This window comes from Shimazuella sp. NTD250, assembly GCF_059510375.1.
This window is the reverse complement of sequence record NZ_JCAJZS010000001.1, coordinates 173,015-230,685: the sequence shown is the minus strand read 5'-3', so window position 1 is coordinate 230,685 and position 57,671 is coordinate 173,015. Positions and strand designations below refer to the sequence as shown.

Annotated in this window: 59 protein-coding genes and 1 other annotated feature (2 of these 60 running past the window's edge); of the genes, 30 read left to right on the top strand and 29 right to left on the bottom strand. The window is 40.5% G+C overall.

From position 1 onward, the window contains the following. Together AC5WOF_RS01220 and AC5WOF_RS01215 are read right to left on the bottom strand one after the other, a co-directional pair. Nucleotides 1-147 carry the start of a DUF47 domain-containing protein gene (locus AC5WOF_RS01220; RefSeq protein WP_496048133.1) on the bottom strand. The gene continues 474 nt to the left of window position 1, outside the view, so only the first 147 of its 621 coding nucleotides appear in the window; it begins with the start codon at nucleotides 145-147; the stop codon falls past the left edge of the window. A gap of 107 nt (nucleotides 148-254) precedes the next feature. Further along, nucleotides 255-839: a VanZ family protein gene (locus AC5WOF_RS01215; RefSeq protein ID WP_496048132.1), complete on the bottom strand. Its 585-nt coding sequence runs from the start codon at nucleotides 837-839 to the stop codon at nucleotides 255-257. A gap of 207 nt (nucleotides 840-1,046) precedes the next feature. On the opposite strand from AC5WOF_RS01215, the gene AC5WOF_RS01210 reads away from it, so the two are divergent. From AC5WOF_RS01210 to AC5WOF_RS01200, 3 genes are all read left to right on the top strand, one after another. Then, nucleotides 1,047-2,405, top strand: a complete 1,359-nt coding sequence (locus AC5WOF_RS01210) for an Nramp family divalent metal transporter (RefSeq protein WP_496048131.1) — start codon at nucleotides 1,047-1,049, stop codon at nucleotides 2,403-2,405. Between the two features lie 180 nt (nucleotides 2,406-2,585). Further along, a complete protein-coding gene (locus AC5WOF_RS01205; RefSeq protein WP_496048130.1) occupies nucleotides 2,586-3,185 on the top strand; it encodes a nitroreductase family protein in 600 nt (199 codons plus the stop codon). Between the two features lie 219 nt (nucleotides 3,186-3,404). Further along, nucleotides 3,405-4,097 (top strand): AarF/UbiB family protein, encoded by a 693-nt coding sequence (locus tag AC5WOF_RS01200; protein WP_496048129.1) that lies wholly within the window; start codon nucleotides 3,405-3,407, stop codon nucleotides 4,095-4,097. 117 nt (nucleotides 4,098-4,214) lie between these two features. On the opposite strand, the gene AC5WOF_RS01195 is transcribed toward AC5WOF_RS01200, so the two are convergent. Together AC5WOF_RS01195 and AC5WOF_RS01190 are read right to left on the bottom strand one after the other, a co-directional pair. Continuing rightward, nucleotides 4,215-5,018 carry a hypothetical protein gene (locus AC5WOF_RS01195; RefSeq protein ID WP_496048128.1) on the bottom strand — a complete coding sequence of 268 codons (804 nt, stop codon included), beginning with the start codon at nucleotides 5,016-5,018 and terminating at the stop codon, nucleotides 4,215-4,217. Nucleotides 5,019-5,152: 134 nt separating this feature from the next. After that, nucleotides 5,153-5,464 (bottom strand): hypothetical protein, encoded by a 312-nt coding sequence (locus AC5WOF_RS01190; protein WP_496048127.1) that lies wholly within the window; start codon nucleotides 5,462-5,464, stop codon nucleotides 5,153-5,155. A gap of 85 nt (nucleotides 5,465-5,549) precedes the next feature. On the opposite strand from AC5WOF_RS01190, the gene AC5WOF_RS01185 reads away from it, so the two are divergent. Genes AC5WOF_RS01185 through AC5WOF_RS01175 form a run of 3 tightly spaced genes read left to right on the top strand, consistent with a single transcriptional unit; the run spans nucleotide 5,550 to nucleotide 8,244 of the window. Continuing rightward, on the top strand, nucleotides 5,550-6,656 hold the full coding sequence (locus AC5WOF_RS01185; protein WP_496048126.1) for a M24 family metallopeptidase: 1,107 nt from the start codon (nucleotides 5,550-5,552) through the stop codon (nucleotides 6,654-6,656). Between the two features lie 22 nt (nucleotides 6,657-6,678). Further along, nucleotides 6,679-7,602, top strand: a complete 924-nt coding sequence (locus AC5WOF_RS01180) for a DMT family transporter (RefSeq protein WP_496048125.1) — start codon at nucleotides 6,679-6,681, stop codon at nucleotides 7,600-7,602. Nucleotides 7,603-7,638: 36 nt separating this feature from the next. Further along, the gene (locus AC5WOF_RS01175) at nucleotides 7,639-8,244 is read left to right on the top strand and encodes a DedA family protein (RefSeq protein ID WP_496048124.1); all 606 of its coding nucleotides are present in this window, start codon (nucleotides 7,639-7,641) and stop codon (nucleotides 8,242-8,244) included. Between the two features lie 18 nt (nucleotides 8,245-8,262). Here AC5WOF_RS01175 and AC5WOF_RS01170 read toward each other — a convergent pair whose 3' ends face one another. Beyond that, complete coding sequence (locus tag AC5WOF_RS01170; protein ID WP_496048123.1) at nucleotides 8,263-8,784, bottom strand: DUF4352 domain-containing protein; 522 nt, start codon at nucleotides 8,782-8,784, stop codon at nucleotides 8,263-8,265. 85 nt (nucleotides 8,785-8,869) lie between these two features. On the opposite strand from AC5WOF_RS01170, the gene AC5WOF_RS01165 reads away from it, so the two are divergent. From AC5WOF_RS01165 to rsfS, 6 genes are read left to right on the top strand one after another with little or no spacing between them, the layout of a single operon-like run. Continuing rightward, nucleotides 8,870-9,391: a YqeG family HAD IIIA-type phosphatase gene (locus AC5WOF_RS01165; protein WP_496048122.1), complete on the top strand. Its 522-nt coding sequence runs from the start codon at nucleotides 8,870-8,872 to the stop codon at nucleotides 9,389-9,391. Between the two features lie 2 nt (nucleotides 9,392-9,393). After that, the gene (gene yqeH, locus AC5WOF_RS01160; protein WP_496048121.1) at nucleotides 9,394-10,470 is read left to right on the top strand and encodes a ribosome biogenesis GTPase YqeH; all 1,077 of its coding nucleotides are present in this window, start codon (nucleotides 9,394-9,396) and stop codon (nucleotides 10,468-10,470) included. A 28-nt stretch (nucleotides 10,471-10,498) separates the two neighbouring features. Next, on the top strand, nucleotides 10,499-11,341 hold the full coding sequence (locus tag AC5WOF_RS01155) for a shikimate dehydrogenase (protein WP_496048120.1): 843 nt from the start codon (nucleotides 10,499-10,501) through the stop codon (nucleotides 11,339-11,341). 1 nt (nucleotide 11,342) lies between these two features. Beyond that, nucleotides 11,343-11,939, top strand: a complete 597-nt coding sequence (locus AC5WOF_RS01150; RefSeq protein ID WP_496048119.1) for a nicotinate-nucleotide adenylyltransferase — start codon at nucleotides 11,343-11,345, stop codon at nucleotides 11,937-11,939. Continuing rightward, nucleotides 11,917-12,486 (top strand): bis(5'-nucleosyl)-tetraphosphatase (symmetrical) YqeK, encoded by a 570-nt coding sequence (yqeK, locus tag AC5WOF_RS01145; protein WP_496048118.1) that lies wholly within the window; start codon nucleotides 11,917-11,919, stop codon nucleotides 12,484-12,486. The genes AC5WOF_RS01150 and yqeK overlap by 23 nt, the downstream gene beginning before the upstream one ends. Then, a complete protein-coding gene (rsfS, locus tag AC5WOF_RS01140; RefSeq protein WP_496048117.1) occupies nucleotides 12,470-12,844 on the top strand; it encodes a ribosome silencing factor in 375 nt (124 codons plus the stop codon). The genes yqeK and rsfS overlap by 17 nt, the downstream gene beginning before the upstream one ends. 199 nt (nucleotides 12,845-13,043) lie before the next feature. Here the strand turns inward: rsfS and AC5WOF_RS01135 are convergent, their stop codons facing one another. The 7 genes from AC5WOF_RS01135 to AC5WOF_RS01105 form a co-directional block, all read right to left on the bottom strand. Then, the gene (locus AC5WOF_RS01135; RefSeq protein ID WP_496048116.1) at nucleotides 13,044-14,750 is read right to left on the bottom strand and encodes an MFS transporter; all 1,707 of its coding nucleotides are present in this window, start codon (nucleotides 14,748-14,750) and stop codon (nucleotides 13,044-13,046) included. A 190-nt stretch (nucleotides 14,751-14,940) separates the two neighbouring features. Further along, nucleotides 14,941-16,737, bottom strand: a complete 1,797-nt coding sequence (locus tag AC5WOF_RS01130) for an MFS transporter (protein WP_496048115.1) — start codon at nucleotides 16,735-16,737, stop codon at nucleotides 14,941-14,943. Between the two features lie 299 nt (nucleotides 16,738-17,036). Next, nucleotides 17,037-17,183, bottom strand: a complete 147-nt coding sequence (locus AC5WOF_RS01125; protein WP_496048114.1) for a hypothetical protein — start codon at nucleotides 17,181-17,183, stop codon at nucleotides 17,037-17,039. Nucleotides 17,184-17,756: 573 nt separating this feature from the next. Continuing rightward, nucleotides 17,757-18,236 carry a hypothetical protein gene (locus AC5WOF_RS01120; RefSeq protein ID WP_496048113.1) on the bottom strand — a complete coding sequence of 160 codons (480 nt, stop codon included), beginning with the start codon at nucleotides 18,234-18,236 and terminating at the stop codon, nucleotides 17,757-17,759. Nucleotides 18,237-18,410: 174 nt separating this feature from the next. Next, nucleotides 18,411-20,171: an MFS transporter gene (locus tag AC5WOF_RS01115; RefSeq protein ID WP_496048112.1), complete on the bottom strand. Its 1,761-nt coding sequence runs from the start codon at nucleotides 20,169-20,171 to the stop codon at nucleotides 18,411-18,413. 277 nt (nucleotides 20,172-20,448) lie between these two features. Then, complete coding sequence (locus AC5WOF_RS01110; protein WP_496048111.1) at nucleotides 20,449-21,243, bottom strand: hypothetical protein; 795 nt, start codon at nucleotides 21,241-21,243, stop codon at nucleotides 20,449-20,451. Nucleotides 21,244-21,683: 440 nt separating this feature from the next. Then, entirely contained in the window at nucleotides 21,684-22,007 is a 324-nt protein-coding gene (locus AC5WOF_RS01105) for a hypothetical protein (RefSeq protein WP_496048110.1), read from the bottom strand. Nucleotides 22,008-22,333: 326 nt separating this feature from the next. Between AC5WOF_RS01105 and AC5WOF_RS01100 the strand changes: the two genes are divergently transcribed. Continuing rightward, on the top strand, nucleotides 22,334-22,840 hold the full coding sequence (locus AC5WOF_RS01100) for a GNAT family N-acetyltransferase (RefSeq protein ID WP_496048109.1): 507 nt from the start codon (nucleotides 22,334-22,336) through the stop codon (nucleotides 22,838-22,840). A gap of 184 nt (nucleotides 22,841-23,024) precedes the next feature. Here the strand turns inward: AC5WOF_RS01100 and AC5WOF_RS01095 are convergent, their stop codons facing one another. Continuing rightward, nucleotides 23,025-24,788, bottom strand: a complete 1,764-nt coding sequence (locus AC5WOF_RS01095; protein WP_496048108.1) for an MFS transporter — start codon at nucleotides 24,786-24,788, stop codon at nucleotides 23,025-23,027. Nucleotides 24,789-25,038: 250 nt separating this feature from the next. On the opposite strand from AC5WOF_RS01095, the gene AC5WOF_RS01090 reads away from it, so the two are divergent. Both AC5WOF_RS01090 and AC5WOF_RS01085 read left to right on the top strand, forming a co-directional pair. Continuing rightward, a complete protein-coding gene (locus AC5WOF_RS01090; protein WP_496048107.1) occupies nucleotides 25,039-25,617 on the top strand; it encodes a TetR/AcrR family transcriptional regulator in 579 nt (192 codons plus the stop codon). 86 nt (nucleotides 25,618-25,703) lie between these two features. Next, a complete protein-coding gene (locus AC5WOF_RS01085; RefSeq protein ID WP_496048106.1) occupies nucleotides 25,704-26,915 on the top strand; it encodes an MFS transporter in 1,212 nt (403 codons plus the stop codon). Nucleotides 26,916-27,029: 114 nt separating this feature from the next. Here the strand turns inward: AC5WOF_RS01085 and AC5WOF_RS01080 are convergent, their stop codons facing one another. The 4 genes from AC5WOF_RS01080 to AC5WOF_RS01065 all read right to left on the bottom strand — a co-directional run bounded on the left by AC5WOF_RS01080 (nucleotide 27,030) and on the right by AC5WOF_RS01065 (nucleotide 29,815). Next, nucleotides 27,030-27,218, bottom strand: coding sequence for a hypothetical protein (locus tag AC5WOF_RS01080; RefSeq protein ID WP_496048105.1), 189 nt, complete (start codon nucleotides 27,216-27,218; stop codon nucleotides 27,030-27,032). A 442-nt stretch (nucleotides 27,219-27,660) separates the two neighbouring features. After that, nucleotides 27,661-27,990 carry a HepT-like ribonuclease domain-containing protein gene (locus AC5WOF_RS01075; protein ID WP_496048104.1) on the bottom strand — a complete coding sequence of 110 codons (330 nt, stop codon included), beginning with the start codon at nucleotides 27,988-27,990 and terminating at the stop codon, nucleotides 27,661-27,663. Then, nucleotides 27,987-28,274, bottom strand: coding sequence for a nucleotidyltransferase family protein (locus AC5WOF_RS01070; RefSeq protein ID WP_496048103.1), 288 nt, complete (start codon nucleotides 28,272-28,274; stop codon nucleotides 27,987-27,989). The genes AC5WOF_RS01075 and AC5WOF_RS01070 overlap by 4 nt, the downstream gene beginning before the upstream one ends. 200 nt (nucleotides 28,275-28,474) lie before the next feature. Further along, entirely contained in the window at nucleotides 28,475-29,815 is a 1,341-nt protein-coding gene (locus AC5WOF_RS01065) for a helix-turn-helix domain-containing protein (RefSeq protein ID WP_496048102.1), read from the bottom strand. Between the two features lie 285 nt (nucleotides 29,816-30,100). Between AC5WOF_RS01065 and AC5WOF_RS01060 the strand changes: the two genes are divergently transcribed. The 4 genes from AC5WOF_RS01060 to AC5WOF_RS01045 all read left to right on the top strand — a co-directional run bounded on the left by AC5WOF_RS01060 (nucleotide 30,101) and on the right by AC5WOF_RS01045 (nucleotide 31,853). Then, entirely contained in the window at nucleotides 30,101-30,484 is a 384-nt protein-coding gene (locus AC5WOF_RS01060) for a hypothetical protein (RefSeq protein ID WP_496048101.1), read from the top strand. Between the two features lie 13 nt (nucleotides 30,485-30,497). Then, nucleotides 30,498-30,848 carry a hypothetical protein gene (locus tag AC5WOF_RS01055; protein ID WP_496048100.1) on the top strand — a complete coding sequence of 117 codons (351 nt, stop codon included), beginning with the start codon at nucleotides 30,498-30,500 and terminating at the stop codon, nucleotides 30,846-30,848. A gap of 66 nt (nucleotides 30,849-30,914) precedes the next feature. Then, on the top strand, nucleotides 30,915-31,067 hold the full coding sequence (locus AC5WOF_RS01050; RefSeq protein ID WP_496048099.1) for a hypothetical protein: 153 nt from the start codon (nucleotides 30,915-30,917) through the stop codon (nucleotides 31,065-31,067). Nucleotides 31,068-31,391: 324 nt separating this feature from the next. After that, a complete protein-coding gene (locus tag AC5WOF_RS01045; RefSeq protein ID WP_496048098.1) occupies nucleotides 31,392-31,853 on the top strand; it encodes a DUF2690 domain-containing protein in 462 nt (153 codons plus the stop codon). Nucleotides 31,854-32,205: 352 nt separating this feature from the next. Here AC5WOF_RS01045 and AC5WOF_RS01040 read toward each other — a convergent pair whose 3' ends face one another. From AC5WOF_RS01040 to AC5WOF_RS01025, 4 genes are all read right to left on the bottom strand, one after another. Next, on the bottom strand, nucleotides 32,206-33,309 hold the full coding sequence (locus AC5WOF_RS01040; protein ID WP_496048097.1) for an NUDIX hydrolase: 1,104 nt from the start codon (nucleotides 33,307-33,309) through the stop codon (nucleotides 32,206-32,208). 279 nt (nucleotides 33,310-33,588) lie between these two features. Then, a complete protein-coding gene (locus AC5WOF_RS01035) occupies nucleotides 33,589-34,347 on the bottom strand; it encodes an HAD family hydrolase (RefSeq protein ID WP_496048096.1) in 759 nt (252 codons plus the stop codon). Between the two features lie 279 nt (nucleotides 34,348-34,626). Then, nucleotides 34,627-35,469, bottom strand: coding sequence for a polyamine aminopropyltransferase (gene speE, locus AC5WOF_RS01030; RefSeq protein ID WP_496048095.1), 843 nt, complete (start codon nucleotides 35,467-35,469; stop codon nucleotides 34,627-34,629). Between the two features lie 36 nt (nucleotides 35,470-35,505). Continuing rightward, on the bottom strand, nucleotides 35,506-35,841 hold the full coding sequence (locus AC5WOF_RS01025; protein ID WP_496048094.1) for a hypothetical protein: 336 nt from the start codon (nucleotides 35,839-35,841) through the stop codon (nucleotides 35,506-35,508). A gap of 308 nt (nucleotides 35,842-36,149) precedes the next feature. Between AC5WOF_RS01025 and AC5WOF_RS01020 the strand changes: the two genes are divergently transcribed. The 10 genes from AC5WOF_RS01020 to AC5WOF_RS00975 all read left to right on the top strand — a co-directional run bounded on the left by AC5WOF_RS01020 (nucleotide 36,150) and on the right by AC5WOF_RS00975 (nucleotide 46,425). Further along, nucleotides 36,150-36,914 (top strand): IclR family transcriptional regulator, encoded by a 765-nt coding sequence (locus AC5WOF_RS01020; RefSeq protein ID WP_496048093.1) that lies wholly within the window; start codon nucleotides 36,150-36,152, stop codon nucleotides 36,912-36,914. Nucleotides 36,915-36,997: 83 nt separating this feature from the next. Continuing rightward, complete coding sequence (locus AC5WOF_RS01015; protein WP_496048092.1) at nucleotides 36,998-38,008, top strand: ABC transporter permease; 1,011 nt, start codon at nucleotides 36,998-37,000, stop codon at nucleotides 38,006-38,008. Between the two features lie 18 nt (nucleotides 38,009-38,026). Then, nucleotides 38,027-38,920, top strand: a complete 894-nt coding sequence (locus tag AC5WOF_RS01010; RefSeq protein WP_496048091.1) for an ABC transporter permease — start codon at nucleotides 38,027-38,029, stop codon at nucleotides 38,918-38,920. A gap of 39 nt (nucleotides 38,921-38,959) precedes the next feature. Continuing rightward, complete coding sequence (locus tag AC5WOF_RS01005) at nucleotides 38,960-40,528, top strand: ABC transporter substrate-binding protein (RefSeq protein ID WP_496048090.1); 1,569 nt, start codon at nucleotides 38,960-38,962, stop codon at nucleotides 40,526-40,528. Nucleotides 40,529-40,582: 54 nt separating this feature from the next. After that, nucleotides 40,583-41,839 (top strand): M20 family metallopeptidase, encoded by a 1,257-nt coding sequence (locus tag AC5WOF_RS01000; protein ID WP_496048808.1) that lies wholly within the window; start codon nucleotides 40,583-40,585, stop codon nucleotides 41,837-41,839. Nucleotides 41,840-41,853: 14 nt separating this feature from the next. After that, nucleotides 41,854-42,837: an ABC transporter ATP-binding protein gene (locus tag AC5WOF_RS00995; RefSeq protein ID WP_496048089.1), complete on the top strand. Its 984-nt coding sequence runs from the start codon at nucleotides 41,854-41,856 to the stop codon at nucleotides 42,835-42,837. After that, nucleotides 42,834-43,799, top strand: a complete 966-nt coding sequence (locus AC5WOF_RS00990; protein WP_496048088.1) for an ABC transporter ATP-binding protein — start codon at nucleotides 42,834-42,836, stop codon at nucleotides 43,797-43,799. Before AC5WOF_RS00995 ends, AC5WOF_RS00990 begins: the two co-directional genes overlap by 4 nt. Before the next feature lie 24 nt (nucleotides 43,800-43,823). Continuing rightward, nucleotides 43,824-44,771 (top strand): DUF1177 domain-containing protein, encoded by a 948-nt coding sequence (locus AC5WOF_RS00985; protein ID WP_496048087.1) that lies wholly within the window; start codon nucleotides 43,824-43,826, stop codon nucleotides 44,769-44,771. A gap of 12 nt (nucleotides 44,772-44,783) precedes the next feature. After that, nucleotides 44,784-45,458, top strand: a complete 675-nt coding sequence (locus tag AC5WOF_RS00980) for an AroM family protein (protein WP_496048086.1) — start codon at nucleotides 44,784-44,786, stop codon at nucleotides 45,456-45,458. 19 nt (nucleotides 45,459-45,477) lie between these two features. After that, on the top strand, nucleotides 45,478-46,425 hold the full coding sequence (locus AC5WOF_RS00975) for an aminopeptidase (protein WP_496048085.1): 948 nt from the start codon (nucleotides 45,478-45,480) through the stop codon (nucleotides 46,423-46,425). A 68-nt stretch (nucleotides 46,426-46,493) separates the two neighbouring features. On the opposite strand, the gene AC5WOF_RS00970 is transcribed toward AC5WOF_RS00975, so the two are convergent. From AC5WOF_RS00970 to AC5WOF_RS00955, 4 genes are all read right to left on the bottom strand, one after another. Further along, nucleotides 46,494-47,429, bottom strand: coding sequence for a 2-keto-3-deoxygluconate permease (locus AC5WOF_RS00970; RefSeq protein WP_496048084.1), 936 nt, complete (start codon nucleotides 47,427-47,429; stop codon nucleotides 46,494-46,496). Between the two features lie 133 nt (nucleotides 47,430-47,562). Then, nucleotides 47,563-49,017 carry a glycoside hydrolase family 1 protein gene (locus tag AC5WOF_RS00965; protein WP_496048807.1) on the bottom strand — a complete coding sequence of 485 codons (1,455 nt, stop codon included), beginning with the start codon at nucleotides 49,015-49,017 and terminating at the stop codon, nucleotides 47,563-47,565. Nucleotides 49,018-49,036: 19 nt separating this feature from the next. Then, nucleotides 49,037-50,893, bottom strand: a complete 1,857-nt coding sequence (locus tag AC5WOF_RS00960; RefSeq protein WP_496048083.1) for a beta-glucoside-specific PTS transporter subunit IIABC — start codon at nucleotides 50,891-50,893, stop codon at nucleotides 49,037-49,039. A gap of 107 nt (nucleotides 50,894-51,000) precedes the next feature. Then, nucleotides 51,001-51,831, bottom strand: coding sequence for a PRD domain-containing protein (locus tag AC5WOF_RS00955; RefSeq protein ID WP_496048082.1), 831 nt, complete (start codon nucleotides 51,829-51,831; stop codon nucleotides 51,001-51,003). A gap of 445 nt (nucleotides 51,832-52,276) precedes the next feature. After that, nucleotides 52,277-52,496, top strand: a binding site (T-box leader). Between the two features lie 55 nt (nucleotides 52,497-52,551). Here AC5WOF_RS00955 and leuS point away from each other — a divergent pair. Next, nucleotides 52,552-55,008: a leucine--tRNA ligase gene (gene leuS, locus AC5WOF_RS00950; protein ID WP_496048081.1), complete on the top strand. Its 2,457-nt coding sequence runs from the start codon at nucleotides 52,552-52,554 to the stop codon at nucleotides 55,006-55,008. Nucleotides 55,009-55,042: 34 nt separating this feature from the next. Here the strand turns inward: leuS and AC5WOF_RS00945 are convergent, their stop codons facing one another. The 4 genes from AC5WOF_RS00945 to AC5WOF_RS00930 form a co-directional block, all read right to left on the bottom strand. Then, entirely contained in the window at nucleotides 55,043-55,459 is a 417-nt protein-coding gene (locus AC5WOF_RS00945; protein WP_496048080.1) for a PIN domain-containing protein, read from the bottom strand. Continuing rightward, nucleotides 55,443-55,673, bottom strand: a complete 231-nt coding sequence (locus AC5WOF_RS00940; protein ID WP_496048079.1) for a type II toxin-antitoxin system Phd/YefM family antitoxin — start codon at nucleotides 55,671-55,673, stop codon at nucleotides 55,443-55,445. Before AC5WOF_RS00940 ends, AC5WOF_RS00945 begins: the two co-directional genes overlap by 17 nt. 108 nt (nucleotides 55,674-55,781) lie before the next feature. Then, entirely contained in the window at nucleotides 55,782-56,708 is a 927-nt protein-coding gene (locus AC5WOF_RS00935; RefSeq protein WP_496048078.1) for an SMP-30/gluconolactonase/LRE family protein, read from the bottom strand. Nucleotides 56,709-56,778: 70 nt separating this feature from the next. Continuing rightward, on the bottom strand, nucleotides 56,779-57,671 hold the 3' portion of the coding sequence (locus tag AC5WOF_RS00930; protein ID WP_496048077.1) for a glycerol-3-phosphate dehydrogenase/oxidase. Its footprint extends 730 nt past the window's final position; the window shows 893 of its 1,623 coding nt (coding positions 731-1,623); the start codon falls outside the window, past its right edge; the stop codon is at nucleotides 56,779-56,781.

The window sequence follows — 57,671 nt, the reverse complement described above, 5'->3', positions numbered from 1 at the left end:
TAAGTCTTTTATAATTTCTGCATATTTTTCTTTCTCTTGAAGCGTTTCCACATCTTCGCGAAATAATTTAACAGCTTCAACTATGTTTAAAGTTGCATCTGTTAATGTTTGATAAAAGAAACGATCTTTTGAACGATTAAATAGCAAGTTAATTCCTCCTGATATATGAATACATGGATTTATTTACCTTACCAATCTAATGTAATAGAAAGATAACTCCATAGGTTAAAAATAAATAAAAATTTAACCATACCTTAACAGTCAATAGTGCGCGCTTTTTGATTTTTCCCTATTCCTGACAGCCCTATTCCAATCCATCCTCCTACGAGGATACCAAAAGTATTCATCATCAGGTCATCGACATCAAAGACCCCAAGTCCCGTCATACCTTGGATGATTTCAATGATAGACATGAGTATCAAACCGTATAAGGAAGAACGGGGTACTGACTTCGTAAGATAGACAAAGAATATCCCCATAGGTATGAACAATAATGTATTTCCTCCCACATACCAAATCCTATTTTTTAAAGATAAATTTTGCAGAAGTTCTACCGTATGTACAAAAGGGATAAAATTCCACCCTGAAACAGAAAAGGTTTTGGAACGGAACAACAGTAGTGTACTCATCCAAGTTAAATAGATAGAACCAAGTAAGTAATAACCATTTGGAAAAGTTCGTTTCGTTATGACAAACAAGACTACAAGAAAGAAAGGAGTAGTACCGATGAGTGTGAGATGTGCACGTGTATCGGTAAGCGATTGAAAGATCATAAAACTGAGCAAAGTGCTGCATGATAAACTTCCCAAGAATGCCAAAGTATAAAAGCGAACCCTCAAATCATCCTTCCCTCCCAACTAGCCTATATCTTACTAAAAATAATGAACAAATTCCTTTGATTTAGAATAATTTTTTACTACAATTGATTTTTCCTCTACACAAAATGAATGGTTTGGATTATAATTTAGCCAAGGGCAACTTTTTTAGTTCTGTCAAATAAAATTGTTATAGACAAAGAAATGGTAGACAAGGGGAGGGAATAAAAAATGGAGTCAATAACAGTGAAAGAAAAAGTACCATCTTCATCTGGCTGGAGAAGAGAAAGAGTAAATCCATCTTTGCGCGAGGTTTATCGCACCATGCCAGTACCTAAAAAAGGTTCAGGATTTCGTAAATTTTTAGCATTTGTCGGTCCTGGTTATTTAGTTGCAGTCGGCTACATGGACCCTGGTAACTGGGCAACTGATCTTGCTGGCGGATCGACCTTTATGTACACTTTGCTTTCCGTCATCTTACTATCTAATTTAATGGCTATCTTATTGCAAGCTCTATCAGGTAAATTAGGAATTGTTACTGGCAGGGACTTAGCCCAAGCGTGTCGTGATCATTACAGTAAACCTGTTTCTTTTGTTTTATGGATACTTTGTGAGTTGGCTATCGCGGCATGTGATCTTGCAGAAGTCATAGGCTCTGCGATTGCACTTAATCTCTTATTTGGGATTCCCCTCTTATATGGGGTAATCATTACTGCGCTCGATATCTTACTTGTATTGCTCTTGCAAAATAAAGGATTTCGTCATATCGAGGCACTTGTGATATCTTTGATTGCTATCATCGGTTTGTGTTTTGCAGTTGAACTTGTATTAGCTTCACCAGATATGTCCAAAGTAGTTCAGGGTTTTGTTCCGAGTACAGAGATTGTTACAAATCCAGCAATGCTCTATATTGCGATTGGTATTTTAGGTGCTACCGTCATGCCGCACAATCTATATCTTCACTCTAGTATTGTACAGACGAGAGCTTATGAGGAAACACCAGAAGGAAAGCGAAGTGCCATCAAATTTGCAACATGGGATTCTTCGACTGCTTTGATGTTTGCACTCTTTATCAATGCAGCGATCTTGATCTTATCTGCTGCAACCTTCCATGGAACAGGAAAACCAGTAGATGACATCAGTCAAGCGTATGAGCTGCTGACTCCTCTCCTTGGAACATCGATTGCTAGTATTTTATTTGGGGTAGCATTATTAGCATCTGGCCAAAACTCAACTCTTACTGGAACATTAGCAGGTCAGATTGTAATGGAAGGTTTTCTCAATATTCGACTCAAACCTTGGCTGCGCCGATTGATTACCAGAATGATTGCCATTATTCCAGCGGTAATTGTCACTGCGCTATACGGCTCATCTGGCACGGTACAACTACTTGTTTTTAGCCAAGTAATCTTATCTCTGCAACTCTCATTTGCCGTTTTTCCTCTTGTGCAATTTACAAGTGATAAGAAAAAAATGGGCGAGTTTGCAAATCCATTGTGGTTAAAAATCTTAGCTTGGACCGTAGCAGTAGTCATTGCGGGATTAAATATATATTTGCTATACAACACAGCTATTACCTTTTTCAAGTAAAACCAGGAGAGTATTTCCTGGTTTTTTTATATTTGATGGCAGAAAATACTAGATTATTCAACAGGTGAACATTTTAAAATTAAGGATTGACAGTCGATGATCTTTTATACATAATAAGTTATGTAATTACTTTAAGTAAGTGATTGAATAATATTTAGTTCATAACATGGAGGTATCATCATGGCAAATACATTTTTAGAAGCAGTTGAAGCTAGACGTACTTATTATGGATTGAGTAAAAAGGAAGTAGTGAATCCTGAACGTGTAAAAGAAATCGTAAACGAAGCTGTAAAACATAGCCCTACTGCTTTTAACTCACAAAGTTCACGAGCTGTTGTACTGTTTGGAAAAGAATCCGATAAAGTTTGGGATATTACCAAAGAAGAACTACGAAAAATTGTACCAGCTGAAAACTTTGCAGCGACAGAAGAACGCATCAATGGATTTGCTGCTGGATATGGAACGGTATTGTTTTTTGAAGACCAAACTGTAGTAGAAAATTTGCAAGAACAATTTGCACTCTATGCAGATAACTTCCCAATCTGGTCCAACCAATCTTCTGGTATATTGCAATTTGTGGTATGGACAGCTTTGGAACAAGAAGGATTAGGAGCTTCTTTGCAGCACTACAACCCACTGATTGACGAAGAAGTGCATGCAACTTGGAACCTTCCAAAAGAATGGAAACTCATTGCCCAAATGCCATTTGGAAAACCAACTGCACAGCCGGGTGCAAAAGATTTTCACCCATTAGAAGATCGAGTGAAGATTTTTGGATAATAGTCTTATAGAAGAAGGGACAACCGTACAGATGTTGTCCCTTCTTTTTTTATATGCTTTCCTTTAAAATGAAGTTGGCAAAGGATTGTGATTATCTTCATCATTGGAAAAAGTAAGACGACATCCACGGAATTGTTAGGAAAAAAGTATTTTCAAGATGTTAGTTAACATGTAGAATATAATTCAAGCAAGTACTAAAACTCATTAGGAGGAGAAATAATGGAAGGGTCTCGTTCGATAGACCAAGCATCTGTTGATTATCTATCATCACTAGTAGTGAAAGGGAATGTGGAAAAACATCACAACCTACTAGGTGAGGGTTTGAGTGGACAAGTATTCTCCTTTGAAAATTTTGCAGTGAAAGTGTACAAAGAAGATTTCAGTGAAAATGAAGATTATAAGATGTTAGCCAGTCTTGATGCTCATCCTATGTTTCCAAAACTGCATTTTCAAAATGAAAAGTTTATGGTTGTAGATCAAGTAAAAGGTTATACCTTAGCGCAATTGCGTGATGCAGGTTATAAACTAAAAGATGCGCAGTTCCGCCAATTAGAGCAAACAATTGAAGAATGTTATGCTTCCGGAATCATTCCCCATGACATTCACTTGAACAATATAATGCTAGATGAAAATGGTAATATGAAAATCATTGACGTAGGTCGCTTTTTTTACAGCGATCACAAAGAAGATTACATGGAGAAAATTCATGAGGATTTAGAAAAGATTAAGTACCATTGTGGAATATTTAGTCTGTTCTCTTCTTCGAGAAGAAGACGTCGCCGTCATCACTATACCAGCAGCCGTCCACATCATCACTATACATCGTCGTCACATCGACATCACCATCGTCATCACAGACCACATCGTCACCACCATCATTCCCGTTCTTCTTTCTCCTTCTCCTTTTCTTAAGAGAGGAGGAGTTACCTCAGGGCATACGCTCTGGGGTATTTTTTTGTCTATAAAATGGGTCCGGCACTGCATCCGATGTTGCTTTGGATGCAGTGCCGGTGCCCGAGGAGCGATGGATCAGAGAGTCTGTCCCGCCAGTGCTCGCTTCAGAGCCGAGTAGTCACGGTTGATCCACGAGCCGGTCAGCGACTCGTTGTGAGCAGCGATCCAGACGACAGCAATCTGGTTCATGGATCGCATGTCACCACCCTGCTGTGCCTCGTCGATCATCATCTGAGCGTAGTACTGGTCGACAACGGCCACCTTGCCACAGATACCGCCCAGCTTCTGCTGCATGTTTCCCTTGAGAGCAGGCCAGTTGTTCCTGATCTGGAGCAGGAGCTCGTGCCCGGACTTGGTCGGACCATAGTGATCGACCTTGTAGAACAGGGTGTTGGTGTCGATCACACCCCACTCCCATCCGTTGATCAGAGCCTTGACAGCGTTCTTGCCGTCGTAGATGGATCGATCGCCCTTGTGGGGCTGGACGATCTGCATCTCACACTTCTCTGCCTCGGGAGTCGGGGTGGCGGTTGCCACCGGCTTCTCCGTGGGTTCCTGCGTGACCGGCGCCTCGGGCGCCTTCGAGCTGGGTGCCTGAGACGGCTCCGGCGAGGCACTCGGCGAGTTGCCGGTGATCGGGATGTTGACGGAGTACCCGGGCCGCGGCGACGTGGTGAAGTCCACCGTGTCCTTCTGGCTGTCGAGTGCGAAGGCTGTGCCCGCGAAGGCCATACCACCGATGACGACGGCAGCGATCAGCCGGAACAGCTTCCGCTGAGGCCTCGGCGTGTGGTCACGCTGATCGTCCTCGTTGACGTCCTTCATGCCAGCGAGAAGCTTGGTGTTGTCGTTACCGTTGTCGAAATTGTTGTCGCTCAAAATTGCTCCTCGGACAGTCCCTAAAATATTAGGGAGTTGACTTTTACGTATTTTTATTATACTGCATAATGGAAATTTTGATAATAGAAAAAAGCCCCAATTGCTAGGCAACAGGGCTAGAGTTACGATTGCGTTTAAAAATCCATGGGCTGATTGATATAGATCAAGTATAGTTCTAGATATAGGAAGAACAGCAGCGGGATGGCGCTTAAGATTATACCGATCACGGTCAAAAGACTTCCGTTGGTGGCGTAGTAGCTGTAAATACTGACGATAAGTGCTATAATTCCGAGGATATTGGTCAATATTTGGATACTTGGGATAAAGACCAAGATAAAGGTTAAAATTCCGAGTATTAACGAAGCGAATGCTAAGTTGGTCGGTGTTATGTTTTTCAGCGGGTTTGGAGTTTTGTTTTCATTTGGGTTTTGATTTGGTTCCATCAATGGCAACTCCTTTTCATCACAGTATAAAAAGTATAACAAAAGGAAAGTGTTTGCGCTAACAATTTTGAAAAAAGGATGGGAAAATATGAATAATCGAATTGAGCAAATTGCCAAATGGTTACAAACGGAGAATTTAGATGCTGCTTTCCTCACCTCAAGTGCTAATGTATTTTATCTCACTCATTTTGCTTGTGAACCTCATGAGAGGTTGCTAGGTATCTTAATTTTCCCAGATAGAGAACCTCTTTTGGTTTGTCCACTTTTGGAAATAGATCGAGTGAAAGCATCCGGTTGGACTGGAGAAATATATGCTCATCAAGATGGAGAAAACCCTTGGAAATGTCTCAAAGACCATGCTTTTTCTCATACAAAAAACAACTTGAAACTTGCTATTGAAACGGATCATTTGACATATGGACGAGCATTGAATATGAAAGAGGTGCTTGGCATTGAAGCATTTGTATCGATCGATGAGCAAATCCGCAAGATGCGTATGCATAAAACCGCTAATGAGATGAAAATCTTGCGCGAAGCTGCTAAATTTGCAGACAAGGCCATACAATATGGTATAGATGCTCTCAAGCTGGGTTGTACGGAATTAGAAGTGAAAAATCAGATCGAAGCTAAGCTTTTGGAACAAGGGATCACGCAGATGGCATTTTCAACGATGGTGTTGTTTGGGGAAAGAACGGCACTTCCTCATGGAGAAGCAGGTAAACGTGCCCTTCAAAAAGGGGATTTGGTTTTATTTGATCTTGGGGTGGTAGTCGATGGTTATCGTTCAGATATCACTAGAACAGTTGCATTTGGAAAAGTTTCAGAGGAACAACGGCGAATTTATCAAGTAGTTCGAGAGGCAAATGAACAGGCGATTCAGTCAGTTTTAACAAGAGAAGCAGCTACATTTGGGCAAATAGACAGCGTTGCCCGTCAGCACATTGAGCACGCAGGATATGGGAAATATTTTACCCATCGTCTAGGTCATGGTTTGGGAGTTGAAGCACATGAATATCCTTCTGTATCAGGTGATAATTTGCTTCCTCTGGCATCTGGAATCCTATTTACCGTAGAACCAGGTGTGTACGTTCCAGAGGTAGGTGGAGTTCGAATCGAGGATATGGTTCTGATTACGGATGATGGTTGTGAAGTGCTGACTTCTTTTCCAAAAGATTTACAAATAATTTCGCTCTAAAAGAAAGGGTGGAGCTATGCGTATGTTTTCTCGTACATTTGGCATGGTACTGACAGCATTGTTGGTAACTTTCTTATGGGGAAGTGTAGCTCCAGCCATTAAACTCGGCTATCAGTCACTAGGTATAGAAGCTCATCAGATCGGCTCGCAGCTTGTATTTGCTGGACATATCACATTACTGGCAGCATTCGTGTTGTTTGTCTTTCTCCTAACCAATAAACAGCAGCTCAGCTTGTCTCTCGTGCATTTTTGGCCAGTGACCAAAGTTGCTCTCTTTCAAGTTTTTCTCAACTATCTATTCTTTTTTATCGGCGTTAGTCTCAGTACGGGAACAATTGGTGCGATCATGGCTGGGACGACTTCTTTTTTTCAAATTTTGTTTGCTCATTTCCTGTGGAAACAAGAACAGCTCACTTGGACAAAGAATGTTGGTTTGCTAATCGGTCTTGTAGGCCTTATTATGCTTAATGTAACAAGTTCTTTTCAGTGGCATATTGGATGGGGAGATCTTTTCCTCTTTTTTAGTGTATTAACAGGTGCATGGGGAAACTTGTTAGCAAAAAATCTTGTTACATCCATCAGTACCTTGCGGATGACAGCCTATGCTGTACTATTTAGTGGAGTTGGCTTGTTTGCGGTTGGGATGGGAATAGTAGGGACCTATCCTTTTTCCTTTTCCCTTCGATCCACTATCCTCTTGTTTTATTTGGGAGTCATGACAGCAACAGCTCTGTTTTTATGGAATTCGTTGATGCAACGTTTTCCAGTTGGGCAAGTGTCTCTGTTTTTACTCTTTATCCCTGTATTTGGAGTCTTTATTTCCTCAGCTGTATTAAATGAACAGTTGCAAAACAATGTGTTTGTAGCATTTATACTCATTGTAATGGGAATAGGAGTTATCCATCTGCCTCAGAGTATCGCGAGGAATAAGGGAATGTTGAAATAAGGAATATCGAAAGGTAATACGTTTGGGGAGAGAGATATGCTGGAGTTTGCGTTTACCTTTTTAGAGCGTTGTGGGATATGGGGTCTTTTTGGTGCTACGGCGATAGAAGCTACCTCTTTACCATTTCCAGGAGCACTGTTTGTCCTGCTATATGGTCATATCATGGAAGTCAGCAGTTGGCAGTTAGTGTTAATCGGTTTGGTCAATAGTTTGATTTTTAGTTTATTTACCCTGATTCCGTATGCCATCGGCTATCAATTGGAAAGCTTTTCATCCAAAAAAATGGATGCGGAGAAAGTGAAAAAAGCACAAAAGTGGTTTCGTAAGTATGGAGAGTGGAGTATTACTTTATCACGTCCGTTAAGTGTTGGAAACTATGTATCTTATATAGCAGGTTTGAGTAAGATCAAACCAATACGGTTTTTCTTTTTTACTTTTCTCGGATCTTTCCCGTGGAATACCGTGTTGTTATTTATTGGGCGTTCGAGCAGTATTGCAGGAATTCAAAAGTTTCTCACGACACTAGGCAAATTTGGTACAGTTACGATCATTGTATTGGTGATCATCGCATCAGTGTGGGGGATTGTTTGGTGGAATCGAAGAAAAAGTCAAAAGAAAGCAAATGAAAAAAGCGGCCTCTAGCCGCTTTTTCAAGTTGGATTACTTAAGTAAACGAATATGCGCTTTTTTGATGGAGTGCGGACCACCAGTGATTTCTAGATAACCTTGGTTTATGTTTAAAGAAGTATCAAATAAGAGGGTGACATTTTTTCGTTCCATTGATTCTAACTTTTGGTGAAAGAAACCTTCTCCATTTCCGTTTACTAACAAATCAAGGGTGACGTCGGGATGATAGATCTTTCCATGATCATCAACCAAGCGAAACATACTTGGCTCAATCATGATTGGTTCACTGCTTTGATTGATAATACCGATATTCACCATTAGATAGGCTATTTTCGCTTTGTGGTTAATACCATCTAGTGTTAACTGTTTCTTTTGCTGTATATCTGTCATCACAATAGAAAATGGACGTGCTTTCACATAATCTCCTGCTATAGGATCAGGACTATCGGGTCTCATATAATTTTCTTTCATATTTGCTTTTGGTAAAGTTGTATCGACTGGCTGACAAGCGGTCAATACTACCAATAATAACGCTGTGAAAAAGCCTAATTTCAAAGTGAATCCTCCTATACCTTGTTTTGCAAGCTATTTTCTAACTATGTTATAGTAGGCACGAGCGTGTTTTCATGGAGGGATTGAGATGTTTTCATCATTTGTGCCAAATCAATATGTACCATCCATTTATAAGATTAACCTAGAAGAGCTGAAAGAAAAAGGGATGAAATCCATCATTGTTGACTTAGACAATACTTTGGTAGAATCTGACCGCAAAGATGCTACCCCTCTTTTGATCGAATGGTTAGAACGTCTCCAACAGTTAGGATTTCAAGTTATGATTGTATCAAATAATAGTAAAACAAGGGTATCGCAATTTGCAATTCCACTGCAAATACCATTTATCCATAAAGCTAGAAAGCCTCTGTCATCTTGTTTTCGCAAGGCAATGTCACAGTTAGATACAGATGTCAGCCAAACGGTGATGGTAGGTGATCAATTGCTGACAGACGTTTTAGGGGGAAATCGGATGGGATTATACACCATACTAGTAGTGCCGATTTCCAAAACAGAAGGTTTTTCTACGAAAATAAATAGACGAATAGAGCGTTTGGTATTTCGCTGGATGGAAAAGCGTGGATTACTTGCGAGAGAAGGGAATAATTAATCGTGAAGTTTTGTGAAGGTTGTGGCATACAGCTTCAGACCGAAGATGAGAAAAAGCCAGGATATGTACCACCAGCTGCTTTGGAAAGGGAGCATCAATATTGCAAAAGGTGTTATCGCATCCGTCATTATAATGAGTTATCCGCAGTGGAACATGATCCCGATATTTATTTACAAATACTTGGACAAATAGCGGATACCAACAGTTTGGTTGTACAGATTGTAGATTTATTTGATATCGCTGGCAGTTGGATTCCGGGAATTCACCGTCATATTGGCAACAATCCCTTGCTTTTGTTTGGCAATAAAATGGATTTGTTTCCTCAGTCTGTGAAGGCAGGAAAGCTAAAAGAATGGATATATATGTACGCAAAAGAGATGGGTGTGGGGCCTGTCGATGTTGTAGTGGGAAGTGCAGCTAAGCAAGATAAAATGCAAGAAGTGCGAAATGCGATCGAGAAGTATCGTCAAGGTCGAGATGTCTATATCGTTGGAGTTACCAACGTTGGAAAATCCACTTTCCTTAATTATTTGTTAGAGGAGCCGATCATTACGACTTCTCCATATCCAGGTACCACATTGGATGTGATCCACATCCCCCTTGATGATGGACAAAACATTGTAGATACACCTGGAATCGTAAAGAAGAATAGAATTAGTGAGTGGATTTCCCCAAAAGAACTGGGTAAAGTGATTCCCAATAGTCGTTTAAATCCAAAAGTGTACCAACTAAACAGTGATCAAACGATCTTTTTTGCAGGTTTGGCTCGTTTTGATTATGTAGAAGGTCAGCGGCAGGCGTTTACCTGTTATTTTTCTAATCAATTGTATCTCCATCGTACCAAACAAGAACAAGCGAATGCATTTTATGAAAAGCATCTTGGGGAAATGCTGCAACCTCCTCATGACCCTACGGACTTGCCAGCCCTTCAAAAACATCGAATTGTATTAACTGGTGGATCAAAACAAGATATCGTGATTTCTGGATTGGGCTGGATCGCTTGTGGAAAAGAGCGTGGAGTAGTTGATGTTTATGCTCCAAAAGGGATAGAGGTAACGCTGCGTTCATCCATTATTTAAATTTTTAGAAAGAGATAGAGGAGAAACGATGAAAATAACAGCTTATACACGTCCGCTTGGATTAATCGGTTATCCTGTAACGCATTCCAAATCTCCCGAGATGTTAAACGAAGTTTGCCGTATTTTAGGGATACCGGCAGTGTATTTGGCTTATTCGGTTAAACCGGATGATTTAGAAGAAGCAGTTAAGGGGATGAGAGCATTGAATTTTATTGGTTTCAATGTGACGATTCCCCACAAAGTTGCTATTATCCCTTTTCTCGATGAACTGGATGATACGGCAAAAGAGATAGGTGCTGTCAATACTGTAGTGAACAAAGAGGGCAAACTGATCGGCTATAATACAGATGGAGTAGGATATTTGCGTTCGCTTCAAGAGGAGACTTCTTTTTCGCTGCAAGGTAAAACAGTCACTATTTTAGGAGCAGGTGGTGCTGCGAGAGCGGTAAGTATTACCTTGGCAAAAGCTGGAGTAAAAGAGATATTTATCGCCAATCGAACACAGCAAAAAGCGGAGGAACTGTCAGAAACCCTTCGTACTTTTACAAAAACACAGGCTGTATCGTTGTTGGAAGCACAGGAAACCATTGCTCAGTCTGATCTATTAGTAAATACGACTTCAATTGGTATGTCGCCACATACCGATCAGACCCCTGTTCCAGCTGATTTCTTACATGCCGGGCTCTTGGTGAGTGACTTGATTTATCGCCCAAAAGACACCAAATTATTGACATCAGCAAAACAAATAGGTGCGCAGACACATGGTGGTTTAGGGATGCTTTTATACCAAGCAGCTGTAGCAGTAGAGCATTGGTTTGGTGAGACTGCTCCGATTGTCCAAATGCGAGCAATTTTGGAAAAAGAGGCGTAATATGAAAATAGGTATCATTGGTGGAACTTTTGACCCGATTCATATGGGACATTTATTAATTGCGGAACAAGCAAGGGATCGGATGGAATTGGACAAAGTGTGGTTTATCCCAACTGGACAACCTCCACACAAACAAGGACATCCTATCACCCCTGCAAAACATCGGTTAGCAATGGTACAAATTGCTACGGAAGAAAATTCCGCTTTTGAGGTGTTAGATTGGGAGATAAAAAGGGAAAAACTATCTTATACCATCGATACAGTGAACTGGGCGGTGAAAGCTTATCCCACTTATCAGTTTTCTTTAATCGTTGGTACAGACATGGTGGATAATCTGCCCAGCTGGTACCAAATAGACAAATTGGTTGAGCATGTATCGATTATCGCCATGCACCGTCCAGGCTTTACAGCTGAGTCACTCCCTGAATTTATTCAGGAGAAAGTACGTTGGGTGGAAGATGCGGTGGAAATTTTCTTGTCGGCGTCTCAGCTTCGAAACAATATCATAGGAGGCCGTTCTTTTCGTTATGCTGTCCCAAGTGGAGTTTGCCGCTATATAGAGGAGCATCAATTGTATGAACCGACAAGATTATCTTGATCGTACCTGTGAGCAATTGCCTCTATCTAGATGGGAACATACACTGCGGGTAGTTGAAACAGCAGCCGGATTGGCGGAGCGATATGAGGCAGATAAAGAAAAAGTGGATACCGCAGCAATTCTTCATGACTACTGCAAATTTTGGACGGCAGAAGAATTAATTTTTGCAATAAAACAGTACAAACTACCCCAAGATCTATTATTATATAATCAAGAGCTATGGCATGGACCAGTTGCTTCTGTAGTCGCAGCCAAGGAATTCGGGATTCAGGACATCGACATCACCAATGCGATTTTTTATCACACTACTGGCAGGCCAGACATGAGCCTAGTAGAAAAAATCGTCTTTCTTGCAGATTACATTGAACCGGCAAGAAAGTTTCCTGGGGTTGACGCTGCAAGACAACTCGCCCAAAAAAGTTTGGATGAAGCCATAGTCCTTGCATTGAAGCAAACGATTCAATTTCTCATTTCATGTGGTCAGCGCGTGTATCCGCTGACTTATGATACACTCAAAAGTTTGACCGAGCATGAAGTTGACATCTGAGGGAGGAATCCGGTTGAATCTAGTGGAGATCGCAACGCTTGCGGCTACCGCTGCCGAGGAAAAAAAGGCGCAAGACGTATCTGTGTTGGATATTCGTGACGTTTCTTCTTTTGCTGATTACTTTGTGATTTGTCACGGAGGTTCTCGTACACAAGTAGAAGCCATAGCTACAGCAATTAAGAAAAAATGCGAGGAGAAAAAAATTCGCATTAAAGGAATTCAAGGACTACAAGAGGCTCGTTGGGTGCTGATTGATATCGGTGATGTGGTCGTTCATGTTTTCCACCGAGATGAACGGGATTTTTACGATTTGGAGCGTCTCTGGGGAGACGCACAGCCCGTTAGTATCACAGGTTAATAGGATAGAAAGAAAAGCCCTTCCTATGAGGGGCTTTTTGCTTAGAAAATGAATAGTTCCAACGTTCCCCTATATGCGCACTCCCCGCACCGACCGAAGTCAGTACGGGGAGCTTTGTACGATGGATGAAGTTCGTCTCTTACCTCTTAGGCAATGAGAACTCACGTCCATAGATGGTTAGGCAGATGAACCCTTGGATTCATAGATTAGGATATACGAAGTATTTTCTATTATTTTCAATCTCTTTTCTATAAACCTGTTCCAGATACTCTATTTCTGGAGAAAAGTTGAATCTTACCGTTCCAGGAATTCCAAAGAACATGAGTTTTTTAAGATCTTGATATGCTCTGCATGCTACTGGTTCCACGATTGTCTCAGTACGAAGGGAACTGACAAACTTGTCATAGAATTCTTCCGCACTTTCATCCGTCCAGCACAATCGAAACCAACGGTTGAATTGTGGTTTCTTACCGTTTCTCTCCACCATCTGCAACAGAAGAAGCAAACACTTTTGAAAATGATGGATGGCGACTTGAAGATCCAACCCAAATTCACTCTGGTAACGTTCAAAAGCAATGAGTTGTCTCCCATACAAACCACACGCGATGGGAAGTTCATCCGATCGCATATAATACTCTTCATTCAGCCAAGTTTTCAACAAGAGCCATCGAGAAGAGTGCTTGGTAATCCTCTTTCCTTGACTTCGTTTTTTCTTTTGCTTTGGCTTGATGAAGTAAAGGAATCCCAAGGAAGTCATCAGCAGAGGGACAATCGCGAGCCACATACGGTCAGCTCCCAGCAGTCCCCACATCAGACCCGCATACACGGGACCAATGACGCCGCCGAGCTGCCTCATTGTCGTATGAGTAGCGTTTGCTGTTCCCAGCCGTTGTGCTGTTTGGTTGACCTTCTCCAAGATGGCAAGTCCTGTACCAGACATGGACATTCCGATGAGCATCCCAATCAACAGAAGAAGCCAAAAAGGATCATGCTTGTGGATCAAGGTAAAACTCAGGATCAGGAACAGGATCCCGCTTGTGATTACGATCTTATTCCAGCGGACTACCAGTTTGGGCATAATTGTAATCGACAAGGCACCATTTACCACCTCTGAAACGAAGAAAACCATTCCAGAACGATCGCCGACATAGGGGGTAAAGTAGGCGAGAAAAGCCCAGTACGCTGAACTGATCCCCACATCGGGAAGGGCAGCAATCAAAGCCTTCTTATTAAAGGTTTTCTGTGGCCAGCGAATCAGCGTTAGTACGGACTTCTTGAGCTTCCTCCGCCAATATCTTTTTTCTCGACGGACATTTCGATGGCCATAGCGATCCGCTAGGATTACCCAAGAGACAACCAAGGTAGCCAGTCCACCGAAACACACCGCCAGAAGCCAGAGCAGATGGACGTGATGAACGAGCTTCAATCCATAGACCGTGGCCACTCCTGCACCTAGATAGTTCAGCCCACTGATCAGCCCATGAATCTTTGCTCGAAAACCTTCACTAGCGGACAAGACCCTCATACGGACATAAACCAAAATGGCATTCAATACTTGGGAAAACAGAACACCATTCAGTACTCTAATTGCCACATATGCCTGAAGACTATGGGCAAAGGGATACAATCCATATACTCCAGCCAAGCAAGGCAAGAAGAGGAGCAACAGTCGTTGAGGGCCATACCGTTCTGTCATGTTTCCGACGAACAAGGTACACAGCAGGGTTGTCATAGTATACGAGGTGACGATCATACCTGTCGGCAGTCCCTGTTCATACACAACCAAATGCAGGGGTTGCGTGATGAACGATGGAATCGCAGCAACAACGAGAATCTGGGACAGAATCACCCCAGCTAGTTGGAGATATTCCAGCTTAAGTGTGCGCCATTTGGCGATTCTTCTCACCAAAACTCCTTTGCGTGAAGAGCTTACTTTTTCCTTAATCTTACTTAATTTTCTGGATGATAACAAGTTAACCTTCATTCTCTAAAATGCGCACTCCCCGTACCAACCGAAGTCAATACGGGGAGCTTTGTACGATGGATGGAGTTCGTTTTTTACCTCATTGGCAATGAGAACTCACATCCATAGATGTCTAGTCGGATGAATCCGAACTTATATCGTAAAGGTCCTCCCAGGAGAATCGCTCTTTACTTTCCTCCGGCCAAAATTCTTTTCTTCCTTTATCTTGTTCATAGCCATTAGGAGGACCAGGTTCGAGCTCTTCTGCATAAACCTTTTCTAGGTACGCAATTTCTGGAGAAAAGTCGAACTCCTTCAGAATTTTAAGAACTCGATACGCTTTGCATGCTGTTGTTTCTGAACGCCACGGGAACCTTGACCGATCTTCATCTTCACGAATGCGACTGACAAGCTTTTCACAGTACTCTTCCGCACTTTCATTTGACCATCGTGGTACAAGCCGCTCATTGCAAAAGGTGAATTGTGATTGCTTACCGTTTCTTTCCACCATCTTCAAGAGAAGAAGCAAACACTTTTGAAAATGATGGATGGCGGCGTGAAGATCCAACCCAAGTTCTTTCTGGTACTCCTCAAAGGAAACGAATTCTCTCCCATATACTGCATACGGGATGTGAAGTTTCTTTCCATGCATGTAATACTCTTCATCCAGCCATATTTTCAACAAGAGCCATCGAGAAGAGAACTTGGTAATCCTCGTCCCTCGACTTCGTTTTTGTTTTGGCTTAGGATTGACGAAGTAAAGGAATAGCAGGGAAGACATCAGCAGAGGGACGATGGCGAGCCACATACGGTCAGCTCCCAACTGTCCCCACATCAGACCCGCATACACGGGACCAATGACGCTGCCGAGCTGCTTCAAGGTAGTAGCAGTAGCGTTAGCTGTTCCCAGTCGTTTTGCTGTCTGGTTGACCTTCTCCAAGACGGCAAGTCCTGTACCGGACATGGACATTCCGATGAGCATCCCAATCAACAGAAGAAGCCAAAAAGGATCATGCTTGTGGATCAAGGTAAAGCTCAGGATCAAGAACAGGATCCCACTTGTGATTACGATTTTATTCCAGCGGACTACCAGTTTGGGCATAATCGTAATCGACAAGGCACCATTTACTACCTCTGAAACGAAGAAAACCATGCCAGAACGATCGCCGACATAGGGGGTAAAGTAGCTGAGAAAAGCCCAGTACGCCGAACTGATTCCCACATCGGGAAGGGCTGCAATCAAAGCCTCTTTGTTAAAAGCTTTCTGTGGCCAGCGAATCAGTGTGAGTACGGACTTCTTGATCTTCCACCGCCAATATCTTTTTTCTCGACGGTTGACTCGACGGCTATAGCGATCAGCTAGGATTACCCAAGAGACGACCACGGCAGCCAGTCCGCCGAAACACACTGCGAGCAGCCAGAGCAGATGGACGTGATGAACGAGCTTCAATCCATAGGCAGTGGCAACTCCTGCACCTAGAAAGTTCAGCCCATTGATCAGACCATGAATCTTTGCTCGAAAACTTTCACTAGTGGACAAGACCCTCATACGGACAAATACCAAAATGGCATTCAATACTTGGGCAAACAGCACACCATTTAGTACCCGGATTGCCACATATGCCTTCAGACTATGAGCGAAGGGATACAATCCATATACCCCAGCCAAGCAAGGCAAGAAGAGGAGCAATAGTCGCTGAGGGCCGTATCGCTCTGTGATGTTCCCGACAAACAAGTTAAACAGAAGGGCTGTCATGGTATACGAGATGACAATCATACCTGTTGGCAATCCCTGTTCATACACAACCAAGTGCAGGGGTTGAGTGATGAACGATGGAATCGCAGCAACCACAAGAATCTGGGACAGGATCACCCCAGCTAGTTGGAGATATTCCAGCTGAAGTGTGCGCCACTTGGCGATCCTTCTCACGATAACTCCTTTGCGTGAAGAGCTTACCTTTCCCTTAATTTTACTTAATTTTCTGGATGATAACAAGTTAACCTTCATTCCCTAAAATGCGCACTCCCCGTACCGACCGAAGTCAGTACGGGGAGCTTTGCACGAAAGATGGAGTTCGTCTCTTACCTCATAGGTAATGAGAACTCACGTCCAGAGATGGTTAGATGACGATGCAGTAGTACTGTTGGAACATGTTCTGATAGATAACCAGCCACCGGTTGTCTTGGAGGCGGATTGCATCCCCCCTTCCAAACCCGAGGCCACTAATGTCATGTACGCTGTGCTTCTCTTGTACTCGACGGGGTTGATCCCAAATGAGCTGGGTTAGCTGGTTTGGGACGGTGATGACCGACTCGGATAGATTGGTTTCGAGAAGGGTGTTGATGAACCTCGCCGTTGCAATTTCTGTCCTCCAATTCCCTCCTGGGAACTCAGTAGGGATGTGGAGTCGAAGCCGCCTCTCCATCTCGTCGGGGCTGATGACGTGTTTGGGCTCGTTTTCGGTTTTTTGGGAGCTGGGAGTGGTTGCACCACACATCTTCGTTTCTCTTTTCTGGACGTCATAGACATCCAACTCGCGTGATTGTTGATCTTGCTAGTAATATTATTTATTGCACGGTAACAGACATTCAAGATGATTAGTGTTAAGAAATCGTTAATCAATCGTAAATAGATAAATGTTGTTTCACAAGTTAGGAGGTGTTAGCAAGAGTTCATGGAACGCTGATTGATATCGTTGATGGTCTTGTTCCTGTTTCCTAGGGGAAAAATAAATTTCAATAAGTTAAGGTAAGAGAGGAGAAAACATGAGGAATTTTCTTATACTTGGGGCAAGTAAGGGTTTAGGTGATGCTTTTGAAAATTGTTTCTTACAGTAAACTAGATAATGTGATAAATGTGTGGTCTGCCTTTTTTTTAACGTCTCATGTGTAATAGAAATTCATCAGAATACTGATTCATAATCAAACTAGATATTATTTTAAGAATATTCAAAAGACCGTGGCAACTCCTGCACCTAGAAAGTTCAGACCGCTGATCAGACCATGAATCCTTGCTCGAAAACCTTCACTAGCGGATAAGACCTTCATACGGACAAGAACCAAAATGGCATTCAATACTTGGGAAAACAGAACACCATTTAGTACCCGGATGGCCACGTATACCTGAAGACTATGAGCAAAAAGATACAATCCATATACCCCAGCCAAGCAAGGCAAGAAGAGGAGCAACAGTCGCTGAGGGCCGTATCGCTCTGTCATGTTTCCGACGAACAAGGTACACAGCAGGGTTGTCATGGTATACGAGATGACGATCATACCTGTCGGCAATCCCTGTTCATACACAACCAAATGCAGAGGTTGAGTGATGAACGATGGAATCGCAGCAACAACAAGAATCTGGGACAGCATCACCCCAGCTAGTTGGAGATATTCCAGCTGAAGTGTGCGCCATTTGGCGATCCTTTTCACCAAAACTCCTTTGTGTGAAGAGCTTATCTTTCGCTTTATTTTACTTAATATTCTGGATGATAACAAGTTAACCTTCATTCCCTAAAATGCGCACTCCCCGTACCGACCGAAGTCAGTACGGGGAGCTTTGTACGATGGATGGAGTTCGTTTCTTACCTCAGCGGCAATGAGAACTCACATCCGGAGATGTCTTATATCGGGAAGTGTGAAGGAGAATCCCTCTTTACTTCCCTCCGGCCAAAGTTCTTTTCTTCTTCTATCTTGTTCATGGCCATCAGGAAGACCAGGTTTGATTTCTTTTGTATAAACCTTTTCTAGGTATGCAATTTCTGGAGAAAAGTCGAACTCCTTCAGTAGTTTAAGATCATGATACGCATAGTATGCTGTTTCTGAACGCCACGTGAATCTTGACTGCTCAGCACGAAGGAGTTTGTCATAGTACTCTTCCGCACTTTCATCCAACCATCGCGGCGCATACAGCTCATTACAAAAGTTGAATTGTGATTTCTTACCGTTTCTTTCCACCATCTTCAAGAGAAGAAGCAAACACTTTTGAAAATGATGGATGGTGACGTGAAAATCCAACCCGAGTTCCTTCTGGTACTGCTCAAAGGCAACGAGTTGTCTCCCATATACGTAATGCGGGGTGTGAAGTTTATTTCTTTGCATGTAATACTCTTCATCGAGCCACATTTTCAACAAGAGCCATCGAGAAGAGTACTTGGTAATCCTCGTCCCTCGACTTCGTTTTTGCTGAGGCTTAGGCTTGACGAAGTAAAGGAATCCCAAGGAAGCCATCAGCAGAGGGACAATGGCGAGCCACATACGGTCAGCTCCCAGCAGTCCCCACATAAGACCCGCATACGCGGGTCCAATGACGCTGCCAAGCTGCTTCATGGTAGTAGCAGCTGCGTTTGCTGTTCCCAGTCGTTTTGCTGTCTGATTGACCTTCTCCAAGATGGCAAGTCCTGTACCGGACATGGACAGTCCGATGAGCATCCCAATCAACAGAAGAAGCCAAAAAGGATCATGCTTGTGGATCAAGGTAAAACTCAGGATCAAGAACGTGATCCCACTGGTGATTACGACCTTATTCCAGCGGACTACCAGTTTGGGCATAATCGTAATCGACAAGGCACCATTTACCACCTCGGAGACGAAGAAAACCATGCCAGAACGATCGCCGACATAGGGGGTAAAGTAGCTGAGAAAAGCCCAGTACGCTGAACTGATCCCTACATCGGGAAGGGCAGCAATCAAAGCCTCCTTGTTAAAGGCTTTCTGTGGCCAGTGAATCAGCGTGAGTACGGATTTTTTGAGCTTCCACCGCCAATATCTTTTTTCTCGACGGTTCTTACGATCAGCTAGGATTACCCAAGAGACGACCACGGTAGCCAGTCCGCCGAAACACACCGCGAGCAGCCAGAGTAGATGGACGTGATGAACGAGCTTCAGTCCATAGACCGTGGCAACTCCTGCACCTAGAAAGTTCAGCCCATTGATCAGACCATGAATCCTTGCTCGAAAGCCTTCACTAGCGGACAAGACCCTCATACGGACAAGAACCAAAATGGCATTCAATACTTGGGAAAACAGAACGCCATTTAGTACCCTAATTGCCACATAAGCTTTCAGACTATGAGCAAAGGGATACAATCCATACACTCCAGCCAAGCAAGGCAAGAAGAGGAGCAACAGTCGCTGAGGACCGTATCGCTCTGTCATGTTTCCGACGAACAAGGTACACAGGAATGTTGTCATGGTATACGAAATGACGATCATACCTGTCGGCAATCCCTGTTCATACACAACCAAATGCAAGGGTTGAGTGATGAACGATGGAATCGCAGCAACCACTAGAATCTGGGATAGAATCACCCCAGCTAGTTGGAGATATTCCAGCTGAAGTGTGCGCCATTTGGAAATCCTTCTCACCAAAACTCCTTTGTGTGAAGAGCTTACCTTTCCCTTTATTTTACTTAATCTTCTGGATAGTAACAAGTTAACGTTCGAGTAGTATGGTAAGAAACCCCCATTCCAAGTGTTAGCGAAGGAGAAGGTTCATCCCAACAAGGTCACAGGTTAATAGAATAGAAAAGAGCCTTTGGGATTATACTCAAAGGCTCTAGCATTGTTCCAAGGAAAAAAAACCGATTTAATGTGTGAGGAAAAAGTATAACTATCTACAAATTCTTCATTAACTGCTAGAGGTTCATTTGTCATTTTTCACATATACTACAAATGGTTGCAGGTCTATATCCGTGTTGTAACTAAACCCTTCCATGTAAATCGTGAATGGCTGGTTAAAATGGATAGCAGGAAATGTGACCACACCATCAGAAACGGTACCAGGGAGAATTTCAGATGGTACTTCTTTATAAGTTCCCGAGTAGGAATTGTCGAATTCGTATTGCTTTCCATTTTGAATCAAGTGCATTTGTGCGGAATACAAATTGAACTTGTACTTGGAATCATTGGTGATTTTTAGATAGACTCGTGTTTGTTTCTCTGCTAACTCTACTCTTTCTATTTTGATCTTGTTTCCAAACTGATTTTTCTCCTGATTCACTGAGATTACATGAGTAGCAGGATAATAAGATGTTACATAATCAGATTTTTCTATTTTTGTAGCAATAATCATGGGAGAATGGCGAGTTTGGTTTAACGTATTTGTGTACTCGTAGTCTCCTGCAACGACACCACTTACTTTTACAAAATCATTTCCTTTCCATTGATCCGTTTTTCCTTTGATGAAAACGTCGTTGTTTAAATCCGGGTCAGTGTAGATCTGAAGTTTTCCATCCGAGATATTGGAGATTTGTCCATAGATCACGATCGAACGATCCTTCAACTTATCAGTATCGGTGTAAAAAGTAGACATCTCTGTTTTTTTTACCAGATTTTTGTTTGAAAAAGTGGCCGTGCTGTCTGGGTCATCTGAAAATATAGAAATAATAATAAAGTAAAGGATTAATACAATGCAAATTGATCCTAATATCTTTCTCATATAATTCTCCTTCGAACGCGATTATATATCCGAATAATAGCATAAAATTATTTATATATAGCATTTAATGAAAATTATTTTTTTACCTTTTTTATTAGAACAAATGAAGGATAACACCATTTTTTCAGAAAAAATAGATTTATATGATAGTATATACGGAATGTATATGAAGTTTGAAAAGGAGAATGAAAGGAAGATATTGCAAAACGCAGATAGTATACGTGCTTTTGTGAAGAATTTGTTGGTTCAGTTGGAGCAAAAAAGATAAATCCAATTTCGATACAGTAACTCTTTGGGGTGGAGTAAAATTATTTGGGGGCAGGGTGAGAACAGGGGATTGTTGGTGTTATTCGAATAATTATTTGCTTTATAAAAATGATGCGGCGGCTGACTACGCTCCCTGACTGATGTCAGGAAAGTAGCCAGCCGCCGAGACGAGATCAGCCTCGCAGGGAGATGACCTCCTCGACCACTCCACTTGGGAAGACGACGAACCCGGTACGGCTGACGAACTGGGTTCGGATGACCAACCCGGTTCGGTTGACGAACACGGTACGGATGAAGAACCCAGTACGGATGACCAACACGGTACGGATGAAGAACCCAGTACGGATGACCAACACGGTACGGATGACCGACACGGTACAGATGGCCAAAGTCGGTGGCATGGTTTCCTCGTCGCACGGGAACGGCTCCATCCTCTCGGTGGCAGCTCCATCACGGTCGACGACGAACCCGGAATCGATCATCTCGATGATCTTCACGTCACGACTCCCTCAAAGGATTGGTGTTCACACTAAGTCCACTTACTTCGATCTTATAGCAATCTATTTGAGCTGTCAAACTCAGTAATCACTTATCTTTGCGCTATTTTTCAATTGAATGGTATCACCTTTTTTGAACGGAGCTTTGGAAACTTCTTTACGTTAAATCAAAAAAAATCCATCGATTCGATGACTATTTTTTGACCTTGGATTGGGGATATTCCCCTAAAAGTATAGAAAGGCTTCATTTATTGTGAAATAATAAATGAAAATAGGGAAAGTTATGATATTAAAGGAAAATGCAACATGAAAATAGAGGTGAATAAATGAATCAGGTAATTATTCAATCAGATAAATTGATATTTAGAAAAACAAACAGTAGTGATTTAGAGTTCGTTCTTCGAGTAGAAAAAGAAAATACCCCTTTCATTGATTGTTGGGCAATCGATCAACACACTCATGCTATGGAGAGCCCAGAGATGGAACACCTGATCATACAAAGTGTTTCAACGGGGAATAAGGTTGGATATATTATCATGAACGATCTTGATAATCTTCATGGATCATTCTATTTAAAACGTATCGTGATCAATGAAAAGAGGCAAGGTTACGGAAGAGAGGCACTAAGACTATTAAAGAGCTGGTGTTTTAACCAATTACAGGCTCATCGGCTATACTTGGATGTAAAGGATTTTAACGAGCGAGCTCAGCAACTTTATGAAAGGGAAGGCTTTGCTGTAGAAGGTATTGCGAGGGAATGCCGAAAAGAGGGAGATAGTTATATTTCTCTTGTTTCGATGTCGATCCTCAAGCATGAATACCAGAATTCATAAAGCTCAATAAAAATGATTTTATGAGTGATAAGTATTTGGGGCATGAGTAAAGAATTTATTATTTATTTGTAGCAATACGACAAAAGAACCATCCCTTGTAGCATATGAGATAAAATGAAGTGGCTAGACAACATGTTACTGTCTAGCCAGATGAACCCTCGGGTTCAAATTAGAGGAGGTTCTGTCAAAATTCTGCGCTGGGAGGGTCCCAATCTACGCGGACTCCATTTTTATGTCCCTCCAGCCAAGTTTGGTATCTGCTTTCACTGTATTCATCGTGAACAGGATCAGGTTCAATCTCTTTTTTATAAACCTGTTCCAGATGCTCTATTTCTGGAGAAAAGTCGAACTCCTTCAGTAGTTTAAGATCATGATACGCATGGTATGCTGTTTCTGAACTCATGATCCTCGATTGGTTAGCACGAAAGTGACGGATAAGCTTTTCACAGTACTCTTCCGCACTTTCATTCAACCATTCATGCGATGTATACAACATACGATTGCAATCGTTGAATCGTGAATGCTTACCGTTTCTTTCCAACATCTTCAAGAGAAGAAGCATATACTTTTGAAAATGATGGATGGCGACGTGAAGATCCAACCCGAGTTCTCTCTGGTACTTCTCAAAGGCAACGAGCTTTACCCCATAAACTACATGTGCCATGTGTTTTTGCGATCGCATGTAATACTCTTCATCGAGCCACATTTTCAACAAGAGCCATCGAGAAGAGAACTTGGTAATCCTTGTCCCTCGACTTCGTTTTTGTTTTGGCTTAGGCTTGACGAAGTAAAGGAATCCCAGGGAAGCCATTAGCAGAGGGACAATGGCGAGCCACATACGGTCAGCTCCCAATAGTCCCCACATCAGACCTGCATACACGGGACCAATGACACTGCCCAGCTGCTTCAAGGTAGTAGCAGTAGCGTTAGCTGTTCCCAGTCGTTTTGCTGTCTGGTTGACCTTCTCCAAGATGGCGAGCCCAGTACCGGACATGGACATTCCAATGAGCATCCCAATCAACAGAAGAAGCCAGAAAGGATCATCCTTGTGGATCAAGGTAAAGCTCAGGATCAAGAATGTGATCCCACTTGTGATCACGACCTTATTCCAGCGGACTACCAGTTTGTGCATAATCGTAATCGACAAGGCACCATTTACTACCTCGGAAACGAAGAAAACCATTCCAGATCGATCGCCGACATAGGGGGTAAAGTAGCTGAGAAAAGCCCAGTACGCTGAACTGATTCCCACATCGGGAAGGGCTGCAATCAAAGCCTCCTTGTTAAAGGCTTTCTGTGGCCAGCGAATCAGTGTGAGTACGGACTTCTTGATCTTCCACCGCCAATATCTTTTTTCTCGACGGTTATAGCGATCAGCTAGGATTACCCAAGAGACGACCACGGCAGCCAGTCCGCCGAAACACACTGCGAGAAGCCAGAGCAGATGGACGTGATGAACGAGCTTCAATCCATAGGCAGTGGCAACTCCTGCACCTAGAAAGTTCAGCCCATTGATCAGACCATGAATCTGTGCTCGAAAACTTTCACTAGCGGACAAGACTCTCATACGAACAAATACCAAAATGGCATTCAATACTTGGGCAAACAGCACACCATTTAGTACCCGGATGGCTACGTATGCCTGAAGACTATGAGCAAAGGGATACAATCCATATACTCCAGCCAAGCAGGGCAAGAAGAGGAGCAATAGTCGCTGAGGGCCATATCGCTCTGTGATGTTTCCAACAAACAAGTTAAACAGAAGGGCTGTCATGGTATACGAGATGACAATCATACCTGTCGGCAATCCCTGTTCATACACAATCAAATGCAGGGGTTGAGTGATGAACGTTGGAATCGCAGCAACCACAAGAATCTGGGACAGCATCACCCCAGCTAGTTGGAGATATTCCAGCTGAAGTGTGCGCCACTTGGCGATCCTTCTCACGATAACTCCTTTGCGTGAAGAGCGAACCTTTCCCTTAATTTTACTTAATTTTCTGGATGATAACAAGTTAACCTTCTATTTAAGATCCCCGTAATGAGATCCATATATTTCTCTTGTTTCGATGTCGATCCTAAAGTATGAATACCAGAATTCATAAAGCTAAATATAAATGATTTCACCCCTCCATCGTAAATTATTGGACTGATCGTTCCTTAAAATGTATACTAGTTAGTATGAAAAGGGGGCGATGATGATCGGACGTATAAAAGAGTTTGACAAAGAGTACGTGCTTCATCAGGCAATGTTAGTTTTTTGGAAAAAAGGTTATGAAGCGACAAGTATACCAGATTTGTTGGAATCAATGAACATAAGCAGATCGAGTTTGTACGAAACTTTTGTTGATAAACAAACACTTTATATGGATGCACTTAACCACTATAAAAAAATCGGACAGAAAAAAAGAAGCCTGTTGGCTGGTAACTCAACTGTGAAAATGAGCATCAAACAGTATTTTGACCAGCATATTACAGATGCCTTTAATGGATTCTTACCAAGAGGGTGCATGATTACAAATGCCATTATTTCTTTAGATTCACCGGATGATCAATTTCGTAAATTAATAAAGACAAGTCTCGAGGATTTGGAACAGTCTTTTTATGAACTGTTAAGGAAAGGACAGCAAACTGGAGAAATTGACCCCGAAAAAGATATAAAAGTTCTTGCACACTTATTGCTTAATCTTAATCATAGTATAAATGTAATGTCCAAAATAAAGAGTGATAAGAAAGTGGTCTATGAAATGATGGAATCCGTGATCAAGATGCTATGAACAATTTTTTTTATTGTTTTCGGAACGATTAGTCCGATAAAAAAGTGATTTATTTGCAGGTAATAAACACATAAGGAGAGGAAAACATGAGTCAGACACAAATAGATTCGACTATCGATTTGCCAGAAGAAAAACCGTTGTCTCCAGGACTTATCTTGTTGATGTCGGTAGCTTGTGGACTGGCGGTCGCAAACTTGTATTATAATCAACCGTTGTTAGGCGAAATTGGCAGATCCATTCATGTTTCTGCCGACAAAATAGGTTTTATTCCCATGCTTACACAAATAGGTTATGCATTTGGTATGTTTCTTTTTATTCCTCTTGGTGACATGAAGGAAAAACGTAATCTTATCGTAGTTTTGTCACTGGCGGTTGGGATATCCTTGATTGGCGTAGCATCGGCGCAAAACTTAAGTTGGATGTATGCAGCTTGTTTGGCAGTTGGTTTCACGACTGTGGTACCACAGATCATTATTCCGTTGGCAGCACAACTGGCACCGTCAAAAGAACGAGGGAAAGTGATTGGTACTGTAATGAGCGGTCTTCTTATCGGTATTTTGCTTGCCCGGACGATTTCTGGTATTATCGGCGAAATACTGGGTTGGAGAGTTATGTATCTTATTGCAGCAGCAATCATGTTCTTACTTGCTTGTATGTTGTGGTGGCGGTTGCCAAAGACCAATACAAGCAATAGCATGACCTATGGTCAAGTGCTCCGGTCCCTCGTGGAATTGATTGTGCAGCAGAGAACACTAAGAGAGGCAGCACTGATCGGAGCGCTCATATTTGGCAGCTTTAGTGTCTTCTGGACATCACTTGCATTCTTATTAGAAGGGCCAGATTATGGTTATGGTAGCAGTGTCGTTGGGTTGTTCGGATTAGTAGGAGTAGTGGGGGCAACAGCTGCTTCTGTAATTGGCCGTCTGGTCGATCGAGTGAAACCTTATTTCTTGGTTAGCATGATGATTGTTGCAGTATTATTAGCGTTTGGTTCATTTTGGTTAACAGGTAAAATGATTGTAGGGCTAATTATTGGAGTTATTTTGCTCGATTTGGGTGTGCAGGGAACTCAGGTAGCCAATCAAGCTCGGATTTTTAGGCTGCTGCCAGAGGCGCGCAGCCGCTTAAATACCGTGTATATGGTTAGTTGTTTTATTGGCGGATCATTTGGATCTGCCCTTAGCAGCTATGCGTGGAGTCTTTGGGGGTGGAATGGTGTTTGTGCAGTTGGAGGAAGTATGGGATTAGCGGCATTGCTTTGCTGGCTTGTTCATCGAATCCCTAAAAACAAAGACTGACTTTTCTATAAAGCTGTAAGGGGAGATGAACCAAACAATCGAGGGTTGTTTGCAATCAATGGGGTTTGTCGATAAATAGTATGTAATAGGCTGGAAGAACAAAATCCAACCAGCCTATGTATTTGGTAAATCAGATTTCATCATTGCTTTTAAATCTCTGTCGGGGAGATTGAGTCGGAGTTCCATCAGTATTTGAGCATCTACTTGCTCATTAATGGTTAAGAAACGATTGTGAAATTGGTCATTAATCGGATCTTCCTCTTGAAGTTGACAGAGACTCATCATTTGCTGGAGTAGAGTCAAAAGGTCAGTTTGAATTTTGTGAAAAAATCTAGCATTTATTCGCTCAGCTCTCCCTTTAGGGGTTTTTCTTTTTTGTCAATTACAATTTTAACTAAATTTTATGATCTGAACAAGGTGAGATTCCTGTAACAAAGGCAATCATAGCAGAATAGGAGTGATGAGGTTGGAAGGATGCTTCCCTTAAGTTTGAGTGGTAAAGTTAGGCCGAGAGTATCAGCCTTCACCGAGGGATAATCGGACGGTGTCCTACAAGTTGGTATTCGCCAAGGCTTGGAATCTCCTTCCGGGTGCCTTGAACTGTGTTGGTAACAATACAGATTAAACGTGGACAGTTATGCAGTAGACCTGAAAGTGATAGAGCTTCGAAGAGGAAAGCCTTGGGAAGAATCTCAAAGGTTTTTTGATGGAAAAGAACAACTCATTATTATACTAAATGATTTGACTATGCTTTAAATCTGGACAAAATATTTTCAATTGCTGGTTTTGTTTTTTTAAAGTCTTTAGAAACAATTTCCCAAATAATCTGTTCATCAGTTTCAAAGAAAATATTTCTTAGTTCGATCATGCTTTTCCACGGAATTTCAGGGTATTTTAAACGTATCTCTTCTGGAACATATTTTGATGCTTCTCCGATTAATTCTAGATTACGAACAACGGCTTCTATAATTAATTGGTTTTCGTCAAATTGTTCAAAATTTAATCCGTATATATATTTTTCTATCTTATTCATGCATTCTAATATATCTTCTAAATAAAATAATGTTTTTTTCATTGATAAATAACCTCATTAAGGATCGTTTCCTTCAACTGTGGCTTTAAAGCATTCATTGTAACTAAATCCACATTTATACCTATTACTTCTTCTAAGTATTGCTTAAGCTCTACAAATGCCAGAACGATTGGGGCAGAAAACTCGACAAGTATATCAATATCACTTTCTGTTGTTTGTTCGCCCCTAGCATAAGAGCCGAAATAACCTAACTTTTTGACCTTATATTTTTCTTGTAACACAGGTTTAATCATCTGGAGTCGCTGATCTATGTTAGGTAGTACCATAGTACTTTCACAACCTTCCCTTTGAGATTTGCAACAAGCCACTATTTCATATGAGTAATCGAATAACAATTACTTTTTATGCTATCTATGTAGTAATGAAACACCAGCCTGAGTGGACTGGTGTTTCAATCAAATCATAATATTACTTTCCAGTTTCACCATCTCCAATCAATTGGTTAATTGGACTTGTTATTGCTTCTCTAAAATAAGACATAAAAACCTTCCTCTCTGTTCCAACCGATCTTTCTTTGTAAAAGATAAAACTTCTCTGCCCAATGGGAAAATTCTGTTTTGTTACCGATTTTATTATAACATGCTGCTAATTCATAAACAGCACTACATGTTCTATTTACATATTCATGTTTTTCACAAACGGTAACAGCTTCTTTAAAGTATGGGATGGCTTTTTCGTATTGTTCCTGTTTTTGATTCCATATTCCTACTACCATTAAAATTTTAGAAAACCGAAAATCATCATTAATTTCTCTACCAATTAAGAGTGCTTTTTCCATAAATTCTTGAGCTCGTACCCAATCTTGTTGTGTTATATATAGACTGGTTAAATAAGTGTAGGTATCAGCATGTCTTCGTGAAAATTTTCTTTCTGGGTCTAAATCTAGGACAAGATAAAAATGTTCTAATGCTTGCTCATACTTCTCTTGTTTTAGGTAAATGTTTCCTAATATATTAAGAAAATCAAGCAAGAGACTTCTTTGCGATACATTGCGGTGTGTAATTGCGATACTTTCTTTGCAATAATGCAACGCTTCCTCTATCTTCTGATTTTCAATAAGAAGAATACAATGCGATTTATAGAGCAATAACCTTACTCTTACACTTTTTATTTGATCTATTGAAGGCCATATTTGTTTGATTAGTCTAACTGCTTCTTTTCGACGTTCTGATTTTCGTAAGTATAGGATTTTATTACCAATTAACGCGTATTTTATTTCGGCTCGTTCCTCTTCTGAAAATTGTTTCAGCCCTTCATCTGCGTAATAAATTGCTTCTTGAAGGTTGTTTTGTTCATAGGAACAAGTGCTCAATTCGTTATAGCACTTTGCCAATAAATTTGGTTTGGCAATCAAAGTTTGTTTTTTACAAAGAGGAAGTGTTTCTTTCCAGATTTTTTTTGCTTTTCCCCAATTCTGGAGGCCATAATAGTATAACCCTTGTAGATATTGTGAATAGGGAAACAAAGCATGGTATTCCGTTGGTTGATAACGGGTGAGCAGTTGTTGAGCTTGATCTAACTCTTCATCATCGATTAAATCCTCTACGCATTCTAGTTTACATCTTAATGTCTCTATTTCCTCTAACTCCTTTTGTTTTAGCTCCTCAAGTTCTTCCTCACTAATATTCAAATTTTGAAACAGATGCAGCACTTTACTCTTAGAAGGGTTTCTTTCCAAATTTTCAATATGAGAAATCGTCCCAGTAGAAATATTTTTATCACTTAAATTTTCCAAAGAAAGTCCACGCTCCAAGCGAAATTTTCTAGCCATATATGCCAGCAGGGGTAAATCTTTTGAAAAGTCCATGTGTTACCCTCACTTTTTTTAATTATAGTTTGTATAAATATTATGGTTGAATGTTTTATGTTTATCAAATATTGGTTTTTAAATTATCATTCAGAATTATATTGAAGCAAAGGTCGATTATCTAGCTTTTTAAAGAGAGAAGAGGATGGATTAGAGAAAACCTTCAATTAGCCGAGAAAAAAGCATTTAAAATTTGGTTATTGATGGGAAATTATATCTTTCGCTATAATTCGTGGTAAGAGAGAACGAACAGGAATCAGCCTAAATTTATAGTGGAGGTCTGGAATGGAAAAATCAAAAAACAAAAGTGTAAATACACAGCTGCCCTCACTGCTGGGTGGAAATATCATTCAAATCATGGTATCTGGAAAAACGGCTAAAGTGAAACGGTTTTGGGAGCTTATCGTGAATTCCACAGCATATCGATTGATGCCAAACGCAAGTAAGGGTTTTGATGTTTTGGATCATCAGCAAAATACACATGTCGTCATGCAGCTAGAAGAAAATTTGTCTCAACAGAGGAAAGAATGTACGGTTCAAATCGAAACAGTAGATGGCAAGAAGCTTGAATTTGTCTTATTGGATGCCCAAATGATAGAAATGTCAGAGGGAATGACATATATTCATGGAAAATCCTATGACATCTTCGCTGATCCAATCCGAGAATAAGAGGGTGGGAACAATGGAGTTGAACGATACATTGAAAATAGGCGAAAAATTAGCGGAATATTTTGTTTATTATTGCAGTGAGGCAGAACACTATGTTCCGCTCGTTGACCATCTGCGAGAAGCTAACACTCGATCTGAAGTCGTGACATCGATCTGTATCCTTTTGCGATATGGGAGATTGCACTTAAAACAAGGACTAGAGGGGATAACTCAAAAGAAAATGGATGAGCTTTATCGGTTTATTCGCAATGGAAAAAAAGCAGAAGTCAGCCGATTTCATTCGTCTCTTATAACCTATATTTCTACCTTTGAGTTAGAGAATATGCGCCAGCAAGAACGTTATTTGCTGGAGTTGCTTACTTGAATGGTAGGAGGGATTCTACAAGATGATACTAGAATAACAATAAAGATTCTTTTGGGAGATGTTATGATGAAGACTATTTTTCTAAGTTTTACTCCTGCTCCATTTTACGATCCGATAAAGGACGGGTTAAAGCGGTATGAGTATCGAAGTAGATTTCGTAATGAAGAGTGCTATGCGTATTTGTATGTTGTAGAACCGTGGGAAGTTTGTATTTATTAATGGAATATCGAAATGGATGTATAAAGAAAAAATACAAAATATTACCTAATTGAAAGCGGATCACCCTCTATTTACACGGTATTTTTGCTTATTGTATTATGAAGATAATAACAAATATTTCAGATATAAATATAATAACATTTTTCACCAAATTCGCTCGTTACGCGTGTCTTCTGCGTCGATTATAAAAGCCATAAAGGACGCTCCAGTCAAGCAAAGCGAGACTTGTGCCTTATATTAATTCGCTGGGATTATTTGTATCAATTTTTGCTTAAGTCGAGTCTATAATGGTGATTTCAAAAAATTTAAAGGGGGGATGTTAGCATGAAAATGCATTATACAGGCATTACGGTGATATTCATATTCGCTCTCGTCGTTTCTAGTTTTTTTGTCCCAATAAAAGCGGTTGATGCTTTGTCATATGACGGTACCAATCCATATACAACTGGTTGTGCTTCCAAAAGCTCTTTTGTATATCAAACCAAGTACATTAAGAATAGTAATGGGACGACGATTGGGTATGTACAATTATGGGGAAGTTCTTACTGTCATACTGCTTGGGCTAAAGTGTATTTATACAAAGCTGCTCCTTATAATGACTATGGCAATGCAAGGATCTATAGAAAAGATGGTAAATCATTAGGTTGTGATAACTCAGGTGGAAACGGAAATGTTGATTATGGGCAACATTCTTGCTTCACTGGACAATTATGGGATAAAGATCCGTATAAATCTTGGGCTTTTGGAGTCATAAATGGTAATCGTGCTAACACAGATAGGTTTTAATTTCGTTTCCTTTTGCAGAGGATATCTTGGGTGACCTTGGTGAAGAAACTTAACTAGTAAAAGGTAGAATAAAAGAATCCAATGGTGCGACTCCATTGGATTCTTTGGGTATGAGTGCAAATTCCTAATAAATAAATATGAGTGCGGTTTTCTACACAACGAACAATATCTCCATCGAACAACATCAATCTATGTTTTCTCCTTTTCCTCCTCTCTGGCTCTTCTTTATACTATGAAAGATAGAGAGTAGATGTGAGAGGCTATAGTCTATTTTTATATAAAATCTTTTTTGAATGAAAAAAAATAGAGATGAGGAAACACCAGCCTGAGTGGACTGGTGTTCGATAACAAATCATATTGTTTTATCCATTCCATATGTTTGAATGATTGTGGTGGGCTGTGTGCATAAAAATTTTCTCTTCTTCATTGGTTTGATCATATCCAGATACCAATTAGAAGTATAGCCTTTACTCTCTGCATATTTCTTGATCTGATAAGCAGCCGTATCTGTCATTCTCGCTTGGGCTGCAAATGGAATACTATGTTCCACTGGAACTGCATAGAGAGACTCTGTTTCAAAGGCATAATCTTTTGCTTTTATCATCTCTGGATAGTGCTCTTCCCAAGTCTTTTCCAAATTCACATGGTAGAGGAAGATAGGCTGCATTTTTTGAGTTGGCACCACGATTCCGTCGAAATGAGCTCGATCTATTTTGAGATTACACTCTTCCTCTAGTTCTCTCATCACACAGGAGAAAAAGGGATCATCTTCCGTAAAATCAACTTCATTTACAGTTCCTGCACATGCCATTCCATAACTGCCAGAAGAGATGGCCACATTTTTTGTGCGTTTTACAATCCCGATTTTTCCTTCCTTATCCACAATCAACACACTTACGGCAACAATGTTAGCTAAGGATTTATTGAGTAAAACGTCCTCTACTTTTCGTGGAGAATTGTACTTTTTTACTTCCCCAATTACTTGATCCATGACAGTAAATAGACGAAAAGAACGAATTACGGTAGCTATTTGGTTTCGAAAAGATCGAATAGGTGAATTTGCTGGGTAAACAGTTAAGTTGGTAGCGATAAAATCAAAAAAATCGACCAATGAAATTTGCATTTCTAATCCTGTATCTGTGTTTCCAATTCTATCTAAGCGAACACAAGCCCCATTATGTGGATTTGAGCCGTTTCTTTTTGCGTAAAACTCGACAAGATAATCCCGTTCCAGCTTTGTGATAGGGGAGTGGAAAGGGGACACTTTTGTTTTTTTTAATGTTTTAATAGAGTGGCTCTCAAGAAAAAATACACGCTCATCTGGATGGATCAGACGGCGGATTATTTGGAATACGCCTGACATTCGCAAATACAAAAGCAAATAAGCGACCCCTCCGACAAGGGCAGCAGCAATAAGATTTGCAACTACATTTTCAAATACACCTGTTAAAGTCATCCAACCCCTCCACATATCTATGTATACTTATTATACAAAATTTACTGTATTTTATCTCATTGCTAACGACAGGAATTAATTTTGGGTGTCTAAAATGGACTGACCGGCTGATACAAAGTAATCAGCCGGTCGTGTGTTCCCATTAAGGGATTAAATAATCTATTCTCTGTTTCTTTTTCAGGACGATCTGAGCAACATCAGGGTACGTCAAGTAGATACGACGAAAATTCTCTTGCTTCCATGTGGAAAGCTAGAAGAGTGTGATAATGGGCGAACCGTTTATCTATTTTTTGGGTACATAAACCCATAATCATTTTCGATGTATTCCATATACAACTTCAACAATGGAGTGTAGTCTGGAATAACTGTCTCGGCTCCTGCATCATAGAGTCGCATAGCTCCCTGAAAAGTATCTGCATAGCCGAGAAAGGGAACTTCAGCTGCCTCTGCTGCTTGATAGTCGGTTGGCGAATCACCAATCATCAAACATTGCGTAGGTTTTAGCCGCAACTGGCGCATCGCATCTCGGAGGATTTTAGGGTCAGGCTTAAGGGATCGCAATTCTGAATCAACCCTACCGAAGACATTTCTTTCAAAGTAATCCTGCCATCCATTTTTGTTAATAACCGTGTAAGCAGCATCGAAGTGGTTGTTGGTTGTTATTGCCAAGGCTTTGTTTTCTAGTTTAAGCTCTTGGAGCAATTGGTCCACAAAAGCAATGGGTGGAGCATCACATGCTGCCGAAATTTCCTTTCCAGTCAGCCAGTTTACCCATCTAGGAATATGGCATTCAGGCCAAGTACGAACTACTGATCGAAGGATTTCAAATGAATCATCTACCAGCAACGCCTCTTCTGGCAAAAGCCCATATCTCCGAAGTTCTCGTTTCAGGTCATGAGCTATTTCGAACGCTGGGTACGATCCAAAGAGCCGAACAAGTACTCCATCCATGTCGAAAAGGATGCCCTCTGCGCGATCTATCATCGCTTGCATGGTTTCCTTCGATGGGTCGGTATACCGATCGAATGCTTCAAACAAAGACATTATGCTCCTTAGGATCAAAGAGGCTTCTTTTAATGTTATTCTAACAAATGAAAATGAAAATTTCAAAAAGTGGAATTGGTTTACACAAAAAAAGAACGGTGTCGTTAAAATTGATAAAGAGGTGCCTTGTTCTCCTATACAAGCTCCTATGAGGGATAAAGCAGAGGAGATTATTGCTAAAATAAAAAACATAGCAAATTAGCAAGATAACATAAAAAATCCAAGGGGTGAGTACCACCTTGGATTTTTGAATAAGTGCGTTTTTTGTCTGAATCATTCAAATTCATGAAGAAATGCGGGTAACTGAAAACAATTATGTAAAATATTGCAGTTCACATATTTGGTTTGCTTATCAAATGTATCAATGTTGATATGGTGGTGTTTTTTAGAACCTATCGTAAAGCTCCATAATGCTCCTGGATATGTAGGGACAGTGGCTATATACAATTTACGATGCGCAAAGATTTCTCCGATTCGCTCATAGGTCTGAGCAGTGATTTCTCTATTCAAAAAAGGAGACATGCTTTGGCAGACCATTAAACCATCTGCTTTTAACGCTTGATAGACGTCTTGGTAAAACGTTTTGGTGAAAAGTGCTTCTCCTGGACCGACTGGATCAGAGGAGTCTATGATGATGACATCATATTCATCCTGATGTTCTTTTACATATTTCATGCCATCTGTAAAGTGAAAATGGACTCTTGGATCAGATAATCTTCCAGATACTTCTGGAAGATATTCAAGGCACAGCTTTACGACAGTTTGATCGATCTCCACTTGATCAATGGTTTCAACCTGTTCGTATTTGGCAACTTCATGAGCCGCTCCACAATCTCCTCCGCCGATGAGCAATACCTTCTTTGCATTTGGATGAATAGCCAAGGGTACATGTGTGATCATTTCATTATAAATATGTCCATCAGCAGTAGTTGTTTGAACGACACCATCTAGTACCAAGGTACGCCCAAAATCGTAGGAATCGACAATCATTACATGTTGAAATTCAGATTGTTCTTCCACGACAATCTCTTTTAGTCGATAACTGATTTTTAAGTTATCTCGATCGTCTTCAACGAGCCAAGTTTCGCCGTTTATTTGGTGGGTATAAGCAGTCATGATAAAGCTCCTTTTCTGTAGTGTGGTCAGCAAAGGTTAGAAGTTTTTCCTACTACGAATGGACCATCCGATGTATACATCTTTGAGTGCTTTTCCTTTGTAGAAAGAGAAGGTATGATTCACCTTTTCCCCGTTGTAGCTTCCCCAGTACTTTATGATTCCACCTCCATCGACAGTAAATGTTATGGTACCTGTGATTCCTGCACCGACTAAATAAATCGTACGACTTACAGCAGCATTTACTCTGACTCCAGCAGGCATGGTGATATCGAAGTGAAAGTAAGATAATTTTCCTTTTTCACGATCCATTATCAGTTTGCCACCGATTGCAGAGGGTCTAAAAATTTGGTTGTCGGGATCGAAGAATGTCATGGAATCCACCTGTTTTCCCAGAAGTTGTGAATTTCATTATATAAATAAACACAGAATCAAGTAAATAAGTATTGCTTTAAGGACTGAACTTTATCGGAAAATTGTTATAAATTCATGTTTGATTTTTATTTGTATAAAAATGAAATTGGTTCTAAATCTTTGGATCTCTCCAGAGGCTTTTTAGGCATTTTAGAAAACGAGTTGGATATTTATTCTAGAAAAATTTTATAGATATTATTTTTAGTTTTTAATATAATCATTTTAACCAAAATAGAAACAATGATTCTAATATAGGTACAGGTGATGATATGAGCTTAAAAACTTTGGATAATTCATTGTTTTTATTGGAATTTTTCACGAGAGAAACTCCTTCGTGGGGAGTTCGGGAGTTAGCAAAAGAATGTGAGATGAGTCATTCTGTTGTCCAACGAATTTTGTCAACCTTTGAAAAAAAGGGTTTTTTGATGAAGGACCCACAGACGCAAAAGTATGAGCTTGGAATTGGGTTTTGGGAGTATGGGCAGATGGTACAGGAAAAGATTCATCTGAATGATCTCATTCATCCTATTCTCGAGCGTATCTCTAAAAAAGGCGGGGAATCTGTTTTTTTTACCGTTTTGGATGGACAAGAGGGAGTATGTATGGATATTGCAGAAAGTCAGCAGATCATAAAATATGCCGTCTCGATAGGAAGTAGAACACAGTTATACGCGGGTGCTTCCAATAAAGTGATCATGGCATTTTTGTCCGAAGAACAACAAAAACAGATCATCGATAAAGGATTAAAGCCAGTGACACCTAACACCATTGTCGATGAAGAGAAATTAAGGCGGGATTTGATTGATATTCGCCAAAAAGGCTGGTGTTATTCCGTTGGAGAGTATACGGAATCGGTCTTTGGCATCGCGATTCCTCTCTTTAATTACCGCAACGAAGTTTTTTCTTCGCTGACAATTTCTGGTCCTGCATATCGGGCGAAAGAAGATCAGATCGAGTCTTTGTTGGTGCTGTTAAAAGAAGATGGAATGAAGATACAAGATTATTTTCATCGTCTGAGAATTGCCAAGATTTAAGAATGACAAAATTATAAGGTTGCAAGTGGAATTTTTTTAGCTGCAAAATATATAAAATTCTACATAAGAAGGAGGTAAGTTCGTTGTTTGGATATATCCTCAGACGGATTTTGTACATGATTCCTGGTTTCATCGGAATCATTCTCATCACATTTGTATTGTCACGTGTCCTTCCGGGTGATCCAGCCGTCATGATTGCTGGTGAACAAGCTCCACCTGATGTCATTGCCAAGATAAGAGTGGAGCAAGGTCTAGATCAACCTTTTACTATTCAATTCGTGAATTATGTGAAGAAGCTGTTTCAAGGAGATTTCGGTACAGCTTGGCATACTGGTCACACCGTTTTACAAGATTTTGCTTCCCGACTGCCAGCAACATTGGAGCTTACCTTAGCTAGTATTTTTATTGCGATTTTGATAGCGATTCCAGTAGGGATTATTGCGGCAGTGAAAAAAGAGTCCATTTTGGATCATATTTCGCGGATATTTTCTTTGATCGGGGCGTGTGTTCCTATTTTTTGGTTAGGATTGATGCTTATTTTTCTTTTCTATTCCAAATGGAGTATCTTTCCGGCACCGATGGGGAGGATCAGCGATGGGATTAATGCCCCAACGCATATCACAGGACTTTATGTGCTCGATAGTTTGTTTTCAGGAGACATGGTTGCGCTGAAAGATTCACTCTTGCATTTGATTTTGCCAGCTATTTGTTTAAGTACCGGCACGATGGCAATTGTCGCCAGAATGATGCGTTCGAGTATGTTGGAAGTTATCGGCCAAGATTACATTCGAACAGCTAGAGCAAAAGGGATGCGCGAGTCCAAAGTGATTATGAAACATGCTTTGAGCAATGCGTTTATTCCAACTTTAACATTACTCGGTTTGCAGTTTGGGTTTTTGATCGGCGGTGCGGTCATAACGGAGACCATATTCAGTTGGCCTGGAGTCGGTGGATATATAACGGATTCCATCTTGGCTACCGATTATGCACCTATCCAAGCATTTACGCTAATCAGTGCGATTGTATTTAGCGTCGTAAATCTATTGGTAGATGTCTTATATGGAGTGCTCGATCCGCGTATTCGATACGAGTAAATAGGAAGGAGGAAAAAGATGCCCGCAGCAGATGCAGCCTTCACAACTGTTTCGGTGAAGAAAAAGCAAAAAAAGAAAACGTTTTTAACCCTTTTGATCCGTAATCGCTTAGCAGTAATTGGTTTGTTTTTTATCGTCGGTTGGACATTACTTGCGATTGTAGCACCGTTCCTCTCGCCTCATTCCCCGACTGACACGGATACGTTATCTAAATTGCAGGGCCCTACTGCTGCACATTGGCTTGGAACAGATAATTATGGTCGTGATATTTTAAGCCGAATTCTCTATGGTTCACGAATATCCATTTGGACTGGGTTAATTGGTGTAGGGATATCTTTTATCATCGGGGTTCCTCTTGGAGCGATTGCCGCTTTCTATGGAGGAAAGTTGGGAAATTTCATTATGCGCTGTATGGATGTTTTGCTCGCATTTCCGTCTTTGATTTTAGCGATGGCAATCGCTGCTTCTCTCGGTCCTGGATTAATCAGTGCCATGATCGCTGTTGGTATTGTTGGAATACCAGAGTTTGCCCGATTGATGTTTGGGCAGACGATCACATTAAAGGAGAAAGAATTTGTAGAAGCGAGTAGAGCCATTGGGGTGAAAGATTCTACGATTATGTTTCGGCATATTTTCCCTAACACCTTGGGTCCTATTTTGGTACATGCCACACTTGGTATGGGTTTTGCCATCCTAGTTGCTTCTAGTTTGAGCTTTTTAGGTTTAGGCGTCCAACCACCTACTGCAGAGTGGGGAGCGATGATCTCGGAAGGCAGGGAGTATATCATCACAGGTCAGTGGTGGCTCGTTACCTTTCCTGGTCTAGCAATTGCAACTTCTATCCTTGGTTTCAATCTACTTGGTGATGGTTTACGAGATGTCTTAGATCCTCGACTTCGCTCAAGTAAATGAAATATATAAAATTACCTATCTGATAAAGGAGTGTATTCAATGCTGGGCAAGAAAAAATGGATGTCCTCACTAGCCCTACTGCTGACAGGGGCATTGGTTGTAACTGGTTGTGCATCAAATGCAAACTCCAATCAAGGAAATCAAAATACAGGAAAGACCATGACCATCGCTTATTCGGATGGTGGACAAACACTTGATCCAGCAGAAGCGAGTGATCTTACTTCTGACACGATGACCATGAACGCCTATGATCAATTGGTGACATATGGGGTCAAAACAGAAAATGGCAATCAAAAAGCAAATACAGAAGATATCAAGCCAATGCTCGCAAAAGAATGGAATGTTTCTGCTGATGAAAAAACCTATACCTTTACATTGCGTGATACCAAGTTCCAAAGTGGGAATCCAGTAGATGCAGAATCCATTGTTTACTCGATGGATCATGTGAAAAACTCCCAAAATGGCAGCTTTATGTACCAAATGGCTTCTATTAAAAAGGTAACAGCAAAAGACGATAAAACAGTTGTTTTCGAACTAAATCGTCCTAATCATCTATTCCTTCAAATGGTTGCGATGTATACCTTTTCTATCATCGATGGCAAAGAAGTGAAAGAAAAAGGCAAAGATTACTTAAAAACCAATACTGCTGGTTCTGGTCCATACAAAGTAGAATCTTGGGACCCAGCTTCCCAAGCAGTCCTTACTGCCAATACGAACTACTGGCAAGGTTCTCCAAAAGTTAGCAAAGTAACGATGAAGTTTATCAAAGAGCCTTCTAACCGTGTCATGATGCTAAATAAAGGTGATGTCGATCTTGCTATCGAGATCCCTCCCAAAGATGTGGATAGCATTAAGCAAAACACAAAACTCAATGTAACTTCTACACCAAGTAACCGTATTTTGTATTTTGCTTTTAATGAAAAAGTGAAACCTTTTGATAATCCAAAAGTGCGTCAAGCGATCAATTACGCAATCCCATATGATCAATTGGTACACGACGTGATGTATGACCAAGCAAAACAATTGAAGAGCTCCATCCCTAGCAGTATGCCTGGGTATACGGAAGAAGGATTTGTCTATAAACATGATTTAAACAAAGCAAAACAGCTGCTTAAAGAAGCAGGTCTTCCAAATGGCTTTTCGTTTGATTTCACATTAGGTTCTGGTTTTGATGACTGGAAAGATGACGCTGTTCTCATCCAAGCAGAGTTGCAAAAAATTGGGGTAAAAATGAACATCAAACCAATGGCTCGCCCTGAATTTTTAACTGCATTGAACCAAAAAACGCTGACTTCTTATATTTCCAAATGGACTTCCTTTGTGAATGATCCTGGCTATCATCTTGGACTGTTGTTATATAGCAAAGGCTCTTCCAATGCCTTTGGCTATAACAATCCACAGGTAGACAAGCTCTGGGATCAAGCTGAACTAGAGAAAGATAAGCAAAAACGCGAAGAATTGTATAAACAAATGCAAGTACTAATCAATGCAGATGCACCTTGGGCTTATCTGTATGAATATAACCGCGTTGTCGGATTAAAGAAAGAAGTCAAAGGTTATACCTTGTATCCAGATGAATGTATCCGTTTCTTCCCGCTATCCAAATAAATAATGATTCCCCTCAAGTTTAGCTTGGGGGGACCTTTTCCATAGGAGTGTGAAATCGTGGATCTTCAACAAAAAGTAGTAGATGAAATCGAACGGCAAAAAGATGACTTACTTACCCTTTGCTCCACTTTATTGCAGATGAATACCGAAAATCCACCAGGAGATACAAGTGAGATCAGTGGCTTTATTAGGAAATACTTAGCTGCTTTTGGGATTGAAACAGAAGTACATGAATCGAACCCCAACATGTTCAATCTGATCTCTTCCATTGGAGATGATAACGAAGATAAGCACTTGATTTTATGCGGACATACCGATGTCGTACCAGTTGGGGACATCGAGAAGTGGGATTTTGATCCGTTTTCTGGTCACATCGAAAATGGATATATCCACGGCCGTGGGGCAAGCGATATGAAATGCGGCCTTGCAGGACTGATTTTTACAATGGGATTGTTCAAGCAGCTTGATATACCGCTTGCAGGTAAACTCTCTTTGCTTGTGGTGCCAGATGAAGAAACCGGTGGAGAGTACGGGGTTCCTTGGGTGTTAGATCGTAATTTAATCCATGGAACATCTGCCATCATTGCAGAACCATCTCATCCTCAACATCCGACGATCGGACAAAAAGGCAGCTGTTGGTTTGAGGTAGAGATGGAAGGAACTCCAGGACATGGCAGTCTATCCCCAGTGATTGGTGATAGTGCGATTTTAAAAGCGGTTAAAGCAATTGAAGTACTGCAAAATATCTGGAATTTTGAAGTGACAATTCCAGATGAAATGAAAGAAATCATCGAAATTACGAAAGCTTATATTCGTGAGCGGGAAGAGACGGATACCAGTGATGTTCTGGATCATATAACGGTAAACATCGGAACCATTCATGGCGGAACCAAAGCAAATGTTATCGCAGACCACGTTGTGATTCAAGTGGATACACGTTTACCATTTGGGGTTCAAAACGAAAAAATGCTCCCAAGGGTGAGAAAATTGCTTGCAGATGCTGGGATTGAAGCAAAAGTTCGACCTATTGGATTTCAAAGTACAGCAAACTGGACCCCTCCAACGGATGAAATCGTCTCCACTTTGGTAGAGAGCATCAAAGTGGTGAGTCAAAAGGATGCATATGGTGTATTGCAATGGGCTTCTAGTGATGCGAGACATTTCCGGTCCCATCATATTCCTGTCTTGCAATATGGACCAGCGGACTTGCCTACGATTCATTCTTATAACGAACGTGCGCCGATAGAGCAAGTCATTCAAGCAGCAAAAGTATATGCACTTACCTCTTTGAAGTATTTGGGAGTGAAATAAAAGGAGGGGCACGCATGGAGACTCTACTTCGGGTAGAAGATTTACGAACACAGTTTCATACGGATGCGGGTCTAGTGCATGTCGTAGATGGCGTCAACTTGGAATTAAAAAAGGGTGAAATTCTTGGGATTGTTGGGGAATCTGGCTGTGGAAAAAGCGTGACATCACTTTCCATTATGCAGCTTTTGCCTAAAGGGATCGGTAAAGTATCCTCTGGTAGTATTTCGCTGGAAGGGAAAGATGTTTTAGCGATGTCCAAATCAGAGTTACGAAAAATGCGGGGAAGTGAAATATCGATGATATTTCAAGAACCGATGACTTCTTTAAATCCGGTCTTTAAAGTAGGGGATCAAATAATGGAAGCAATTCGTTTTCATACGAACCTCTCCAAAAAAGAAGCCAAGGCATATGCGGTTGAAATGCTGACAAAGGTGGGTATCTCTCGTCCTGAATCAGTAGTAGATGAGTATCCACATCAGCTTTCAGGTGGAATGCGTCAACGGGTGATGATTGCAATCGCGATGGCTTGTGAGCCGAAAATTTTGATAGCTGATGAACCAACTACAGCTTTGGATGTGACCATTCAAGCGCAAATATTAAACTTGATGCGTCAGCTGCAACGAGAGAAAGGTACATCGATCATGCTGATTACCCACGACCTTGGAGTTGTTGCTGAAATGTGTGATCGAGTTGTGGTGATGTATGCTGGTCAAGTGGTAGAGGAAACAGATGTGAAATCGTTGTTTAAAAACCCAAAACACCCCTATACCAAAGGTTTATTAGCTTCTTTGCCCCAACTTACCAGTGAAGGAGACAGGCTGAACTCGATTCCAGGACAAGTGCCAGTTCTTGATGAAATGCCTGTCGGTTGTCGTTTTGCACCACGCTGCGAGTTTCGTATGAATAAGTGTGAGACAAGTAATCCAGATTTGCTTGATATCACAGATGGGCATAACTGTCGCTGCCATCTATACGAAAAGGAGGGGATTCCATCATGAGTGCTTTGCTGCAAGTGAGAAACTTAAAAAAACATTTTCCGGTCACAAAAGGATTTTTTCAAAGACAGGTTGGAGAAGTAAAGTCTGTTGATGGAGTTTCCTTTGAGATGCAAGCAGGAGAGACACTAGGAATAGTGGGTGAATCTGGTTGCGGGAAATCGACAACTGGCAGGGCACTCCTTCGCATTTTGGAGCCGACAGAAGGGGAAGTTGTCTTTGATGGGGTGGATATCCGTAAATTAGCGAAAGATAAACTGCGTTCTTTTCGAACAAATATGCAGATGATTTTTCAAGATCCTTACGCATCATTAGATCCGAGATGGACGGTTCAACAGGTGCTGGAAGAGCCTTTGCTTACGCATGGCAAAAAGTCAAAAACAGAAATCAAACAAAGAGTTACGGAGCTGATGGAGCTCGTTGGTCTATCGCCGCAACAAGCAGGGCGTTTTCCCCATGAATTTTCCGGTGGTCAACGGCAGCGGATTGGAATTGCTCGTGCATTGGCGTTAAATCCAAAATTTATTGTCTGTGATGAACCAGTATCCGCTTTAGATGTTTCGATTCAAGCACAAGTATTAAATCTGATGAAAGACTTACAAGAAAAGTTTTCTCTCACTTATCTGTTTATTTCCCATGACCTTTCTGTAGTGAAATTTATTAGTGATCGGGTAGGGGTGATGTACCTTGGGAAATTGGTGGAACTAGCCCCGACAGAAGAGATATTTGCAGATTCACTACATCCTTATACCAAAGCTCTGATGTCTGCGGTTCCTGTACCTGATCCAGAAGCAAAAAGGGAGCAAATCGTGTTATCTGGCGATGTTCCTAGTGCGTTGAACCCTCCAAAAGGTTGTGCTTTTCATACCAGATGTCCTGTTGCGATGGATGTGTGTAAATCCATTGTTCCCAGATGGCAAGAAGTTTCAGAAGGGCGACAAGTTGCATGTCACTTATATGAATAAACCGCAAAGAGGAGGTATAAAGATATGTCTTTAAAACATACAATTATAGCTTTTGAAGCATTAGATGATGCCAATGTAACAGGGGAGAAAGTGAAATCTCTTTTTGCTGAAAATGAGCAAGTAGAAGTAAAGGTGCAAACAGTAAAAGGAGAAGGCGGTTCTACTGATTTTATTCAAATTCGAATCAAAGGAACAGATGGAAAAGCAAGTGGTGGAACTGCACCTACATTAGGGGTAGTCGGCAGATTAGGTGGAATTGGAGCACGTCCAAACCGTATTGGACTCGTATCAGACGGTGATGGTGCGATTGCAGCCGTAGCTAGTGCTTTGAAACTAGCAGATATGGCGCAGAAGGGCGATCGATTGACAGGTGATGTCCTGATCGCTACGCACATTTGCCCAGATGCACCTACGCTTCCACATGATCCGGTAGATTTTATGGATTCTCCGGTGGATATTTTGACGATGAATCAATATGAAGTGTCTGATGAGATGGATGCTATTTTATCAATTGATACTACAAAAGGAAATCGTGTCATCAACCACAAAGGAATCGCCATTTCTCCAACGGTGAAAGAAGGATATATTTTGCGTGTGAGTGAGGATTTACTGCGAATTATGGAGATGACAACAGGGCAGTATCCGGTTACTTTTCCGATAACGATGCAAGATATCACTCCTTATGGCAATGATGTCTATCATGTAAATAGTATCTTGCAGCCAGCTGTTGCCACAGATGCTCCAGTAGTTGGCGTGGCGGTAACGGCACAATCGATGGTTCCAGGATGTGGAACAGGTGCTAGTCATGAAGTAGATATTGCTCAAGCTGTTCGCTATGCAGTAGAAGTAGCGAAAGAATACACCAATGGTACTTGCGTGTTTTATGATCAGGGAGATTTTGATCGATTGGAAAAATTATATGGCTCGATGAAGGTTCTTCAAACAGCAGGAAACCAGACCGTAAACGGATGAGGTGGATGCAGGGTGGCAAGAAAAGTAGGAATTGTAACAATAGGACAAGCACCTCGTACAGACGTGCAACCTATTTTACAGAGGCACCTCTCGGGTGTAGAAGTGATCCAAGCTGGTGCACTGGATGGTTTGCATAAAGCGGTGATTGATCAAACTTTATCTCCTTTAGAAGGGGATTATGTTTTGACCACCCGTTTGGCGACTAGTGACTCTGTTGTGGTAGCAAGGCATAAGATTGAATCTTTGTTACAGCAAAAGATTTACCAGCTCGAAGAGGATCAATGTGACCCTATTCTCGTATTGTGTACAGGTGTTTTCGAGAACTTAGCGACCAAAAAAAGTGTACTGCTAGAGCCGGATCGTCTCATTCCTCCTGTCGTTTCTGCCTTGATCAAAAATCGAAGGCTAGGTGTGATCGTTCCTCTCTTAGAACAGATTGGTTCGATAGAAGAAAAGTGGGCAGAAGTAGGGCTTTCTCCCTTTATCGCTGCTGCTTCTCCTTACACCGGTGAGCGAGCTGATTTTAAGCGAGCAGTACAAGAACTTCAAAGGCAAGGTGCAGAAATATTGTTGATGGATTGTATGGGATATGATGAGCAGATGAAAGCAGAAGTAATGGAAATCTCGGGTCTCCCTGTGATATTATCGAATGCATTAGTTGTAAAATTGATGTCAGAGTTAGTTTGAGGAAGGGATTTGAGAACAAATGTCAGATTCCATAGAAGTAAGTGTAAAACTGTTAGAAGATTGCCTTGGGCTAAAGGAAAATGAACTTTTTTTGGTAGTAACAGATAGCCAAAAAATACAATTAGCACAGCAATTGCATCAAGCGGGACAGCGTATCGGTGCTGAGTCCATGCTATTCTTAATGGAAGAAAGACAGAAATCAGGACAAGAGCCACCGCTGCCTGTAGCAGAAGCGATGAAACGAGCAGACGCGGTAGTCTGTATTACGGAACATTCTCTCACTCATACAACTGCTCGCAAAGAAGCTGTTGCAATGGGTACTAGAGTTGCCACCATGCCAGGTATCACGGAAGATATGTTTTACCACGGAGCGATCACCGCTGATTACCAAAAAGTAAAAGCTTTAACGGAAAAAGTCACAGCCTATCTAGAGAACAGTAGAGAAGTGACAATTGAAAAAGATGGGGAAACATTGACGTTCTCCATCGCGGATCGTCATGGTATTCCTAGTACCGGAGTGCTTACGGGTCGAGGTGATTCTGGCAATCTTCCATCAGGCGAGGCATACATAGCACCAGTAGAAGGGACTGCCACTGGTAAAATTAAAGTAGATGGTTCGATTGCGGACATCGGGATATTAGATTCTCCCTTATGGCTTACGCTGGAAGAGGGTAAATTAGTAAATGTACAAGGTGAAGCAGCAGAACAACTCCTGACACTGCTTCATTCTGAAAAGAGCAGACAACTTGCCGAATTTGGAATCGGGACCAATGATAAGGCGAGAATAACTGGTGTTGTGTTAGAAGATGAAAAAGTATATGGTACCATCCATCTTGCATTTGGAAGCAATGCGACGTTCGGTGGACAAATTGAGGCTGGCGTTCACATTGATTTGGTGATTAAAGAGCCTGATGTATATTTGGATGGAAAGAAGTTTATCGATAGAGGAATTCCTATGGTGGATTGAATGTTAGAAAAAAGTGCTTATCGGAGTAATTTTGTGAACCCGATAAGCACTTTTTTTGATTCGTACCATTATTTTTTGTATTTATGAGCAATTGATTTTGTAATATACGGAGAGAGGATCGAAGTAAGGATTACAGCAAAGGCAATCTGTGCAATTGCAATTTCTATATATGGTTTATATACGGCATTTATGCTAGCTGCAAGAGTAGGAACAACGAGCGAAATTCCCGCCACTGAACAGGTAGCTGCGGCTGCATATCCTGGTCTTTTTAATAAGAATCTATCGATATATATCAATGGCAGCATACAGATAACCAAATAAATAAATGTCAATATGATCCCGGATAAACCGGATTGGAATGCTACCTTCAAATCAATATAAGATCCAAAACTTACACCTAAGAAAGGCAAAAGAATCACTGTACCAGGGGAAAACATTTTTTGGATATTGGCATCTAAATTTCCAAGTAGGATACCTAATAAGAATGGCAGTAAGGTAGTTAAAATACTCAAGTAATCGATTCCTGTTCCATTCGCGGTGTTTAAAATCATAACAGGTATAATGGGAACAGCTATTAAATTTAAGATACCAAAAGCAGCAGAGTCAATATCGTCTCCATAAGTATTCATTAATGCCAGATATAACCCCGGATTACAGCTTGTAATCGTTGCAATAAAACTCACTGCGGAGATTCCCAAAAAGCCATCTATACCAAAATAGGTGATAAATAACCAACCAAATACCCAACTCAAAACGATTTTCGATACAGATAAAATTCCTGCTCTTTTCAGGGTAATACCAACTTGTGATAGCTTAAATTGACTGCCTGAAATAAATAACATCAATGCAATCAAGGTCATTGTTCCTTTGGTGGTGAAAACAGCACTTGTAAGATCACCTATTTCTAATACACGTGGAAAAACAGTATGGATAACTGCTGTGATCAGCATGGGAATAATCAGTAATCCACCGGGTATTTTCTTTATTCTGTTTAAAATATCCATTTTCTGCTCCTTATTAGAAATAGAATTCGATGATAGAACAACAAAATAGGAAGGCATAAAGAAAACAGCGAAAAGCTTCAAGTGGCAAAATCAGGATTGCCACTTGAATTTCGCTAGAGATGAGCCCAAATTGTTATATTTCTTCACCGTTCGTAGAAATAACATTTTTATACCAATAAAAAGAATCCTTTCTCACTCTTTTCATGGAACCATTCCCATAGTCATCTTGATCTACATAGATGAATCCATAACGCTTTGTCATTTCTGAGGTGGAAGAGCTAATCATATCTATAGGTCCCCACATTGTATAACCAATCACTTCCACACCATCTTCCAATGCCAATTTCATTTGTAAGATATGTTGTTGTAAAAATTCAATTCGATATGGATCATGGATGGTGCCATCTTCATTCCATGTATCGAGAAATCCAGAACTATTTTCTAAGATAAATATGGGTAATTCAAAGCGGTCATATATTGAATTCAAAGTATAACGTAATCCAATAGGATCAATCTGCCATCCCCATTCATTTTCAGCTAAATGTGGATTTTTATAGACGCTGTGAACATTTCCTGATGTCAATTTCAATTGTTTTGTATCACTGCTTGAAATCATGGAGTTATAATAAGACATTCCAACAAAATCTGCTGTATTTTCTGCTAGGATTGCTAAATCTTCCTCTTTTATGCTCAGATGAATATGATGTTTTTTGAAGTACGTTTTTGCATAGTATGGATATTTACCCTTATTCAAAATATCTAGATAAAATAGGTTTTTCATTTGATCATCTCGTTGCATTTGCAGCGCATCTTCTGGTTTGCAGGTATAAGCATAAGTAGTGAAATAAGCGACCATACTGCCTATTTTATTTTCTGCATCTATTGCATGAGCTAGCTTTGTCGCCTTTGCAGCGGCAACAAACTGATGATGGAGCCCTTGAAATAACATCTCCTCATAGTTTTCCTGCCCTTCATTTATAATTCCTAAGGTTTTGGGGCCTGCTTTTACGCTCATATTGATTTCATTAAATGTTACCCAATATCTTACTTTTCCTTTATATCTTTCAAAGAGTACTCTACAGTATTTGGCATACAAATCTATCAATTTTTCGTTATACCAACCACCAAATTTTTCGATTAGTACAATTGGCATATCAAAATGGGAAATGGTTATCAGTGGTTCCATGTTGTGTTTTAAGCATTCATCGATTAATGAATCATAAAATTTCAATGCTTTTTCGTTAGGTGCTGCATCTTCACCATTTGGAAATACACGAGCCCAAGATATGGAGTAGCGGAATACTTTAAATCCCATTTCTGCAAATAAGGCAATATCTTCTTTGTAAGTGTGATAAAAATTGATTCCTCTTCGTTTAGGGTATTTGATTATATCTGGATCATTTTTCGCTTCTTGGATCATCTCCATCGTAATCTGCATTTGCTTTGTAATCTTACGGTCATTTTTGGGATTAAATTTCATTACTTCTGGGATGGTCATTGATTTACCATCTTCGTTATATGCCCCTTCCGCCTGACATGCGGATAAAGCTCCGCCCCATAAGAAGTCTGCTGGAAATCCTGTTGTCATTTCTTTCACCGGTTCCTTTCTATGCTTTTATTACTTTGAGCAGTTCCTCTTTTTCTTTTATCCATCCTGTTGTTGCAGGGAGGACAGCTAAGTAGTCATCACTATTTGTCACGATGATCGGTGTGATGATGTCATAGCCTTCTTTTTTAATAGCATCTACATCAAATTCGATTAATAAATCTCCTAACTTCATCTTCTGTGATTGTTCAATATGGGCAGTGAAATGTTTACCATCCAGATTTACGGTATCGATTCCAATGTGAATCAAAACCTCTACTCCAGTATTTGATTTTAGCCCGAGGGCATGTTTTGTTTTAAAAATGGCATCGACAGTACCTTCAAACGGAGCATATACCTTGCCATTAGAAGGGATAATAGCAATTCCTTTTCCCATTAACTCTTGTGAAAATGTTTTATCATCCACTTCTGCCAAGTCTTTTACTTCGCCAGCTAAAGGACTCATAATGGAAAATTCGCGGGTTAGGGCAATATCCGTCTTCTTTTTTTCTTTTTCTATCTTTGATGTGTCATCTTCTTTAATACCAACAGCTAAAGTGAATAAGAATCCTAATAGAGCTGCCATGATACACCCGATAATGATATACATGTATTTATCTGCTTCATAAGAGGAGAGGCTCAGCAGTCCTGGTAATGCGATCGCTGTTGATTTAGCATGAACAAAACTATAAAATCCTCCCGTTATACCTGCTGCTGCGCATCCTGCAAAGAAAGGTCTTCTATATTTTAGGTTTACCCCATATATAGCTGGTTCTGTAATTCCAAAAGCTGCTGTAATGGCACTTGTTCCAGCAGCAGATTTCATTGCTTTGCTCTTTGTTAAAAAGAATACTGCCAAAGCAGCTCCAGCTTGTGCCAGATTTGCGCCTAATGCACTTGGCATCAAAACCGTATATCCTACTTCCGCAATTTGTTGAATTTGCATAGGCATAATAGCATAATGCATACCAAACATAACCATTATCGGTTTAAAGAAACCTAACAATGCACCTGCAACTACTCCAAATGTTGCAAACAAAGCATTTATTCCTATAGTTAACCAATTTCCTACATAGGAACCGAAAGGAGCAATGACGATTAATTCGAGTGGGATCATGATCAGCAGTACGATCATTGGTGTGAGAATTACTCTTAAAAATTCCGGAATCACTTTATCTACCATCTTGTAAACATAACTCAATAGCCAAACGGACAATATGATGGGGATAACAGATGAAGAGTATTTAACCAATAGGATTGGCAGGCCTAAAAAGTCAATCGTTGTAACTCCTGTCTTAGCTATATTCTGTGCAGCATCTAAAATGGTAGGATGTAACAATGCAGCGGCTAAACCTATTGCTAGGTACTCATTTGTTTTAAATTTCCTTGCTGCACTCACGGCTAAGAAGAACGGTAAGAAATAGAAAATACTATCACCGATCATATCGAATATGGCAATAAAACCTGACTTTGGATCGATCCATTTCATTGCTGTGATAATAGTAGATAGACATTTGACCATGCCACAACCTACTAAAGCTGGTAACAAAGGAGTGAAAATACTAGCAATCGTTTCAAAGATTTGATTAATCGAAAAGCCTTTTTTTCTTTTTTCTGCCTCATCGTGATTTGTAATATGGGCTATTTCTCTTATTTGTTCATAAAGGGATTCTACTTTTTCACCTACTACTACTTGTAATTGTCCCCCTTTATTTTGCGATTTTAAGACGCCTTCAAGTGCATCTAATGCATGCACATCGGCTTTTGTATCATCCTTTAAAACAAATCTTAGACGAGTTGCACAATGAGTGAATTGTGAAATGTTGTTTTTTCCGCCAATCAATTCTAAGATTTTGGATGCTAACCCTACCTGAGCCATTGTCAACCTCTCCTTTTTGGTTTATATCGTTTGTGAGAAAAAAAATGACCAAAACAAGTGAGTAAACACTTATCTTGGTCATGCCTGATCGAGTCAGTAACAGTCCATTATTTATTTGATTGTGCTAATCGATGAATGTGTAAAACCAAATATAATTTTTCATCATTGGAACATTCCCACTGATAGTGAGTCTGTAAAAATGTCTCGATTTTTTCTACACATTTTATATCAGTAGGGTATTTTTCCTTTACCATCTGAAAAAGAGCTTCATTTTCACCTTTTAAAGAATTTGCAGTCATGTGTCTGATGATAAAATACCGAATATGGGTAGCAAACCTTGTAAAGTGGAGTGCATTTTCATCAAAATCCATTTTATAGTAGTATTTGATAATGGATAAAATTTCGCCTGTAATCTTTGTTATTTTTGTTGTTTCACTCATTTCACCAGAGCCGATTTGAGCATTTATAAAATGAAGGGCGATAAAGGTAATCTCTGATGGTGGCAAAAGGATATTTGTTTGCTCTTTGATAATTTCTAGAGCCTTTTTACCGACTCTTGTTTCTTCGGGATATAAGGTTTTTACTTCCCATTCTAAGGGGCTCTTGACTTGGACATTTTCTTTACTCCTTTGAAGTGCAAAGCTGATATGGTCTGATAATGTAAGAATTAAGTTGGGATTAAGTTCAGTTGATAATATCTGTTTACCAGCTTTAATGATTTCTTCAGCTAAATAAATATCTTCAATAGGAATATCATTAAGCAAATCAAACATTTTAATATTTTTAGGAGAGACATATATTTTTTCAACAATATCGGCATCGGTTATTTCATAAGGGGTTTTTTTAAAACCTAATCCTTTGCCAACAACCAATACTTCTTCCTTCTTATCGTTGATTGCCAGGGCGACATTATTATTAATCTTTTTTATTACCTTCATTTGTTCACCTCCTAAACAAGAAATGACCAAAACAAGTGAGTAAACACTTATCTTGGTCATGCCTGATCGAGTCAGTAACAGTCCATTTATTTTATTTTGATCATAAAATACAAAATTTCATTTCAAGCACTTCCAAACAACAAAATGAAATGTATACGCTTCCACTATCTATTTCGTATTATAGTTGTCGATCAAGAGGTTTGTCAATTGCTAAATGATAGGAGGCTACAGATTATCATTTTTCATTTATATGATAATCCAATTGACAATAACAATGTGTCACATATAGGTAGTTTGTTTTGATAATGACATCGTTCAAGATTTATGATCTTAACTAGAAACAACAGTGTATGTTACATTTTTATTTCGACAGGAAAAAGCACAACCAATCCGCAATCTTCTTGACATTGTCTTCAAAGCAGGGCATAATGATGGCAATATCATGAGTGAAGCTAGGATGGAGAGTAGTAGCTTGTTTCTCTCAGTTTAGAGAGTTGACGTACTGGTGCAAGTCAACCTGAGGGATATGTGAACTCGCTTCATCGCTCCAGAGGGGAATAACAAGTAGCCTTTGGCGTATACCTACGTTACAGGTTCGAGCCGAGCGTCCGAACAAGACGCTAATTTAGGGTGGTACCGCGGGAAGACAACCTCTCGTCCCTAGCAAAATAGCTAGTGGCTTGAGGTTTTTATTTTTTAGATGAAGAAAGGTTGATTGGCATGAAAGAGTATGCACATCGGGAGATTGAAACAAAGTGGCAAGCATACTGGGAAGAAAATGCGCTGCATAAAACAGATGAAGATAAAACAAAACCAACCTATTATGCATTGGAACAGTTTCCCTATCCATCAGGAGACGGGCTTCACATGGGGCATGTTCGTGTTTATTCGATAGGAGATGTGATCGCTCGTTTTCGTAAGATGAACGGTCATCGCGTGCTTCACCCAATGGGTGCGGATGCATTTGGTCTGCCAGCAGAAAATGCTGCTATTCAGCGTGGGGTCAATCCACGTGAATGGACATTAAATAACATGGAGCGGATTCGCAAAGAGCAGGCATTGTTAGGTGGTTCCTATGATTGGGATCGTTATGTAGGTACCTGCTTGCCTGATTATTATCAGTTTACCCAGTGGTTGTTCTTGCTTTTTTATGAGCGAGGATTGGCTTACCGCAAAGAGGCATCTGTCAACTGGTGCCCAAGCTGTGCGACTGTTCTTGCCAACGAGCAAGTAGAAGATGGAAAATGCTGGCGTTGTGGTTCTGAAGTGATCAAAAAAGAGTTAGAACAATGGTTTTTACGGATTACAGACTATGCAGAGCGCTTGCTAGATGGATTGGACACACTGCCAAGATGGCCTGATAAAATTAAAACAATGCAGCGAAATTGGATTGGGAAAAGCAAAGGTGCAAATGTCACTTTCTCCCTACCATCAGTGGAGGAAGAAGTAAGTGTGTTCACAACACGACCAGATACATTATATGGTGTCACTTATATGGTTTTAGCACCTGAACATCCGCTTGTTCCTCAATTGATTCAAGGAAATAAACAAGAGCAGGAGATTCTTGACTTTATCCAAATGATGCGTAAATCGACTGAACTAGAGCGGACTGCTACCGATGTTGAGAAAATTGGCTATGATACGGGTTCTAAAGCTGTCCATCCATTGACAGGGGAAGAAATTCCGATTTGGATTGCCAATTATGTCTTATTTGATTATGGAACAGGTGCAGTGATGGGGGTTCCAGCCCATGATGAACGTGATTTTGTCTTTGCGAACAAATATAATCTACCAATCAAAGTAGTTGTTCAACCAGATGGAGAGAAATTAGCAGAACACCTAGCGGAAGCATTTACAGGAGAAGGGAAGTTAGTTTCATCTAGTTCTTTTGATGGAGTAAACAACCGGGAAGCGATTACGGCAATTGCCGATCATTTGGAGCAGCAAAACAAAGGTGGAAGTGTAACCAACTATCGTCTTCGCGATTGGTTGATTTCTCGTCAACGTTATTGGGGCACACCGATTCCGATTATTTATTGTGATGATTGTGGGGTAGTTCCTGTACCAAAAGACCAACTGCCAGTAGTTCTTCCAGAAGATGTTGTCTTTGATGGAAAGAGCAACCCTTTGGCAACATCAGAGAGTTTTGTTCATACCACTTGTCCTTCATGTGGGGCAAAAGCACGCCGGGAAACCGATACGATGGATACATTTATCGACTCTTCTTGGTATTACTTCCGGTATGTAGATGCCAAAAATGAGGAAATTCCTTTTGCGAAAGATAAAGCAGATGAATGGTTACCTGTAAAAGAATATATCGGAGGAATTGAGCACGCAGTATTGCATTTGCTCTACTCTCGCTTCTTTACGAAAGTACTGCACGATGCAGGGTTAGTTTCGGTAGAAGAGCCTTTTGAAAGTTTATTGGCTCAAGGTATGGTATTACGAGATGGAGCCAAGATGTCCAAATCAAAAGGAAATGTGGTTAGTCCTCTCGAGATTATTGAAAAATACGGTGCGGATACAGCTCGTCTCTTTATCCTTTTTGCTGCTCCTCCAGAGCGTGATCTGGAATGGAGTGATGCGGGAGTAGAGGGAAGTTATCGCTTTATAAAACGTGTTTGGCGTTTGGTCCATGAAAACCAATCCTTATTCGAAAACAGAGCAAGTAGTTCGGATCTGTCTCAGGCTGCGAAAGAATTACGCCGTCTTACGCATCAAACGATACAGAAGGTGACAGTGGAGATCGGAGAGCGCAATCACTTTAATACCGCTGTTAGCGCGGTGATGGAGCTTGTCAATGGAATTTCGACTTATCCAGCGAGTGAAGACAGTGGAGTATTACGAGATGCATTAGAAAATGCAGTACTATTGCTTTCTCCATTTGTTCCGCATCTAGCAGAAGAATTGTGGCAAGTGATGGGACATCAGAAGAGCATCACGCTCGCTTCTTGGCCAACCTTTGACCCTGCGGCTCTGGTTCAAGATGAAGTGGAGATTATGGTGCAGATCAATGGGAAAAACAGAGAAAAACTAATGGTGGCTAGCCTTGCCAGTAGAGAAGAGATCGAAGCAATAGCTTTAGCAAATGAAAAGATCAAAAGTTTAATTGCAGAGAAAACCGTACGAAAAGTGATTGTAGTTCCAAAGAAACTAGTAAATGTAGTGGTAGGCTAAAGAAATAGGGCTTCTCCTTTGGGGAGAGGCCCTTTCATTTTGAAAAACTTGTTAAGAAATCATCAGGAGCAACTGCTTGAATGGGTGATTCAGTGAAGTCTTTCAGATTCCGAGTGATGATACTATCTATCTTATTTCGTTTGGCACAAGCTACCAGTAATGCGTCCTCATAATCAACCACTGGCAAGATAAGTGCACTTTTGCAGTCATTTTCTGTAACATCAAGGATTTTAAACAGACTAAAAAGGTTAAGAAGTGCTTGTTTTGCTTTCTCAGTGTCATGCAGGTGCTTACGAAGCAAATAGTAAACGTCAGTTATAGAGTTTGCAGTTATCATTGCGGTTAGCTTGTTTTCAGCGGCAAGCAGAAAAAGCTTTTCTGCTGATAAATTGTAAGGAACACGGCTAATAAGGGCATCAAGGATTACATTGGTATCAATTAATACTTTCATGTCGATTTAGTAACCTTTCTTCTTTTGCGTTTTCCAATGAGGCATCTTGAGGTAAAATCCCAAAGAGTGATTTAGCAATGGTAACTTTATCTTCATTTATATTTGTAAGTTTTGCGATGTTTTTTCCATTTTTGGTGATGATAATATCCTCGATGTTTGCAAGTTCTAGATATTTGCTGAGATTTGTCTTAAACTCAGTTGCAGAAATGATCATCAGATCGCCTCCTTTTCCTGATTTTATTATATTCATTTCGGTCGAAATTGTCGACTATAAATCGTTCGATTTTTTAGAGGTCAGAAACATTTTTTTATTTCCCTTTTATTACCCACCAAAGGAGTAAGTTGGTGTTCCTATTACATCTGTTTTCATAACAAATATCCCTCCTGCATGCGGTTCATTTGCTAAAATACTTTCTTCAAGTCCAATTCGCGCTGAAGTGATGTAGAGATTTTTTAAACTTTTACCGCCGAATACACAGGAAGTAGGTCGGGTAGCAGGGACGTTTATCTTTTCTAGCAGTTTATGTGTTTTTGGATTCCATCGTGTTAAGCTGTGACCATTCCAGACAGCGATCCACAGCATTCCTTCTTCATCTGATGTCATGCCATCAGGCATACTATTATCATCTTTGAATCTAACTGCAACTCTTGGATTGCTTATCTGTGCAGTTGCTAACTGATAATCAAATGCCATCACTTTTCTAGTTAAGGAATCAATAAAATACATGATGGAATTGTCAGGACTCCAAGTGATTCCGTTTGATATAGTCACATGGTCAAGGACTTTTTTTATGGTCCAATCGGTATCGAGTACATATAATGCTCCCGCTTGTGGAGTGTAGTCATGGCTCATCGTACCAGCCCAAAAACGTCCTGCTGCATCACATTTTCCATCGTTAAATCGATTGTTTGGTTTATCTAATTCCACTGTACCTATTAATGTCAGTTTCTTTGTTTCGAAGTCAAAGGTATAGAAACCATGTTGCAATGCCATGACAACTCCACCAGATTTCCTTGGCACTACAGCACTTATATACTGCCCAGTGTTAAAAACGGTATGTTCTTTCGTATATGGATGATAGGCATGTAACTTAAACCTTGTTATATCTACCCAATATAAAATATTTTTATGGGCATCCCAACTTGGCCCTTCACCCAGTTCAGCTTTAGCGTCTAAAACCAATTTTACGGTATGGATATTACTCCCTCCTATCTTAAAAGTATATTTATGTAGGTAATCGTTGATCATGAAGGGTTAACAAAAAAAGAAAAATGCCACAGCAATGTAAGGTTGCAGGTGGCATTTTGTTGTTTTTATGTTATGCAGCAGTAGTAGCATATTTTATTTCTTCCTCTAGCAGCTCCCTAAAATAAGCAGTATGTTCCTCATTCCAACCAAAGTAGTTTCTCATATACTCCAAGACAGGTTTTTTCCATTTTTTCACCCAGTCAATATGGAAAAACATCGCACCTGTTCGACGAGCAAAGAAATCCACAGGGTTTAGCACCATTTCTTTCTCTAAACCGTAAACCAAGGAAGCATAAACAGCAGGAGGCAAGTTGTTTTTTGCAGCTTCTTGCTGCTTTTCGGTTATAATTGCATAAACTTCATCTACATTGCTGCCATAAAGTTTTGCCAATCGATCTGCTTCAGCAGCTTCTAAACCGATGGTGATACCTTGTTTATTCTTTTCTTTTAGGAAAGAAGAAAGGTTTTTCGATCCTCCTACATTTCCACCAGATAAGATGATATGTTTGGTTTTACTTGGTTTATTGACTGCTAAATTTTTGGCTACGATATCTACTACACGTTCTGCCATCTTCCGATATCCTGTCAATTTTCCACCCGCAATGGTAATGAGTCCGGATTTGGAATGGAAGATTTCATCATGGCGGGAAATTTCCGATGGCGCTTTTCCTTCTTCATGAATAAGCGGACGAACCCCAGCCCAACTGGATTCGATATCGTCTTCTGTCAACTGTAGGGAAGGAAACATATGGTTTGCTGCTGCGATCAAGTATTGCTGGTCTTCATGGGTAGTTCTTGGATGAACCAAATCAGCGTGATAATCTGTATCGGTCGTGCCGATATACGTTTTTCCATCACGTGGAATAGCAAATACCATTCGTTTATCTGGTGTATCAAAATAAATCGATTGATGAAGTGGGAATCTGGATTGATCCATTACTAAATGGACTCCTTTTGTCCAGT

Coding starts and splice junctions, on each gene's coding strand:
- AC5WOF_RS01210 (WP_496048131.1), top strand. CDS start 1,047: ATGGAGTCAATAACAGTGAAAGAAAAAGTACCATCTTCATCTGGCTGG.
- AC5WOF_RS01205 (WP_496048130.1), top strand. CDS start 2,586: ATGGCAAATACATTTTTAGAAGCAGTTGAAGCTAGACGTACTTATTAT.
- AC5WOF_RS01200 (WP_496048129.1), top strand. CDS start 3,405: ATGGAAGGGTCTCGTTCGATAGACCAAGCATCTGTTGATTATCTATCA.
- AC5WOF_RS01185 (WP_496048126.1), top strand. CDS start 5,550: ATGAATAATCGAATTGAGCAAATTGCCAAATGGTTACAAACGGAGAAT.
- AC5WOF_RS01180 (WP_496048125.1), top strand. CDS start 6,679: ATGTTTTCTCGTACATTTGGCATGGTACTGACAGCATTGTTGGTAACT.
- AC5WOF_RS01175 (WP_496048124.1), top strand. CDS start 7,639: ATGCTGGAGTTTGCGTTTACCTTTTTAGAGCGTTGTGGGATATGGGGT.
- AC5WOF_RS01165 (WP_496048122.1), top strand. CDS start 8,870: ATGTTTTCATCATTTGTGCCAAATCAATATGTACCATCCATTTATAAG.
- AC5WOF_RS01155 (WP_496048120.1), top strand. CDS start 10,499: ATGAAAATAACAGCTTATACACGTCCGCTTGGATTAATCGGTTATCCT.
- AC5WOF_RS01150 (WP_496048119.1), top strand. CDS start 11,343: ATGAAAATAGGTATCATTGGTGGAACTTTTGACCCGATTCATATGGGA.
- yqeK (WP_496048118.1), top strand. CDS start 11,917: ATGAACCGACAAGATTATCTTGATCGTACCTGTGAGCAATTGCCTCTA.
- rsfS (WP_496048117.1), top strand. CDS start 12,470: ATGAAGTTGACATCTGAGGGAGGAATCCGGTTGAATCTAGTGGAGATC.
- AC5WOF_RS01110 (WP_496048111.1), bottom strand. CDS start 21,243: ATGAGAAAGATATTAGGATCAATTTGCATTGTATTAATCCTTTACTTT.
- AC5WOF_RS01100 (WP_496048109.1), top strand. CDS start 22,334: ATGAATCAGGTAATTATTCAATCAGATAAATTGATATTTAGAAAAACA.
- AC5WOF_RS01090 (WP_496048107.1), top strand. CDS start 25,039: ATGATCGGACGTATAAAAGAGTTTGACAAAGAGTACGTGCTTCATCAG.
- AC5WOF_RS01085 (WP_496048106.1), top strand. CDS start 25,704: ATGAGTCAGACACAAATAGATTCGACTATCGATTTGCCAGAAGAAAAA.
- AC5WOF_RS01075 (WP_496048104.1), bottom strand. CDS start 27,990: ATGAAAAAAACATTATTTTATTTAGAAGATATATTAGAATGCATGAAT.
- AC5WOF_RS01070 (WP_496048103.1), bottom strand. CDS start 28,274: ATGGTACTACCTAACATAGATCAGCGACTCCAGATGATTAAACCTGTG.
- AC5WOF_RS01065 (WP_496048102.1), bottom strand. CDS start 29,815: ATGGACTTTTCAAAAGATTTACCCCTGCTGGCATATATGGCTAGAAAA.
- AC5WOF_RS01060 (WP_496048101.1), top strand. CDS start 30,101: ATGGAAAAATCAAAAAACAAAAGTGTAAATACACAGCTGCCCTCACTG.
- AC5WOF_RS01055 (WP_496048100.1), top strand. CDS start 30,498: ATGGAGTTGAACGATACATTGAAAATAGGCGAAAAATTAGCGGAATAT.
- AC5WOF_RS01050 (WP_496048099.1), top strand. CDS start 30,915: ATGAAGACTATTTTTCTAAGTTTTACTCCTGCTCCATTTTACGATCCG.
- AC5WOF_RS01045 (WP_496048098.1), top strand. CDS start 31,392: ATGAAAATGCATTATACAGGCATTACGGTGATATTCATATTCGCTCTC.
- AC5WOF_RS01040 (WP_496048097.1), bottom strand. CDS start 33,309: ATGACTTTAACAGGTGTATTTGAAAATGTAGTTGCAAATCTTATTGCT.
- speE (WP_496048095.1), bottom strand. CDS start 35,469: ATGACTGCTTATACCCACCAAATAAACGGCGAAACTTGGCTCGTTGAA.
- AC5WOF_RS01025 (WP_496048094.1), bottom strand. CDS start 35,841: ATGACATTCTTCGATCCCGACAACCAAATTTTTAGACCCTCTGCAATC.
- AC5WOF_RS01020 (WP_496048093.1), top strand. CDS start 36,150: ATGAGCTTAAAAACTTTGGATAATTCATTGTTTTTATTGGAATTTTTC.
- AC5WOF_RS01010 (WP_496048091.1), top strand. CDS start 38,027: ATGCCCGCAGCAGATGCAGCCTTCACAACTGTTTCGGTGAAGAAAAAG.
- AC5WOF_RS01005 (WP_496048090.1), top strand. CDS start 38,960: ATGCTGGGCAAGAAAAAATGGATGTCCTCACTAGCCCTACTGCTGACA.
- AC5WOF_RS00995 (WP_496048089.1), top strand. CDS start 41,854: ATGGAGACTCTACTTCGGGTAGAAGATTTACGAACACAGTTTCATACG.
- AC5WOF_RS00990 (WP_496048088.1), top strand. CDS start 42,834: ATGAGTGCTTTGCTGCAAGTGAGAAACTTAAAAAAACATTTTCCGGTC.
- AC5WOF_RS00985 (WP_496048087.1), top strand. CDS start 43,824: ATGTCTTTAAAACATACAATTATAGCTTTTGAAGCATTAGATGATGCC.
- AC5WOF_RS00975 (WP_496048085.1), top strand. CDS start 45,478: ATGTCAGATTCCATAGAAGTAAGTGTAAAACTGTTAGAAGATTGCCTT.
- AC5WOF_RS00970 (WP_496048084.1), bottom strand. CDS start 47,429: ATGGATATTTTAAACAGAATAAAGAAAATACCCGGTGGATTACTGATT.
- AC5WOF_RS00965 (WP_496048807.1), bottom strand. CDS start 49,017: ATGACAACAGGATTTCCAGCAGACTTCTTATGGGGCGGAGCTTTATCC.
- AC5WOF_RS00960 (WP_496048083.1), bottom strand. CDS start 50,893: ATGGCTCAGGTAGGGTTAGCATCCAAAATCTTAGAATTGATTGGCGGA.
- AC5WOF_RS00955 (WP_496048082.1), bottom strand. CDS start 51,831: ATGAAGGTAATAAAAAAGATTAATAATAATGTCGCCCTGGCAATCAAC.
- leuS (WP_496048081.1), top strand. CDS start 52,552: ATGAAAGAGTATGCACATCGGGAGATTGAAACAAAGTGGCAAGCATAC.
- AC5WOF_RS00945 (WP_496048080.1), bottom strand. CDS start 55,459: ATGAAAGTATTAATTGATACCAATGTAATCCTTGATGCCCTTATTAGC.
- AC5WOF_RS00940 (WP_496048079.1), bottom strand. CDS start 55,673: ATGATCATTTCTGCAACTGAGTTTAAGACAAATCTCAGCAAATATCTA.
- AC5WOF_RS00935 (WP_496048078.1), bottom strand. CDS start 56,708: ATGATCAACGATTACCTACATAAATATACTTTTAAGATAGGAGGGAGT.